Source organism: Variovorax gracilis (genome assembly GCF_030317115.1).
In the GTDB taxonomy this organism is placed as follows: domain Bacteria; phylum Pseudomonadota; class Gammaproteobacteria; order Burkholderiales; family Burkholderiaceae_C; genus Variovorax; species Variovorax gracilis.
On the sequence record NZ_JASZYF010000008.1, the window covers coordinates 218,811 to 274,936 of the forward strand.

Consider the following 56,126-nt stretch of genomic DNA (forward strand, 5'->3'; position numbering starts at 1 on the left):
CCGGCACGCTGAGCTGAACGGTCGCCGCGCTGGTCACCTTCAGTTCGCGCAGCGCGGCGTACCAGATCACGTAGCCGATGCCGGAACTCAGGATGCCCGAAGCCAGTCCGTAGGCGATGCCGGCGAGATCCCATTGCATGGACGGCAGCATGGCCGCGCTGACGGCCAGCGCCAGCGGCGCGGCACGCACGAAGTTGCCGGCCGTGGCGCGGGTGGGGTCGCCGGCGCCCTTGGCGCGCAATGAGTAGACGGCCCACGCCACGCCGGACGCAGCCATCAGCAGGGCGCCGTGCAGTGGCGGCGCCGACAGGCCGGGCAACAGCAGGAAGACCAGTCCGCCGACCGCCAGCGTGAAGCCGGCGACCTGCCAGCGCGACAGCCGTTCGCCCCGGTAGAGGCCCCAGCCGATCATGCTGATCTGCACTGCCGCGAAGAGCAGCAGCGCGCCGGTGCCGGCCGGCAGGCTGATGTAGGCGAAGGAGAAGGTCTCCGCATAGACGAACAAGGCCGCGGCAGAGGGCCAGCCGCCTCCGAGGATCTTGATGCCCTGCCCGCTGCGCTGCACCGCAATGAGCCAGAGCACGAGGGCACCCGAGGCCAGCCGCACGGAAGTGAAGGTCGCCGCATCGATGCCGGTGTGCAGCAGGGCCAGCCGACACAGGAGCGAGTTGCCGGCAAAGGCGAGCATGGCGAGCGCGGTGAGAGCAAGCAGTTTCATGGTGGATGCATGGACGTCGCGGGACGATTGGAACACTGCCGCCTCCGTGAATCGCGGAGAATCGTTCGCCACCCGAACCCGTCTGCGATCCCATGCCCGATACGCCCGCCACCTCCCGTCTCAACAAACGCATGGCCGAACTGGGCCTGTGCTCGCGTCGCGAAGCGGACGACTGGATCGCGCAGGGCTGGGTCAAGGTCAACGGCCAGGTGGCCGAGATGGGTGTGAAGGTGACGCCGGCCGATCGCATCGAGGTCGACAAGAAGGCGCAGAACCAGCAGCAGCAACAGGTGACGATCCTGTTGCACAAGCCGATGGGCTATGTGAGCGGGCAGGCCGAGGACGGGCATGAGCCGGCGGTGGTGCTGATCAATCCGCGCACGCATTGGCGAGAAGACCCGAGCCGCAATCGCTTTTCGCCGCCGCAGCTGCGCGGTCTGGCGCCGGCCGGCCGGCTGGACATCGATTCGGTGGGGCTGCTGGTCTTCACGCAGGATGGGCGGGTTGCGCGCCAGTTGATCGGCGAAGACTCGAACATCGAGAAGGAATACCTGGTGCGCGTGTCGTATGGGCCTGTTGCGCAGAACTCGCAAGCCGCCTTTCCCCGCGAAGAGCTTGCCAAGCTGCGGCACGGGTTGAGCCTGGATGGTCAGGCGCTCAAGCCGGCGCGGGTCGAGTGGCAGAACCCGGAGCAGTTGCGCTTTGTGCTGACCGAGGGCAAGAAGCGGCAGATCCGGCGGATGTGCGAGCTGGTGGGGCTCAAGGTCGTGGGGCTGAAGCGCATTCGGGTCGGGAATGTGGTGTTGGGGAATTTGCCTGTGGGGCAGTGGCGTTATCTGGGGGCGCACGAGCGGTTCTAGTTGGCTTGCGCGGGGCCGGGCGTCGTTGTCGGGCGGTGTGCCCTGTGCCGGCCGACGTCACCGGCCGCTTCGCGGCTGCCCTGCGCTGCTCGCGTAACCCCCCTGAAGCGAGCACCGCAAGGAAGCCCGAAGGGCCGGCGCAGCGGGGTCGGCCGGCCCGCACCGCCTACCGGGCGCCCGCCCCAAGGGAAAAACGCGACCCTCATGCACAACTAAGATTTCCAGCGTAGCCTCCCCCAAACTGTGTGTCACACAAGGAGCCCCCGTGCGCGCATTGCTGGTGGAAGACGACGAGATGATCGGCCGCAGCCTCATGCATGCGCTCGACAACGCAGGCTGGTCGGTCGACTGGGTGCGCGACGGCGCGTTGGCCCATAGCGCCCTTGCTGATGGTGGCTACACCTGCGTCCTGCTTGACCTGGGCCTGCCCAAGGAAGACGGCACCGAGGTTCTGCGACGCGCCCGCAAACGCGGTGACGCCACGCCAGTGCTGGTGCTCACCGCCCGTGACGGACTCGACGACCGAATCCACACCCTGGACCTCGGCGCCGACGACTACCTGCTCAAGCCCTTCGAACTGCGCGAACTGCTGGCGCGCATGCGTGCCGTCGTGCGGCGGCGGGACGGTGCCGCGCACTCCGTCATCGGCACTGCTGCGCTGCAACTGGACCTGACCACTCGCGACGTCATTGTCAACGGCGTCCGCGAAGTGCTCACCGCTCGCGAATTCGCCTTGTTGCATGCACTGCTCGAACGACCCGGTGCCATCCTCTCGCGCGAGCAACTCGAAGACCGAATCTACGGCTGGGGCGAGGAAGTCACCAGCAACGCCATCGACGTGCTGATCCACGGCATGCGGCGCAAGCTCGGCGCCGAGGCCATACGCAACGTGCGTGGGCTCGGGTGGCGGGTCGTGCCGGCGTGACCGTCCCGGGCTTTCGACCCCGGTCGCTGCGCGCGCGCCTGCTCTGGTGGCTGGTCGCGCTGCATCTGGTGGCCATCGCGACCACCGCCTGGCTCTCCTACGTGGCCTATGGCCGGCTGGTCAACAACTTCATGGACGACCAGATGCGGCTGGTGGCCGAGTCGCATGCGACGCACCATCGCTTGCCCACCCTGCAGCCCGCCAGCGACGAGGACGTGTTCCGGCGCGGAACCTTCGTCGTGCAGATCTTCGCCGCCGACGGTCGCACCCTCCTTGCCAGTTCATGGCCCGCGCTCGACATGCCGCTGCAGGCCGAGTCCGGCTTCAGCGACGTTCGCTTGGGCACCCAGGGCCGCGACGCGTGGCGCGTCTACACCGCCGAGGAAAGCCCGGCCGCCGACATGCCAAAGGTGCAAGTGCTGCAGAACGACAGCTTCCGCCGCACCCGCATCGTGCGCCGCGCCTTGCTGGAAAGCCTGCCGATCCTCGTGCTGCTGCCGATCACGCTGCTGATCCTCCTGCTCATCGTGTCGGCCGCATCGCGCTCGCTTCGCGCCGTGGCGCGCGACGTCGCTGCGCAGGAGGAGGGCAATCCGGCCGAGTTGCCCGTGACCAGGGTGCCGGAGGAAATCGCGCCGCTCGTCACGGCCTTCAACAGCCTGCTCGCCCGCCTGCGCAACACCCTGTCGGCCCAGCGCCGCTTCATGCAGGACGCCGCGCACGAGCTGCGCACGCCGATGACCGCGATCGGCCTGCAGATCGAGAACCTGCGCGCCCATGTGCCCCCGGGCGATGCGACCGAACGCTTCGCGCAGCTCGAAGGCGGGGTGAAGCGCGCCCAGCATCTGATCGAGCAATTGCTGCGCCTGTCGCGGCAGGACGCGCCCGCGGCCAGCGCGCGCGGGCCGGTCGACATCGCGGCCCTGCTGCGCGACAGCGTGAGCCAGCTACTGGTGCTCGCCGACCAGCGCCACGTGGACGTCGGCTTCGAGGGCCGCATCACGCCGCTCGTGACCGCGCCCGTCGCCGAGCTGCGCAGCGTGTTCGACAACCTCATCGACAACGCAGTGCGCTACGCGCCGCAAGGCGGAGTGGTCGATGTGCGGCTCCACGAGATCGATGGACATGCAGTGGTCGACGTGACGGACAACGGTCCGGGGATTCCGGCAGAGCACCTCGGGCGCGTGTTCGACCGGTTCTTCCGCGTTGCAGGCGCACCGCCGGGCGGCAGCGGGCTCGGGCTCGCCATTGCGCAGACGGCCGCGCTGCGGCATGGCCTGCGCATCGAGCTGTCCAACCGCAAGGACGGCCCCGGCCTGCTCGCGCGCGTGTTCCTGCCGCGCTCATCCTGAGCTAAGTCTTTGCTCATTCCCGCCTCATTCAGGCCACCTAGAGTCAAGCCAGCCCACTCCAGGAGACCCTGATGCATGCTTCACTCAAAGTCCTCGCCGCCGGAACCTTCGCGACGCTTGCCGCATTCGCTTCGATCACCGCCAGCGCGCAGTCCGACGGGTCGGACTATCGCCCGATGCAGACGAACGGCGCGGTGTCCAGTGACGAAGTGAGCGCAGGCGCCATGGCGGCAGCGCGGCCGACCGGCACCGAATCCATCGGCCAGTCGACGGCCGCACCGATGGTCAGTTCGCAGCTCACCCGCGAAGAGGTGAGGAGGGGCGCCATCGAGGCATCGCACCCCATGAACACCGAGTCCATCGGCCAGTCGACCGGCATGGCCGGCATCACCTCGGGTACGCCGCACTGAACGTTCGCGTCCCCGTTGGCCTGCGCTTTCGCGCGCAGGCAGGCGCTATCCTCGGGTTTTCTTCGTGAGACCCGGGATAGCCCATGCGCCTTGCTGCCTCCAAATCCACTGCCGTCGCCGTTGCGCTGTTCGGCTCCCTCGTGGCAACCAATGCCGCAGCGCAGGGCACCGTCAACGCGCTGTGCAGCACGGATGCGGGATGGTGCGAAGCGGCGGCGGCGGAGTTCACGCGGGCCACCGGCATCCGCGTGCTGCAGGCGCACAAGGGCACCGGCGAGATCGGGGCCCAGTTGCGCGCTGAAGCGGCCAATCCAAAGACCGACATCTGGTGGGGCGGCACCGGCGATCCCTTCCTGCAGGCGGCGGAGCAGGGTTTGCTCGACCCCTACCGGCCGGCCTACATCAACGACTTGTACGACTGGTCCGTGCGGCAGTACGCGATGTCGGGGAACATGGTCGGCGGCTTCTACACGAGCGCCATGGGCTTCGGCTTCAACACCGACGTGCTCAAGAAAAAGAAGCTGCCCGAGCCGCACTGCTGGGCTGACCTGGTCAAGCCCGAATACAAGGGCGAGGTCGAGATGTCACACCCCGGCACGAGCGGCACCGGCTACACCATCGTCGCCGGCCTGGTGCAGTTGATGGGCGAGGAACAGGCTTTCGACTATCTCAGGAAGCTCCACCGCAACACCATCGCCTACACGCGCAGCGGCCAGGCGCAGGCGCCCAATGTGGCGAAGGGCGAAGTCGCGATCGGCGTGAGCTTCATCTTCGGCTTCGACAAGTGGCGCTTCGACAAGTACCCGGTGAAGGCGGTGGCGCCCTGCGAAGGCACGGGCTACGAGATCGGCGGCATCGCGCTAGTGAAGGGCGCTCGCAACAAGGCCAATGCCATCCGCTACTACGACTGGTTGATGAGCCCGGCGGGGCAGGCGATCGGCGCCAAGGCAGGCAGCCTGCAGTCGCCGGCCAACAAGACCTTCAAGCCTGACCCGCGCATTCCCTCGATGGCGGATGTCCGGCTTATCAAGTACGACTTCGAGAAGTACGGCAAGGCGGCCGAGCGCAAGCGCCTGATCGATCGCTGGACCCGCGAGATCGAGTCAGAACCTAGATAGCTCCGGGTACTTTCAGCCAAATAATTACGCGTAAGACTTTGCAACCGTCTTCTCCCGGCGACGGGCGCACTGCCTTGGCGAGAATTCGTCACGATGGCCTCGCCGGTGCGTGTCTTGTAAAGTTCTTCGTTTGCCGAAAGCGGCGTTTTCTCTTCGATTTGCTCTCCGTGCCATGACTATTCCCAAGACCAAACTCCCCTTCCAGGCCGAAGTCGCGCAACTGCTCTACCTCGTCACGCACTCGCTCTACTCCAACAAGGAAATCTTCCTGAGAGAGTTGATCTCGAATGCGTCGGATGCCTGCGACAAGCTGCGCTTCGAGGCCATCGACCAGCCCGCGCTGTACGAAGACCAGCCCAACCTGGACGTGCGCGTGTCCTTCGACAAGGACGCGAAGACCCTCACCATCACCGACAGCGGCATCGGCCTGAGCCAGCAGGAAGCCATCGACAACCTCGGCACCATCGCCAAGAGCGGCACCAAGGAGTTCATGAGCAAGCTCTCGGGCGACCAGAAGGCCGACGCGCAGCTCATCGGGCAGTTCGGCGTGGGCTTCTACTCGGGCTTCATCGTGGCCGACAAGATCACGGTCGAGTCGCGTCGCGCGGGCGTGCCGGCCGAAGAAGGCGTGCGCTGGACCAGCAGCGGCGCCGGCGATTTCGAGGTCGACACCATCACGCGTCCGCAGCGCGGCACCAGCGTCATCCTGCACCTGCGTGACGATGCCGACGAATACCTCAACGCCTGGAAGCTCAAGTCCATCATCGGCAAGTACTCCGACCACATCTCCCTGCCCATCCTCATGGACAAGGAAGAGTGGAAGGAAGGCGAGGACAACAAGGGCGGCGCGATGGTCAAGACCGGCGAGTGGGAGCCGGTCAACCAGGCCAACGCACTCTGGAGCCGCGCCAAGAAGGACATCACCGAAGAGCAGTACGTCGACTTCTACAAGAACATCAGCCACGACTACGAGGCGCCGCTCGCCTGGAGCCACAACCGCGTCGAAGGCAACACCGAGTACACGCAGCTTCTCTACATTCCGGCCAAGGCGCCGATGGACCTGTGGAACCGCGACAAGAGCGCGGGCGTGAAGCTCTACGTCAAGCGCGTCTTCATCATGGACGACGCCGAGGCGCTGCTGCCGAGCTACCTGCGCTTCGTGAAGGGCGTGATCGACTCCGCGGACCTGCCGCTCAACGTGAGCCGCGAGTTGCTGCAGGAGAGCCGCGACGTGAAGGCCATCCGCGAAGGCAGCACCAAGCGCGTGCTGGGCATGCTGGAAGACCTCGCGAAGAAGCAGAAGACCGGCAGCGAAAGCAGCGAGGGAAAGATCGACGTCGGTTCCGGCGAATCCGTGCCCACGCCCGAGCCGACCGAAGGCGTGACGGACGTCGTCGACAAGAAGGCCGCCGACAGCACGCCTGCCGCCGAAGCGGCTGCCGGCTACACCGACGAATCCGGCAAGTACGCCAAGTTCTACGCCGAGTTCGGCGCCGTGCTCAAGGAAGGCCTGGGCGAGGACTTCGGCAACCGCGAGCGCATCGCTAAGCTGCTGCGCTTCGCGTCGAGCACGACCGACACGGTGAGCGTGAGCTTCGCCGACTACAAGTCGCGCATGAAGGAAGGCCAGGACGCGATCTACTACATCACGGCCGATACGCTGGCCGCGGCCAAGAACAGCCCGCAGCTCGAGATCTTCAAGAAGAAGGGTATCGAGGTCCTGCTGATGACCGACCGCGTCGACGAATGGGCGCTCAACTACCTGACCGAGTTCGACGGCACGTCTCTGCAGAGCGTGGCCAAGGGCGCGGTCGATCTCGGCAAGCTGCAGGACGAGGCCGAGAAGAAGGCGGCTGAAGAGGCTGCGGAGTCGTTCAAGCCGCTGCTGGAGCGGCTCAAGGAAGTCCTCAAGGACAAGGCCGAGGACGTGCGCGTCACCACGCGCCTCGTGGATTCACCGGCCTGCCTCGTGGTGCAGGACGGCGGCATGAGCACGCAGCTCGCGCGCATGCTCAAGCAGGCCGGGCAGCCGGCACCGGAAGTGAAGCCCGTGCTGGAGGTGAATGCCGAGCATCCGCTGGTGAAGAAGCTGGAAGGCTCGGCGCACTTCGAGGATCTGGCGAACATCCTGTTTGATCAGGCTTTGCTGGCCGAGGGCGGGCTCCCTTCGGATCCGGCTGCGTACGTGCGGCGCGTGAACGCCTTGCTGGTCTGAGCACACCCCCGGCTGCCCCCTTCGTGCGGCCGCCCCCCCCTCCCAGGGGGCGCGCCGCTGACGGCCCGGCTTGGCCGGTTCCGCGGCGGGTCGAGATCAGGCGGCGGCGTCCGACTCGATGAAGCTCTCACCCGTCGTCAATGGCGCATGCCGGTACGTTGCCGGCGTACGGCTCAGCTTGATGGGTGACGCAACGCCGCGGTAGCCGCCTTCCAGTTCCACCACCATGCCACGATGGGCCGTGTGCGGGTGTTCCAGCGCGGCGTCCACCGACAGCACCGGCGCCGCAGGCACGCCGGCGGCCATCAAGGTCTCGACCATCGCGCGCCCATCGAAGTCCGCCAGCGCGGCTTCGAGCCGCTGCTTGAGGCCCTCGCGGTGAATCGAGCGCGCGCCCGCGGTGCGGTAGAGCGGATCGTCCGCGAGCGCGGGTTGTCCTATGCAGGCGCAGAAGCTTGCGAACTGCCGGTCGTTGCCGACCGCGACGAAGATCGGGTCCGTGCGGGTCGCGAGTGCGTCGTACGGGTAGATGTTGGGATGCGCATTGCCGGTGCGCCGGGGCACCGCGCCATCCATGAACCAGTTCGCGGCATGCGGATGCAGCAGCGAGAGGCCGCTGTCGTACAGCGCCGCCTCGATGAACTGGCCCCGGCCGCTGCGCGTGCGTTCCTGCAGTGCAAGCAGCACGCCGATCGTCGCGTTGAGGCCGGTGACCATGTCGACCACCGGCAGCCCGACGCGCAGCGGGCCGCCGTCGGCCTCGCCGTTGATGCTCATGATGCCGGTCATCGCCTGCACCGCGGCGTCGTAGCCCGGCAGCGCGCCGAGCGGGCCGTCGGCGCCGAAGCCCGACACGCGGCACCAGATCAGCCGGGGAAAACGCTTCGACAGCTCGTCGTAGCCGATGCCCCAGCGTTCCATGGTGCCGGTCTTGAAGTTCTCGACCAGCACGTCGGCCTCGGCCACCAGCGCCAGCAGCGCGTCGCGCCCCTCGGCGCTGCCGAGGTCGAGCGCCATGGTGCGCTTGTTGCGATTGAGCCCGTGGTAGTACGACGCCACGCCTTCCTTGAAGGGCGGCCCCCAGGTGCGCGTGTCGTCGCCTTGGGGCGGCTCGACCTTGAGCACGTCGGCGCCGTGGTCGCCGAGGATCTGGCCGCAGTACGGGCCGCCGAGGATGCGCGAGATGTCGAGGACGCGGATGCCGGCGAGTGCGCCGGTCTTGGCAGTCGGGGTCATGATGATCTTTCTACGAGCTTGAAGGTGCCGGTGGCGAGCGCCAACAGATCGCCTTGCGCATTGCGCGCCTCGCCGCGCGCGAAGCACAGAGAGCGGCCACGTCGTTCGCAGGTGGCCGTGGCGATGACGTCGCTGGCGCAGGGCGCGACGAAATGAAGCGACAGGTCGATCGTCACGACACCGTAGCGCGTCGGCGCATGCGCGCGGGTGGCGCTTGCCAGCGTGCAATCCATCAGCACGGCGAGGGCGCCGCCGTGCACGTCGCCGCGGCTGTTGGTGTGTGCCGGGTCGGGCGGCATGCGCACGCGCGCCCGGTCATCGCCGATCTCCTCGCCGCGCAGTCCGAAAGCTTTCGCCATCGGCATGGGCAGGCCGAAAAGCATGCCGGGGGCTTCGTTGTCGAAGGTCACGGCCATCAGTCCAGCAGCCCGGCCTTGCGCAGGCGGTCGACACGGTCCTTCTCGCGGGCCAGGCTCGCCAGCGCGTACTTGCGGTAGTCGTCGGAGCCCATGTAGTTCATCGGCTGGTTCAGCTGGTCCATCACACGCTGGCTTGCCGGGGATTCCAGCGCCTTCCTGAAGGCGTCGTGCACGACCTTCACGCGTGCCGGGTCCATGCCTGCCGGTCCGGCGATGCCGTAGGGCGAATCGATGAACGCGTCGATGCCCTGTTCCTTGAGCGTCGGCAGGTCGGGGTAGCGCTTCACGCGCTTCGGCGTGAGCATCGCGAGGTAGCGCATCTTGCCCGCCTCGATGTGCGGCACGGCCACGCCCGAGAGCGGGGCCGCATCGATGTGGCCGCCGAGGATGGCATTGGCCACGTCGGCGTCGCCCTTGTACGGGACCATGTTGAATTGCAGGTTGGCCATGGCGCCGACCTCGTCCATCACGATGCGCGGGGTGCCGACGGCGCCGGTCGCGCCGATGTTGATCCGGCCCGGACGCTTCGCGGCATCGGCGGCGAAGTCCTTCCAGGTCTTCCAGGGCGCATCGGCCTTCACGGTCAGGCCGAAGGTGTAGTCGGACAGCATCACGATGTACGAGAAGCTGGTGGCCGGGTCGAAGGCCACCTTGTTGACGTAGGGCTCGCGGTACACCGATGCGGGCAGCACGGCCAGCGTGTACCCGTCGGCCGTGGCGCGCGGCATCGCTGCAGCGCCGTTGATGCCGTTGGCGCCGGGGCGGTTGTCGAGCACGATGGCCTGGCCGAGCACCTTGCCGGCTTCGTCGGCGAGCGTGCGCAGGTGCTGGTCGGTCGGGCCTCCGGCCGCATAGGGAACGATGAGCGTGATCGGGCGTTCGGGGAAGGGCGCGGCCATCGCTGCGCCGGCCCCCAGGGCCAGGGTGGCGGTGGCTGCGGACAGAAGCCTTCTTCGGGTGAGCGGGAACTTCATGACGTATCTCCTTGATGTCGTTGTGCGTTCAGTCCAGTTGCGCGCCTGACTGCTTGACGACGGAGGACCACTTCGTCACCTGCGCCCCGATGTACTTGCCCAGTTGCTCCGGCGTGTTCGAAGGCGCCGGCTCCAGCCCCTGTGAGGCGAACAACTGCTTGACCTTCGGCGTGGCGAGCGCGTCCGCGAAGGCCTTGTTGAGCTTCGCGATCGTGGCCGGCGGCGTACCAGCCGGCGCCACGATGCCGAAGAACACGCTGACGTCATAGCCCGTGACGCCTTGCTCGGCGAGCGTCGGCAGGTCGGGCAGGGCCTGCGAGCGCTGCGCAGTGGCGATGCCGAGTGCGCGCAGCTTCCCGGCCTTGACGTAGGGCAGCGCGGTCAGCACGTCGGTGAAGCTCATCGACACCTGGCCGCCCAGCAGGTCGTTGAGCGCCGGGCCGGTGCCCTTGTACGGAATGTGCTGCAGATCGGTGCCGGCGATGCCGTTGAAGAGCACGCCCGCCAGGTGCGATGAGGCACCGTTGCCCGACGACGCGTAGCTCAGCTTGCCCGGATGGGCCTTGGCATAGGCGATGAGCTCGCGCACATCCTTGGCAGGCACGGAGGGATTCACGACCAGGATGTTGGGCAGGTGGCCGACCTGGATCACCGGCGCGAAGCTCTTCACCGGGTCGTAGTTGATCTTGCGATAGAGACTGGAGTTGATCGCCAGCGGGCCGGAGGTGCCGAACAGCAGGGTGTGGCCGTCGGCCTCGGCACGTGCCACGTAGTCGGCGCCGATGTTGCCGCCCGCGCCGGCGCGGTTCTCCACGATCACGGGCTGGCCCAGGTGGTCCTTGATCTCGGCCGCGAGCGTGCGCGCCATGGCGTCGGTAGGGCCACCCGGCGGGAACGGGATGACCAGCGTCACCGGTTTGGTCGGAAAGGTCTGCGCCTGGGACGTCGACACGACAGGCAGTGCGGCGATGCAGGCGGCGAGAACGAAGGTCTTGAGCAGTTTCATGTTTGTCTCCTTGAAGTGTTTCTTGTGATGAATACGTGGGGTCTCAGGCCATTGCGGCTACCTTGGCGCGCAACGCGGTGGTGTCGGTGCTCCATGACTCGGGAACGCCACCTGCGTCGAGCGGATCGCGCGGCAGGACGCGATGCAGCAGCACCAGTTGTGCCCACTGGATGCGCTGCGCCGAGCCGGTGCGCGAGCCTTCCCAGGCCATCGCGATCGCGCTGCAGGTGTGATAAAGCGCCGAAGCGGCCTGGCGCGCCAGCAATTCGCCGCCCTCTTGCGAAGCGTGTTCGGCCAGCGCGGCGGCGCGCAACAGCGCATCGCGCAGGGCGGCGGCGAATGCAGGCGCCACCACGGCCTGATCCAGCAGCATCGAGAAATGGTCCTGCAGCGCGGGCAGCGAGTTCTCCCGCTTGACGGCGCGCAGCACGTCCAGCGCGACGATGTTGCTGGTGCCTTCCCATATCGAGCCGAGGTGCGCATCGCGAACCAGGCGCGGATCGGCCCATTCCTCGATGTAGCCGCAGCCGCCGCGCACTTCCATGGCGTCGCCGGTCACCTTGCGGGCATCGCGGCAGGCGCGGAACTTGATGAGCGGCGTGAGGATGCGCAACAGGGGGTAGGCGGTCTTGTCGCCGCTGTCCGAGCGGGCGAGTGCCAGCGCGGTCTGGAACACCATCGTGCGGGCCTGCTCTGCCGGCAGGCGCAGCTTCTGCAACTGGCGCTGCATCAGCGGCATGTCGGCCAGGCGCTTGCCGAAGGCGCGGCGTTCGCTCGCGATGTACTCGGCCTCCGCCACCGCACGGCGCATCAGGCCGGCGGCGCGCACGCCGTTCGACAGGCGCGAGTTGTTGACCATGTCGGCCATCTGCTGGAACCCACGGCCCGCCTCGCCGACCAGGTAGGCCACCGCGCCTTCGAGGCGGATCTCGCCGCTGGCCATCGAGCGCGTGCCCATCTTGTCCTTGAGACGCAAGATCCGGTAGTGGTTGGCGCTGCCATCGTCGAGCTGCTTCGGCAGCAGGAACAGCGACACGCCCTTCATGCCGGCCGGCGCATCGTCGGCGCGCGCGAGCACCATCGCGAAGTCGGCGTCGGGGTTGGAGCAGAACCACTTGTCGCCGCTCAGGCGCCATTGGCCGGCGTCGTCCAGCCAGGCGCGCGTGACGGTCGCGGCAATGTCGGAGCCGGCGGCCTGCTCGGTCATGAACATCGCGCCCTGCGCGAGCGTGTCGAAGTCCAGCGACTGGAAGCGCGGCAGAAAGCGCTCGACCAGTTCGGGGCTGCCGAACTTCTTGAGCGTGCGCGCCAGCGAATCGGTCATCGAGACCGGGCAGCACAGGCCGAACTCGGCCTGCACGAAGAGATAGGTCAGCACGTACTTGACCAGCGGCGGCATCTTGCCCTTCCAGCCCAGCGTCTCTTCGCGGTGCGACATCGCGGCCAGGCCGAACTCGCTGAGCGCGAGGCGCTCCATCTCGACGTAGGCCGGATGCTTGATGACCTTCTGGTCGTCGATGCCGGTGCGCGTGCGCAGTTGCAGGGTGGGCGGGTTGTGGTCCGCCACTTGCGCCAGCTCGTCGAGCCGGCCACCTGCCAGCGCGCCGAGGCGCTCGAAGTGGTGCTGCATGTGCTTCAACAGCTCGGGCGGCAGGTACAGCGCGAGCAGCGTGTGCAGTTCGGTGTCGGTCGTGAAGAGGTTCTGCCCATGGCGGTCGGGCACGGGATGGGCGGTGGTGTTTCCGGTCGATGCGGCGGTGCGGGTGGTCATGGCCTGTCTCCTTGGGCCGCCATCTTTGAGTCTCCAACGATTTCTGTCCAATATCAGATATGTCTTGATTGATCTGATTTGCCTATTGTGAAAAACTGCGTCGGATGGAACGCATGGAACTGCGACACCTGCGCTACTTCGTCGTGCTGGCGAAGGAACTGCACTTCGGCCGCGCCGCGCGGCGGCTGGCGATTTCACAGCCGCCGCTGAGCGTCGCCATACGGCAGTTGGAAGACGCCGTCGGCGCGCGCCTCTTCGATCGCAACAGCAAGGAGGTGCGCCTCACCCCGGCCGGCGAGGCGCTGCAGACATCCGCGACCCTGCTGCTGCGCCAGGCCGAGGAAGCGGCGCTGCAGGCACGCGACGTGTCCCTGGGCTCGGCCGGGCGGCTGCGCATCGGCTTCGTCGGCGCGATGCTCTATCGAGGACTGCCGCCTGCGCTACGCAAGTTCCAGGCGAAGCACCCTGCGGTGCGGGTCACGATGGTCGAACTGAACTCGGGCGAGCAGATCGTCGAACTGCTGCATGACCGGCTGGACCTCGGCTTCGTGCACACCAGCCGCATGCCGGCGGAACTGCGGCACGTTCTGCTGGTGTCGGAGCCTTTCGTGGCCTGTCTGCCGGTCGATCACCGGCTGGCGCGACGGCGCACCGTATCCACCGCCAGCTTGCGCGACGAACCCTTCGTGCTGTTCTCGCGCAGCGTGTCGCCCGACTATCACGAGCGGATCCTGTCCATCTGCGCGCAGGCCGGCTTCCGGCCCGAAGTCCGCCATGAGGTGCGGCACTGGCTGTCCGTGGTGTCGCTGGTCTCGCAGGGCATGGGCGTGGCGCTGGTGCCGAGCGCCATGCGCCACACGGCGCTGCGGGGTGCGGTGTTCCGGCCGCTGGAGGAAGAGGTCGCGCGGTCCGAAGCGTTCTGCGTGTGGCGCGACGGGCCGGAGAATGCCGTGGTGCAGGGCTTCCTGCGGGCGATGCAGGTTGACCCGTCGTCGGCCGCCTAGGCGTAGAGAGGCTCTTCTTCCATCGCCTCACACTGGTCCTGCAGCATCTGTATCTGCCCTTTCCAGTAGTCGCTCGACCCGAACCATGGGAAGTTGATCGGAAAGATCGGGTCTTCCCAGCGTCGCGCCAGCCATGCGCTGTAGTGGATGAGGCGCAAGGTTCGCAAGGGCTCGATCAGCGCGAGTTCGCGCCGGTCGAAGTCGCGGAACTGTTCGTAGCCGTCGAGCAGGCCGCTCAGTTGGCCCGTGCGCTGCGCGCGATCGCCTGACAACAGCATCCAGAGGTCCTGCACGGCGAACCCGGTACGTGCGTCGTCGAGGTCGACGAAATGCGGGCCGCCGTCGGGGCGGTCGGTCGGCGTCCACAGGATGTTGCCGGGGTGCACGTCGCCGTGCAGCCGCAGCTTCTTCATGGCCTGCTCGGCAGACTGCGCGTCGGTGCCGAGCGCCGTGGCCGAGATCATTTCGAAGGCCGTGTTGCAGGCTGTTTCCCACTCGCGCTGCACGTCCAGCGGCACCATCTCGTGGCCCAGCAGCCAGTCGCGCGATGCGATGCCGAAGGTCTGCAGGTCCAGTGCCGGACGCGCTGCGAAGGGCGTTCGCGCGCCGACCCCGTGGATGCGCGCGAGAAAGCGGCCGACCCATTCGAGCACCTCGAAATCGTCCAGCTCCGGTGCGCGTCCGCCGCGGTAGGGGCTCACGCTGAATGCAAAGCCGCCGTGCCGATGGAGCGTCGCGCCATCGATGGCGATCGGCGGCACCGCCGGCACTTCGGCAGCAGCGAGTTCGAGCGAGAAGCCGTGCTCTTCGAGGATCGCGGCATCGGACCAACGCCCGGGGCGATAGAACTTGACGACCACGGCGCTGCGGTCTTCCAGGTAGACCTGGTAGACGCGGTTCTCGTAGGAGTTCAGCGCGGTGAGCCGGCCGTCGCCGTGCAGCCCGAGCGTTGCGAGCGCATCGAGCACGACGTCGGGCGTGAGGGTTTCGTAGGGATGGCCGGCCGAAGCCGCATCGGGAGAAGGGGTAGTTGAAGGCGCCACGGCGACATTGTCCGCCCTGGCTGTTGCACCTTTGGGCAAATTGACACTGCCAGCCCTTCGGAGAAGAATGAATTCGACTTTCTCGGTTCTCGCCCCGGCATTCTTGCGGTAGTCCGCCATGTAGGAGACCTGTGGAACAACCGAATGGACCTTTCACGAAGGCACAGGAACTGCGCAGCTTCCTGTTCCTTTCCGTGGTCATGGCGCCGGTGCTCGCGGGCATCATCGTCGCGGGCTACGGCTTTCTGGTCTGGATGTATCAACTTCTTCTTGCGGGACCGCCCGGCAGTCGAGGTTGACGCTTTCCGCGCAGCGCAACAGCCACCTTTCGAGAAAGGAAGCCAAAGTGCCCGAGGAAGTGCATATCAGCAGCCTGGTCGTGCATGCCACCCCGAAGCGTCTTCAGCGTGTCGAGGACGCCATTGCGCTGATGCCCGGCGCACGGATATTCGGCAGTTCGCCCAATGGCAAGCTGGTTGTCACGCTCGACGCCGACAGTGCCGACGAGATGCTCTCCAAAGTGAATGCGATCCAGCGAACCGATGGCGTTCTGTCTGCCGCGCTGGTGTACCAGTACGCCGATTCCGTGGAAGCGATGAACGAGGAGATCCCCGATGCCCATTGACAGGAGGGACTTCATTCGCCAAACAGCGGCGGCGACCGCGGGCGCAGTGGCGGGCATTCCCCTGACGGGTATCGCGCAGGCGGTCGCTCCAGATGCTGCCGGGCTCAAGTGGTCCAAGGCGCCATGCCGCTTCTGCGGCACCGGCTGCGGCGTGACGGTGGCGGTCAAGGACAACCGCGTGGTGGCGACGCACGGCGACCCCGAGGCGGAAGTCAATCGCGGCCTCAACTGCGTCAAGGGCTACTTCCTGTCGAAGATCATGTATGCCGACGATCGCCTGCTGACGCCGTTGCTGCGCATGAAGAACGGCCAGTACGCGAAGGACGGTGAGTTCACCCGCGTCTCGTGGGACCAGGCCTTCGACGTGATGGCCGCGCAGTTCAAGCGCGTGCTCAAGGACAAGGGCCCGACGGCTGTGGGCATGTTCGGCTCCGGCCAATGGACCATCTGGGAAGGCTACGCCGGCCTCAAGCTCATGAAGGCCGGCTTTCGTTCGAACAACCTCGACCCCAACGCGCGGCACTGCATGGCCTCGGCAGCGGTGGGCTTCATGCGGACCTTCGGCGCCGACGAACCCATGGGCGTCTACGACGACATCGAGGCGGCCGATGCGTTCGTGCTGTGGGGTTCGAACATGGCCGAGATGCATCCCATCCTCTGGACCCGCGTGACCGACCGGCGGTTGAGCGGGCGCAACGTCAGGGTGGCGGTGCTGTCGACCTTCGAGCACCGCTCCTACGAGCTGGCGGACATCGAGCTCACCTTCACGCCGCAGACCGACCTGGCGATCCTCAACTACATCGCCAACCACATCATCACGACGAACCGCGTGAACCGGGACTTCGTCGACAAGCACACCTCGTTCCGGCTGGGCAATGCCGACATCGGCTATGGGCTGCGGCCGGAGCACCCGCTGCAGAAGGCAGCGAAGAATGCCGGCGACGCGGGCGGCTCCAAGCCCATGACCTTCGACGAGTTCGCGAAGTTCGTCTCCACCTACGACCTCGACTACACCGCCAAACTCAGCGGCGTGCCGCGCAACCGCCTGCAGGCGCTGGCCGAGATGTACGCCGACCCGAAGGTCAAGGTGATGTCCTTCTGGACCATGGGCTTCAACCAGCACACGCGCGGTGTGTGGTGCAACAACATGGTCTACAACATCCACTTGCTCACCGGCAAGATCGCGACGCCCGGCAACAGCCCCTTCTCGCTGACGGGCCAGCCTTCGGCCTGCGGCACGGCGCGCGAGGTCGGCACCTTCTCCCATCGGCTGCCCGCGGACATGGTGGTCACCAATCCCAAGCACCGGGCCGAGGCGGAACACATCTGGAAGCTGCCCGAGGGCACCATCCCCGACATCCCCGGCTTTCATGCGGTGCTGCAGAACCGCATGCTCAAGGACGGCAAGCTCAACGCCTACTGGGTGATGGTCAACAACAACATGCAGGCCGCCGCCAACCTGAAGGAGGAAGGCTATCCCGGCTACCGGAACCCCGACAACTTCATCGTCGTGTCGGATGTCTACCCGACCGTCACCGCACTCAGCGCCGACCTGATACTGCCGGCGGCGATGTGGGTCGAGAAGGAAGGTGCCTACGGCAATGCCGAACGCCGCACGCAGTTTTGGCACCAGTTGGTCAGCGGGCCCGGCGAGGCACGCTCGGACCTCTGGCAACTGATGGAGTTCTCGAAGCGCTTCACGGTCGAGGAAGTGTGGCCCGAGGAGCTGATCGCCAAGAAGCCCGAGCTCCGGGGCAAGACCTTGTTCGAGGTGCTGTTCCGCAATGGACAGGTCGACAAGTTCCCGACCTCGCAGATCGAGGCCGGCTACGACAACGACGAGGCGAAGGCCTTCGGCTTCTACGTGCAGAAGGGCCTTTTCGAGGAGTACGCGAGCTTCGGCCGCGGCCACGGCCACGACCTGGCGCCCTTCGAGACCTATCACCAGGTCCGCGGACTGCGCTGGCCCGTGGTGAACGGCAAGGAAACCCTGTGGCGCTACCGCGAAGGCTCGGACCCGTACGTCAAGGCCGGTACCGGATTCCAGTTCTACGGCTTCCCGGACGGCAAGGCGCTGATCTTCGCGCTGCCCTACGAGCCGCCGCCGGAGTCGCCCGACAAGGAGTACCCCTTCTGGCTGTCGACCGGCCGCGTGCTGGAGCACTGGCACTCGGGTTCCATGACGCGCCGCGTGCCCGAGCTGCACAAGGCAGTCCCCAACGCCGTGTGCTACATGCATCCCGAAGACGCGCGGGCCCTGGGCGTGCGGCGCGGCATCGAGGTGGAGATCAGCTCACGGCGCGGCAGCATGCGCACTCGAGTGGAAACACGGGGCCGCAACAAGCCGCCGCGCGGACTGGTGTTCGTGCCGTGGTTCGACGCCAGCCAGTTGATCAACAAGGTCACGCTCGATGCGACCGATCCGATCTCCTACCAGACGGACTTCAAGAAGTGCGCGGTGAAGATCGTCAGGGTCTGAGCCGTCCAGGGACACCGGCATGACCCCACGCAAGCTCCTCCCGCTGCTCGGCCTGCTGGCCGGTTTCGCGTGGGCCCAGTCGGGCGGGCTGGTGGACCCGGCGCGCGGCCCGGTGCCGATCCCCGACCCGACGGAGCCGCCGCGTCTGGGCAACGCGGTGAACGACGACGTGCGGCGCCCGCGCAACTACGACATGCAGCCGCCCACCATCCCGCACCGCGTGGACGGCTACCAGATCGACAAGAACTTCAACAAGTGCCTCGATTGCCATGCGCGCACCCGCACGGATTTCTCGCAGGCGATCCCCGTGAGCCCGACGCACTACATCGACCGCAGCGGGAAGGTGCTGCCGCAGATCTCGACGCGGCGCTATTTCTGCATGCAATGCCATGTGGCGCAGGACCCGGTGCAGCCGCTGGTGGGCAACGGCTTCGAGAATGCCGACACGATCGCGAAGCGGGCTGCAGAGGCCGCCCAGCCCAACAAGAAGTAGCAGCGGGGACGCCACACCATGATGAACCTCCTGAAGCGCTACTGGGCCATCATCCGCCGGCCGAGCGTGCATTTCAGCCTGGGTTTCCTGACGCTGGGCGGCTTCATCGGCGGCATCATTTTCTGGGGTGCCTTCAACACGGCGATGGAATTCACGAACACCGAGAAATTCTGCACCGGCTGCCATGAGATGCGCGACAACGTGTTCGCCGAGCTCAAGCCCACCATCCACTACACCAATCGATCAGGGGTGCGCGCGATCTGTTCCGACTGCCACGTGCCGCACAACTGGACCGACAAGATGGCGCGCAAGATGCAGGCCTCCAAGGAGGTGTGGGGCAAGATATTCGGCAGCATCTCGACGCAGGAGAAGTTCCGGGAGGAACGTCTTCGGCTCGCCCAGAACGAATGGGCGCGCTTCAAGGCCAACGACTCGCTGGAGTGTCGCAATTGCCACAACTACGAGTACATGGATTTCACGCGCCAGAGCGTGCGCGCGCAGAACATGCACATGACCTTCCTGGCGAACAGGGAGAAGACCTGCATCGACTGCCACAAGGGCATCGCCCACAGGCTGCCCCACATCCCGCCCGGACAGGCGCCGACCGACACCCCGGGCCAGGTCGTTCCCAAGGAAGGCGAGGAGGCACTGGCGCCCGCCGGCGGGGCGCCGGGCGGTGCCAAAGCGGGTGGCTGAGGTCTTGCACGACGGTCTTTGCGTTCGCGAGCTGGCATGCGCGCGCGGAGGGCGGCGCGTGTTCGCCGGCGTCACATTCGATGCCGCGCCCGGCGACGTGGTGCAGGTGCGCGGGTCGAACGGCAGCGGCAAGAGCAGCCTGTTGCGCTTGCTGTGCGGTCTTCTGCAACCGACCGGGGGCGACGTGCATTGGCGCGGCCGGCACGTCGGCGCGCATGAAGCCGACTTCGCCAGGGAGGTGGCCTACATGGGGCACGCAGGCGGCATGAGCGGCGAGCTCACGGTGCGCGAGAACCTGCGCTTCTCGCTGCACGTCGCGGGCAGCGCGAGCGGGGATGCAGCTTGCCGCGACGTGCTGCAAAGGTTGCAGCTCGCGGACCGCGAGCACGAGCGCCTGCGCCATCTCTCCCAGGGTCAGCAGCGTCGCCTGAGCCTCGCGCGCGTGCTCCTGAGCCAGCGGCCGCTGTGGCTGCTCGACGAACCCTGTGCCGGCCTGGACGCCGAAGGCGAACGGAGCTTCGACGCCTTCCTGGCCGAACACGTCCGCCGCGGGGGCATGGCCGTGGTGACGACCCATCGCGACATCGGCCACGATGGCCCTTGCGCGCAAACGCTGGACATGAACAGGCTGAGCGATGGCTTTCGCCCTACCGATCATCGGCCGTGAGGTCCGCACGGCCTCGCGCCGGCCGATGGACGCGCTCAGCGCGCTGCTGTTCTTCATCGTGGTCGGCAGCGTGTTCCCCCTGGCCGTCGGGCCGGACGCTGCGCTGCTGACCGCCATCGGTCCTGGCGTGGTGTGGGTCGCTGCCCTGCTCGCGGTGATGATCTCGCTGCATCGGCTTTTCCTGCCCGACCTGGAGGACGGCGCGCTCGAACAGTTGCTGCTGTCGCCGCGCTCGCTGACGGGCATTGTCTACGCCAAGATCGCTGCGCATTGGCTCATCACCTGCCTGCCGCTGGTGGCTGTCGCGCCCCTGATGGGATTGCAGTTCGGGCTGCCCGCCCAGGCGATCGGCGTGCTGCTGGTGTCGCTGCTGCTGGGCACGCCGACGCTGGTGCTGCTCGGCGCGCTCGGTGCCGCGCTCACGCTCGGGCTGCGCGGCAATGTGCTGCTGGCGCTGATCGTGCTGCCGCTGTGCGTGCCGGTACTGATCTTCGGCAGCGGCGCAGTCGCGGCGAGCCACCAGGGGCTGCCGGTGAACCCGCACCTGTCGCTGCTCGGCGCCTGCCTGCTGGTGGCGGCGTGCCTGTGTCCCTGGGCGGTGGGCGCAGCCCTCCGCCTGGCGGTCGAATGAGAGACCCGCCATGGACTCGCTTCGACCCATCGACCCTCACGCGTTGACGCCGACTCCGGCGGGACGGCGCGGGCATTGGCGGCAACTTGCATCGCCCCTGGTGTTCCATGCCTGGGCCGGCCGCATGGTGCCGTGGTTCGCGGCCTTGGCCGGGGTGCTGGCGGCGGCGGGGCTGGTGGTCGGCTTCGTCGTGGCGCCGACCGACCACCAGCAGGGCGAGGTCTACCGCATCATCTTCATCCACGTGCCTGCAGCGTGGATGTCGATGTTCATCTACCTCGTCGCGGCCTTCCACGCCGCGATGGGGCTCGCCTTCCACACGCGGCTGTCGGCGCTGATGGCGCGGGCGCTGGCGCCCACCGGCGCGCTCTTCACCGTCATCGCGCTGTGGACTGGCGCGGTGTGGGGCAAGCCGACCTGGGGCACCTGGTGGGTGTGGGATGCGCGGCTGACCTCCGAATTGATCCTTCTCTTTCTCTACCTGGGCTACCTGGGCCTGGTGTCGGCCATCGACGATCCGCGGCGCGCGGACCGCGGCGGGGCGATCTTGCTGCTGGCCGGCGTGGTCAACGTGCCCATCATCTATTTCTCAGTGCAGTGGTGGAACACGCTGCACCAGGGCGCATCGGTCAGCTTCACGGCCGCGCCCGCCATGGCGCACACCATGCTCGCCGGCATGCTGCTGATGACGGGCGCCTGCTGGGCCTATTCGGTGGCGGTGGCCCTGGTGCGCGTGCGCTGCCTGATCGTGGAGCGCGACACCTTGGCGAGGCGGCGATGAGCGGCAGCAACGCGACCCTCTACATCCTCGCGGCTTACGGCGTCGCGGCGGTGCTGATCGCCGGTGAGGTCTGGGGCCTGGTGCGTCGCAGTCGCGCGCAAGCCCGAGCGTGGTTGCCTTCGGAGCCGCACGATGAAGCCTAGGACGCGGCGGCTGGCGATCATCGGCTCCGGGTTGCTGGCGTTCGGTCTTGCCGCGCTGCTGGTGCTGAACGCGCTGCGCTCGAACCTGGTCTTCTTCTTCAGCCCAAGCCAGGTCGCGGCCAGCGCCGCGCCGCGCAATGGCGCCTTTCGCATCGGTGGCCTGGTGGAGAACGGCTCGGTGCAGCGAGGCGCCGACGGCTTGACCGTCCGCTTCGTGGTGACCGACCTGGCGCAGCGCGTGCCTGTGAGCTATCGCGGCCTGTTGCCGGACCTGTTCCGCGAAGGCAAGGGCGTGGTGGTGGCGGGCCGGCTGCTGCCTGACGGCTCCTTCGAGGCGACCCAGGTGCTGGCCAAGCACGACGAGAACTACATGCCGCCCGAAGCAGCCGCGGCCCTGGAACAGGCGCGCCAGGCCCACACGGCGCCCACGCTGGAGGCAGCGCAGTGATCCCGGAGCTGGGCGTCTTCAGCCTGGTGCTGGCGCTGCTGGTGGCAGTGGTGCAGGGCAGCCTGCCGCTGGCGGGCGCGCACTGGGGCGTGGCGGGCTGGATCCGGCTCGCGCGTCCGGCGGCGCTCGGCCAGTTCTTGTTCGCGGCCATCGCCTTCGCGTGCCTGGCGTGGTGCTTCCTGGACAACGACTTCTCGGTGCTCTACGTGGCGTCGAACTCGCATGCCGACCTGCCCACCGCCTACCGGTTCGCGGCCGTGTGGGGCGGGCACGAAGGCTCGATGCTGTTGTGGCTCTGCCTGCTCAGTGCCTGGACCGTGGCGGTCGCGCTGTTCAGCCGGCAGTTGCCCGAGGCCTACGTGGCGCGCGTGCTCGCGGTGATGGGATGGCTCAGCGTGGGCTTCCTGCTGTTCCTGCTGTTCCTCTCGAATCCCTTCGCCCGCCTGATGCCGCCCGCGCTGGAGGGGCGAGACCTGAACCCGCTGCTTCAGGACCCGGGCATGGTGGTGCATCCGCCGATCCTCTACATGGGGTATGTGGGCTTCTCGGTCGCCTTTGCCTTCGCGATCGCCGCGCTGCTGTCGGGTGAACTGAATGCCGCGTGGGCGCGCTGGTCGCGCCCCTGGACCGTGGCGGCCTGGATATTCCTGACGCTGGGCATCCTGCTGGGCAGCGCCTGGGCCTACTACGTGCTCGGCTGGGGCGGCTGGTGGTTCTGGGACCCGGTGGAGAACGCCTCCTTCATGCCCTGGCTCGTGGGCACCGCGCTCATCCATTCGCTGGCGGTGACCGAACAGCGCGGTGCCTTCCGCAGCTGGACCGTGCTGCTCGCCATCTGCACCTTCTCGCTGAGCCTGCTGGGGACATTCCTCGTCCGCTCGGGCGTGCTGACCTCGGTGCATGCCTTCGCGGTCGATCCCGGGCGCGGGCTCTTCATCCTGGCCTTCATGGTCGCGGTGGTCGGCGGCTCGCTGCTGCTCTTCGGCTGGCGCGCGCCGCGCATCGGGCTGGGTGGACGTTTCGGCCTGCTGTCGCGCGAGTCGCTGCTGCTGTCCAACAACGTGGTGCTGACGGTGGCGGCGATGGCGGTGCTGATCGGCACGCTTTATCCGCTGGCGCTCGACGTGCTGGCCGGCCAGAAGATTTCGGTCGGGCCACCGTACTTCGAGGCCGTGTTCGTGCCGATCATGGTGCCGGCGATCTTCCTCATGGGCGTGGGGCCGGTTGCGCGCTGGAAGGATGCGCCGCTGCCCGAACTGGCGCGGCGGCTTCGCTGGGCCCTTGCTGCCAGCGGCGTGGCGGCGCTGCTGTTGCCGTTCACGCTGCCCGCCGGGCAGCGCGGGTGGTCGGCGATGTCGACCTTTGCGCTCCTGCTGGCCGCCTGGGCCGTCGCCAGCGCCGCGGCACACGCCTGGCAGCGGCTGGGTGGCGCGCACGGCGGCTGGCTCGAACGCGCGCGCCGCCAGCCGCGCGGCTGGTACGGCATGCTGGTCGCGCACGCGGGCATCGGTGTCTTCATCTTCGGCGCGACGATGGCCAGCGGCTTCGAAAGCCGGCAGGAACTCAGGCTGCACCTGGGCGAGCAGGCCGTGCTGGCCGGCTTCGAGTTCCGCTTCGAAGGCATCGCGCCGGCCAGCGGGCCGAACTACGACGCGCAGCGCGCCACGGTCCAGGTCGCGCGCCATGGCCAGCCAGTCGTGACGCTGCATCCGGAAAAGCGCATCTACCGCGCGCAGCAGATGCCGCTGAGCCAGGCGGCCATCGACGTCGGCCTGACGCGTGATCTCTTCGTCGCGTTGGGCGAGCCGGCCGGCGACGCGGCGTGGACCATGCGCCTCCATGTCAAACCCTTCATGGCGTGGATCTGGGCCGGCTGCTTGCTGATGGCCTTCGGAGGCCTGCTCGCGGCAAGCGACCGCCGCTACCGCCTCGGCATGGCTGCGCGCAACGCTGGAGTGACCGGCGGCGCCACGGCCACGCTGCAACAGCGGGAGGCCGTTTGATGCGCTTCAAGCTGCCTTTCGCCATATTCATCGTCCTGGCAATCCTGCTGGCGGTGGGCTTGCGTCGCGACCCGAAGCTGCTTCCTTCGGCCTTGATCGACAAGCCGGCACCCGCCATCGACCTTCCGCTGCTGCACGACCCGCAGCAAAGATTGAGAGTCGAGGGCCTGCGCGGGCAGGTCTGGCTGCTGAACGTGTGGGCCTCGTGGTGCGCGCCCTGCCGTGACGAACTGCCGGTGCTGATGGACCTCGCCGGCAAGGACGGCGTGGCACTCTATGGCCTCAACTACAAGGACAAGAGCGATGCGGCGCGCAGCTGGCTGCAGCGCTTTGGCAATCCATACCGGGGATCGGCTGTCGACAGCGACGGGCGCGTCGGCATCGACTACGGCGTCTACGGTGTGCCCGAGACTTTCGTGATCGACGGCGCCGGGCGCATTCGCTACAAGCACGCGGGTCCGATCAGCGCCGAGCTTTGGCGTGACCGATTGCTGCCTGTCGTGCGGAGCCTGCAATGAGCCGCTGGGCGTGCCTCGTCCTGCTGTGGGCGTCGATGCTCGGCGGCGCTGTAGCCGGCACGATCGAGGACAGGGAGGCGCGCCTTTCGGCCAGCCTGCGCTGCCTGGTGTGCCAGAACCAGACCCTCGCCGAATCCAACGCGCCGCTCGCCGCCGACATGCGCCAGCAGATTCGCGAGCAGCTCGGGCAGGGCCGCAGCGAGCAGCAGATCCGGGACTACTTCGAGCAGCGCTACGGTGCCTTCGTGCGCTACGACCCGCCTTTCATGCCGTCGACCTGGCTGCTGTGGCTGGCACCCTTCGTACTGCTGGCCGCGGGCTTCGCGGCGCTGTGGCGCGTGGTGCGTCGGCAAGACCGATCGGAACCTGAACCGCTGACGCCGGCCGAGCGCGAAAGAGCGGACGCGTTGCTGAAAGGGGACGCGTGGTGACGGCCCTGTGGCTGGCCGCCGTGGCGCTGCTGGTACTGGCGCTGCTCTTCGTCGTGCCGCCCCTGCTCGGGCCTTCGGCAGCACGTCCGCTGGCGCGGGCCGACGCCGTGCGCAGGCTTCATGCGGACCAACTCGCACGCATCGAGAAGGACTTCGAATCCCATGCGCTGAGCGCGCAGGATCGTGCGCAAGCCATCGACGAATTGCAGCGGCAGGTGCTCGACGAGGCCTTGCAATCGACTCCGCGCGCCGGTCTTGCGTGCCGGCCCTGGATGGGCTGGGGCGTTGCAGGCATCCTCAGCGTCGCCCTGCCTGCCGCCGCGCTGCTGCTGTATCTGCAGGTCGGCAACCCGATGGCTGCTGCGAGCCAGATGCTGGCGGCGGAGCGATCGGGCTCCCACGAGGGCGAGGGCGGCGAGGTCGAGACCGTGGTCGGCCGGCTCGCGGCGCGCCTGCGCACCCAACCGGGCGACGTGGAAGGCTGGATCGTGCTGGCGCGCTCCTATGAGTACCTCCAACGTTATGACGATGCGGTGGTCGCCTACCAGAAGGCGATGGCGCTGGCGCCGAACCAGCCCCAGTTGCTCGCCGACTACGCGGACGCGCTGGCATCAGCCCGCGACGGCGATCTGGGCGGTCCGGTGCAGGCCGCCATCGACGCCGCGCTCGCCATCGATGCCGACCATCCGAAGGCCCTCGCGCTGGCCGGCATGGCCGCGTTCAAGCGGGGCGACCTGCCGCAGGCCCGGCAACGCTGGGAGCACGTGCTGGCGTTGCTGCCGCCGGGCTCCGAGGCAGCCCAGAAGATCGGCGCCAATCTCGCCGAACTGGACGCGGCGAAGCAGTCGGCGGCGCCGCGCGCCTTCGATCCGGTGCGCAAGCGTGTCGGCGGCACCGTGTCCATCGCCACATCGCTGCGGGAAAAGACTTCGCCGCAAGACACCGTGTTCGTGCTGGCCAGGTCTGCCGCCACCGGGCGCATGCCGGTCGCGATACTGCGGCTGCAAGTCAAGGACCTGCCGGCGAAGTTCGTGCTCGACGACAGTCTTGCGATGTCACCGGACTCCCCGATCTCGCGCTTCGACGTGGTGACGATCGAGGTGCGCGTGACGCGCTCGGGTCAGGCGGCGCCGCAGCCCGGTGACTTGAGTGGCTCGGTTGCCGACGTGGCTTTGGGCCATGAGGCCGTCGTCCTGGAGGCGGACCAGGTGATCCGGTGAGGGCCGGTGGACAGCCCCGGCCCGTGCCGCGCGGTCACCGTGAAGGAGACGCGGCAAGGGACAGGACGTGGCCGACGCGCGGATCTCCGCGTCCGGCCAGCACCTCCGCATAGGCGGTCTGCACCTCCGTACCGCCGACATGGTGTTCGGCGCGAAGCCATGGCGCCTTGGCATCGGTCACGCGTGCGATGAAGGCGTGCCAGGCCTGCACCATGCGCTGGCCGAAAGCATCGGCACCCCATTCCGTGGTGCGCTTCTTGATCTGCGCTGGCGCGAAGAACAGTGTCGCTCGTGGGCCGGGCAGGTCCTTGCCCGAGCCGCTGGCGGCCAACTGGTCGACGTGCGTGCCGCCGATCGACGCGCTGTGCTTGAGATTCGTGAAGCGCGTGTGGATCGCGCGGCGCAGCGCGCCGTTGCCGGCGAAGTCCACGTACACGCAGGGCGTTTCGGCTGGGAGCTGGTCGAGTTCCTCGTAGGCCAGCACGCGGCTGTAGCAGCCCAGGCTTTCGCAGAAGGCCTTGTTGGCCGCCGAGGTGAGCCCCATGACTTCGATGCCTTCGCGCTGCGCCAACTGGAAGGCCGTGCCGTAAGCCGTCTTGCTCGATGCGCTCGACAGCAGCGCCGCGCCGGGGCGCGCGCCGAAGAACTCGTTGTCGTCGAAAAAGTCGTCGATCAGCCAAGAGGTGATGAAGAGCGGCCGCAGCAGCGCCTGGATGTCCTCGGTGCCCGCGGTGTAGAGCGGATCGGACTTGCAGCGGAAGTACTGGTTGTAGACGGCCGGCAGTGCGGCGCGATGGGCGGCGCCCTCGGTGAAGCGCTCGGGCGACAGGCGCTCGGGCGTCAGCACGGCGGAGGAGGCCATCGGGAAGTATCCGTAGAGCCGCTCGCCCGTCGCGACACCGGGATGCAGCGAAAGAACGACCGTCGCGAAGCCCCACACCGGGATCGTGCCCCAGCCTTCCTCACCCGTCGGGAAGAACTGCCAGTAGTTCATCGCGTCGCCGAACGCGGCGTAGGTGATGTTGTTGGAGGTGAGGGCGAAGCTGTCGATGCGCACCCGGATCTGCCCGTCTGCGAGGCGCTGGTCCTCGGCGGTGCGCAGGCGGGTGGAACTCAGGTCGTCCTTGCGGATCAGCAGGTCGGTCGTGCTCATGGTTTCTCCTTGTGCGTCCTGGGCGCTGCGATGTGGCGGATGACCTTAGCGCAGGCTTGCGTCGATTGCATGAAAAAGGCCCGGCAGTTCGTCGCGTAGGCGACGCCCTGCCGGGCCTTGATCAAGGCCGGTGGCCCGCGGCGATCAGGCGATCGAGAGTTCGACTTCGACGTTGCCGCGCGTGGCGTTCGAGTACGGGCACACCTGGTGCGCTGTTTCGACCAGCAGCTTCTTCTGCGCGTCGTCGAGGCCCGGCAGGGTGATCGCGAGCTTGACCGCGATGCCGTAGGCGGCGCCGGCGTCGATCGGGCCGAGCGAAACGCTCGCGTCGATGGCGACGTCCTCAGGCACCTTGACGTTGATCTTGGGAGCCACCGCCTTCATCGCGCCGATGAAGCAGGCCGAATAGCCGACCGCGAACAGTTGCTCGGGGTTGGTGCCGGGCTTGCCGGAGCCGGGCGAGCTGAGCTTGACGTCCAGCGAGCCGTCGCTGGTCTTGCCGGAGCCGTCGCGGCCGCCGATGGTGTGGGCTTGCGCGGTGTAGAGCACTTTGTCGAGTTTCTTGACCATGGTGGTTCCTTCGGTGGTTGGAGAGAAAAGGATGCTTCGACGAATCGAGGCGTGGAGGGGAAAACTAGGCGGCCTTGATGCGGTCCCGCAGGCCTTGCATCTGCTGCGTGAGCTTCGCCAGCTCGTCCAGGGAGCATTGCGAGGAGGCCAGGAGGCAGGCCGGGACGCTGCCCGCACGCGCCTTGAGCTTGCGGCCGGCGGCGGTGAGGTTGACATGAACGCGGCGCTCGTCGCCCACGTCGCGGATGCGCGCCACCAGGCCGTTGGATTCGAGCCGCTTGAGCAGCGGCGTCAGCGTGCCGGAGTCGAGGAAGAGACGCTCGCCAAGCTCCGACACCATCAGGCCGTCTCGCTCCCACAGCACCAGCATCACGAGGTATTGGGGGTAGGTGAGCTGGAGCTTTTCGAGCAGGGGCTTGTACAGCTTGGTCATGGCCAGCGACGCCGAATACACCGCGAAGCAGAGCTGGTTGTCGAGCCGGAGCATCTCGTCGACTGAAGGGGCGGCAGGGGCTGGGGAGCGCATGGGTTGAAGTGTAGCCAGCAATTAAATTGCGTGCAATTTAATTTTGTAGCCGAATGTTTCGCTTGCGGCGCCGGGCGCCGCATTGGAATCAACGTCCGCTGAATCGCGCCGGCCGCCGCTCGACGAAGGAGCGCACGCCCTCGGCCGCGTCCTCGCTGTTCGCCAGCCCCTGCTGCACGGGAATGAAGTCTTCCACCGCCGCGAGCGGGCCGTGTTCGATGGCCTTCATCACGTTGAGCCGCGTCGCCACCACCGCCAGCGGCGCTTGTGCCGCGATGCGTTGCGCGATGCGCAGGGCCTCGTCGAGTTCCTGTCCGGCCGGCACCACCTTCTGCACGAAGTTCAGGCGGAAGGCCTCGGCGCTGTTGAACTCGTCGGCGGTCAGCAGGTGCAGCATGGCATTGCCCAGCCCCGCCCGCTCGGCCATTCGCAGCGTGGCGCCGCCGGTGGCCATGATGCCGCGCTGGACTTCCATCTGCGAGAAGCGGCAGTTGTCAGCCGCGACCACGATGTCGGCGCCGAGCATGAGTTCGATGCCCACCGTGAAGCAGATTCCCTTGACCGCGACCACCATCGGCTTGGTGCGGCGACGGTAGCCGGGCAAGCCGAAATCGTGCGGCTCGACGAGCCCGTGCGGAATCGCCTTCTCGCCGCGCTTCATGAACTCGGACACCGCGGGCAGGTCGAGCCCCGCCGTGAAGTGGTCGCCGAAGGCATGCAGCACGCCGACGCGCAGCGCCGGGTCGTCGTCGAGCCGCGTGTAGGCCTCGGCGAGCTGCTTGAACATGGCAGGCGTCCAGCCATTGCGCTTGGCCGGACGGTTGATGCCGATCAGCAGCACGTGGTCGAGCACCTGGGTGTCGATGCAGCCTTCGGGCGGCGGGGTGGTGGGCGTGGCGGTCATGGGTGTCTGTCTCCGGTTGTTCAGGGGCACTTCCCCTTCGGGAGCCGCCGCGGACCCGGCGTCGCCGGTCCGCTGGCGGCGCCCCCTGGAAGGGGGTGGGCGGCCACACGAAGTGGGCAAGCCTGGGGGTCAGTACGTATACACACCGCGGCCGGTCTTGCGGCCGAGTTGGCCGGCGGCGACCATCTCCTTCAGCAATGGGCAGGGGCGGTACTTCGAGTCGCCGAACTGCTCCAGGTACACCTCCATCACGGCCAGGCAGACATCGAGCCCGATCATGTCGGCCAGCGCGAGCGGCCCGATCGGCTGGTTGCAGCCGAGCTTCATGCCGGCGTCGATGTCCTCCGCCGTCGCGAGGCCCTCGGCCAGCACGAAGAAGGCCTCGTTGATCATCGGCACCAGGATGCGATTGACCACGAAGCCCGGCGCGTTCTTCACCGTGATCGGCGACTTGCCCAGTTTCACCGCCAGTTCCTTCACCGCGTCGTGCGTCGCATCGCTGGTGAGGTAGCCGCGGATGATCTCGACCAGCGCCATCATCGGCACCGGGTTGAAGAAGTGCATGCCGATGAAGCGCTCGGCGCGCGAGGTCGCGGCGGCGAGCTGGGTGATCGAGATCGACGAGGTGTTCGACGCGATGATCACTTCCGGCGCGAGCATGGCGTCCACCTGCTTGAGGATCTTGAGCTTCAGCTCGTGGTTCTCGGTGGCGGCCTCGATGACGAGTTGCGCGGACTTCAGGTCGTCGTAGTTCGTCGAGCCCTTGATCAGCGCCAGCGCCGCGTCCTTCTGGGCGGCGGTGAGCTTGTCCTTCTTGATCAGCCTGTCGAGGCTGCCCGCCACCGTGGCGACACCCTTGTCGACTGCGGCCTGCGCGATATCGACCATGACGACGTTGACGCCTGCCACGGCGCAAGCCTGCGCGATGCCGTTGCCCATTGTTCCCGCACCAATGATGCCGACCGTCTGGATAGCCATGAGAAATGCTCCTTGAACTGAAAGATGAAAGGGGAGGGAGGCGCCCGTGCCGCGACGCCCCATGCCCGAGATTGTGAAACAGCAGCCGCCCGGCACCGTTGCCGCGTGTGACAGCGGGAGTGATTTAAAGTGCCGCGTTCAGATCCCCAGCCTCGGACCCGCACCATGACCACCCTCGGCACCCCCCTCTCTCCCTCCGCCACCCGCGTGATGCTCCTCGGCTGCGGCGAACTCGGCAAGGAGGTGCTGATCGCACTCCAGCGCCTGGGCGTGGAAACCATCGCGGTCGACCGCTACGAGAATGCGCCCGGCCAACAGGTGGCGCACCACGCGCGCACCATCACGATGAGCGACCCGGCGCAGCTGCAGGCGCTGATCGAAGCCGAGAAGCCGCAGCTCGTCGTTCCCGAGATCGAGGCCATCGCCACGCCCATGCTCCAGCAGCTCGAGGATGCCGGCGTGGTGCGCGTGATCCCGACCGCCCGGGCGGCGCGCCTCACGATGGACCGCGAAGGCATCCGCCGCCTGTCCGCCGAGACGCTGGGCGTGCCGACCAGCCCCTACAAGTTCTGCGACTCGCTGGCCGAACTGCAGGCCGCGATCGACGGCGGCATCGGCTACCCCTGCATCGTCAAGCCCGTGATGAGCAGCTCCGGCAAGGGCCAGAGCAAGATCGACGGCCCGGCCGATGTGCAGAAGGCCTGGGACTACGCCATGGCCGGCGGCCGGGTGAGCCACGGCAGGGTGATCGTCGAAGGCTTCATCGACTTCGACTACGAGATCACGCTGCTGACCGTGCGCGCGCTCGACGGGGCCGGCGTGGTGCAGACCCACTTCTGCGACCCCATCGGCCACGTCCAGGTGAGCGGCGACTATGTCGAGAGCTGGCAGCCGCATCCGATGGCGCCGGCCGCGCTGCAGAAGGCGCAGCAGATCGCGCAGGCCGTGACGGCCGACCTCGGCGGTCAGGGGCTGTTCGGCGTGGAGTTGTTCGTCAAGGGCGACCAGGTCTGGTTCAGCGAAGTCAGCCCCCGCCCGCACGACACCGGCATGGTGACCATGGCGACGCAATGGCAGAACGAGTTCGAGCTGCATGCCCGCGCCATCCTCGGCCTGCCGGTCGACACCACGCTCAAGAGTCCGGGCGCCAGCGCCGTCATCTACGGCGGCGTGGATGCCACCGGCATCGCCTTCGACGGAGTGGCGGAAGCGCTCTCGGTGCCGGGTGTCGATGTGCGCCTCTTCGGCAAGCCCGAGAGCTTCGTCAAGCGCCGCATGGGCGTGGCGCTGGCGCATGCCGACGACGTCGATGCCGCGCGACGCAATGCCAAGGAAGCGGCGTCGCGCGTGAAGCCTCGCCGAGCCTGATTCATCAACACCCACCCGGAGCGACCATGCTGCATCCTCAAGCCCAGGCCTTCATCGATCTCCTCATCCAGCGCGGCGTGCCGCCGACCCACACACTGCCGCACACCGATGCGCGCAAGTTCTATCGCGAGCGGCGCGCCATCACGCAGCCGGACCCGGGCGAAGTGGCCGAGGTGCGCGAACTGGTCGCCGAAGGGCCGCACGGCCCCATCCCGATGCGGCTCTACCGTCCTCTGGGTTCGGCTGCGAAGCAGGTGCTGCCGGTGCTCGTCTACTACCACGGCGGCGGCTGGACCATCGGCGACCTCGACACGCACGACACGCTGTGCCGCGAACTGTCCAACCTCTCGGGCTGTGCCGTGGTGGCGGTGGACTACCGCATGGGCCCGGAGCATCGCTTTCCCGCGGCCGTGGACGACGTGCTCGCGGCAACGCGCTGGGTGCGCAAGGAAGCCGTCGCGCTCGGCGTGGACCCGGGCCGGCTGGCGGTGGGCGGCGACAGCGCCGGCGGCAACCTCGCTGCCGTGGTCGCCCTGGACGCGCGCGACGCCGGCGACCTGCCGATCGCCTTCCAGCTCCTGATCTATCCCGCGACCGACATGCGGCGCGGGCACCCGTCGCACAAGACGAACGGGCAGGGCTACGTGCTGACGCGCGACACGATCACGTACTTCCACGACCACTACATCACCGACGCCGCGCATGACCTCGACTGGCGCGCTTCGCCGCTGCTTCACAAGAACCTCGCGGGCCTGCCGCCTGCGCTGGTGCTGACCGCGGGCTACGACCCGCTGCGCGACGAAGGACTCGACTACGCGCGTGCGCTGACTGAAGCGGGCAACCGCGCGACCTACGTCTGCTTCGAACGCCAGATCCACGGCTTCATCACGATGGGCCGGCTGCTCGACGAGGCCAATGCAGCCGTGGCGCTGTGCGCCGGCGAACTGCGCCGCGCACTGATGCCGCGAGCCTAGTGCCCTAGGGAAAGTCCCCGCGCAAACGGTACCCCCGTTTCCGCTTGCGCAGCTACGATCCTCCGAAACGACGAGGGCCCTGAGGCCCAGCGTCGCCAAGCGGAGGAAAGGGCATCTTGGTGACCAGACAACCGGCAGGCGTGGCGCGCGGGAGCCACGGCGAGCGTCTCATGTGGATCACGACGCAGCGCGTGTTCTATGCAGGACTTCTTGGAGCGGCGGCGGAACGCAGCCTTGGCGGCCACGGCGTCTACGTGTCGCCGACGGGCGCACCGCTGCGCCTCCGCATCGGCGGCAGCGCATGGCAGAGCGGCGAGCTGCTGGTGGTGCCGCCGCAAGTGCCGCATCAGGTCGCGACCGATCATCGCTTGATCCTCAATCTGCTCGTCGAATCGGAATCCGTCGACCCCGCGCTGCTGCCTGACTTCCTCCAGCATTGCGGGCCGGTCCATGCGCCGCTGTTCGTCCGCCGCGTCCGCGATGCGCATGCGCGCCTGCTCGAAGCGTCCGGCCGCGAAAGCTTCGACGGCTTCGACTTCGACACGCTCTTCTTCGGCCAGCCGCTCGCACCGCGCCCGCTCGATGCGCGAATCCGCGCCGTGGTGGACCGCATCAACGCCGACCCGGCGGCGCCCACCTCGGCCGAGGAATGTGCAGCGGCGGTGAAGCTCTCGTTCTCCCGCTTCCTGCACTTGTTCAAGCAGGAGACCGGCGTGCCGTTCCGCGCCTTCCGCGCCTGGAAGCGCGCCCGCAGCCTGCTGCGCCACGTGCGCCAGACTGCCACGCTGACCGACATCGCGCTCGACACCGGCTACCCGGACTCGACCCACTTCAGCCACTCGATCCGCCAGGTCTACGGCCTGCGGCCCAGCGACATCCTCGCGGGCTCGCGCCGGCTCGCCGTGCACCAATGACGCGCACGCCCGCGCTACGCCGGATGCGGGACAACCCTCTGCGTGGCGCGCAGTGCTCACCGCTATAAACCGCGAAACCCGAACGAGACCCCCTTGCAAATACTCCAGCTCCTGCTCTCAGGCATCGCGCAAGGCTGCATCTATGGTCTGATCGCGCTGGGGTTCGTGCTCATCTACAAGGCCACCGAAACGGTGAGCTTCGCCCAGGGCGAACTCATGATGCTCGGTGCGTTCTGCGCCTTCGCGGGCATGACGCTGTTCGGGCTGCCGTTCTGGCTCGCGGCGTTGCTGGCGGTGGTCGCCATGATCGCCTTCGGCGTGCTGCTGGAACTGGTGGTGATCCGGCCGATCCTCGGGCAGCCGCAGTTCTCGATCGTGATGCTGACGATCGGCATCGGCTACGTGGCGCGTGGGCTGATCACGATGATCCCCGCCATCGGCACCGAGACGCACGCGCTGCCGGTGCCCTACAAGGACCAGATCTGGAAGGTCGGCGAGCTGGTCGTCAACGTGGAGCAAATGGCGATCATCGTGGCGACCGCAGTGCTGTGCGGGCTGCTGTTCGCGATGTTCCGCTACAGCAAGCTCGGCATCGCGATGCAGGCTTCTTCGCAGAACCAGCTGGCCGCGTACTACATGGGCATTCCGGTGAAGCGGCTCAACGGGCTGGTGTGGGGGCTGGCGGCGGCGGTCGCGGCGATCGCCGGCATGCTGCTGGCGCCGATCACCTTCGTGCACGCGAACATGGGCTTCATCGGGCTCAAGGCATTTCCGGCGGCGGTGGTGGGAGGCTTCGGCAGCCTGCCGGGCGCGATCGTCGGCGGGCTGGTCATTGGCATCGTCGAGTCGTTCGCCGGCTTCTACCTGCCGGACGGCTTCAAGGACACGGCGCCGTACATCGTGGTGCTCGTGATGCTGATGGTGAAGCCCAACGGCCTCTTCGGCGAGAAGCTGCGCAAGAAAGTCTAAGGATGAAGCTCACCCCCAGGCTCGCGCACTTCGTGTCGCTCTCCACCCCCTCTCCGGGGGCAACCCCGGCGGCCCGGCAAAGCCGGTTTCGCGGGGTTCCTGGACTGGGCTGCATTGGATTGCTGCGTTGTGGGTCTTGGGTCGCCTTGGTGGAAATCTGAGATGCGCTACATCTTCAAGACCAGCTACACGCAGGACATCGACCTCGCCAGGCACGGCGGCCAAGTCTTCTGGTACAGCCTGCTGGGCGCGGCGCTGATCGTGGCGCCTTGGGCGCTGCCGGAGTACTGGCTCGCGCAACTGACCTTCGTGCTGATCTACGGCATCGTCGGGCTCGGGCTGATGCTGCTGGCGGGCTTCACGGGGCAGTTCTCGATCGGGCATGCAGCCTTCCTGGGCACGGGGGCCTACACGCAGGCGGTGCTGAACAACCTGGGCGTGCCGTTTCCACTGGCGCTGGTGGCGGCTGCGGCGCTGTCGGCGGCGGTGGGCGTGGTCGTCGCGCTGCCGGCCTTGCGGGTGAAGGGCATCTACCTGGGCATCGCGACGCTGGCGTTCGGCTTCATCGTAGAGGAGGTGTTCGCGCGGTGGGAGAGCGTCACCGGTGGCAACTCGGGACTGCATGTGAAATCGCCCAAGCTGCTGGGCATCGACGTGGGGTCGAGCGAGAGCTTCTATCTCGTGTGCCTGCTGGTCGCGGTGCTGTGCACGCTGGCGATCCTGAACCTGCTGCGCTCGCCCACCGGGCGCGCCTTCGTCGCGATCCGCGATTCGGAGATTTCGGCGCAGAGCATGGGCATTCATCTGGCGCGCTACAAGACGCTGTCGTTCGCGATCTCGGCCGCACTGGCGGGTCTGGGCGGCGCGTTGTATGCGCACAAGCTGAGCTTCATTTCGCCGGACCAGTTCAGCATTCTCCAGTCGATCGATTTGCTGTTGCTGGTAGTGATCGGCGGGCTGGGCTCGGTGCACGGCGCGTTCCTCGGCGCGATTTTCCTGATCGCGATGCCGCAGTTGATTGCGTTGGGGAAGGACTGGTTGCCGCCGGTGGTGGGGCAGGCGCCGGGCTTGCAGGGTCTTGTCTACGGGCTGGTGTTGATCGCGTTCGTGCTGTTCGAACCGCTCGGGCTGTATGGGCGGTGGCTCAAGATTCGTACGTGGCTTCAACTCTTTCCCTTCTATCGCAAGGGCTTGTTCAAGCGGCAGAAGTCCTTCACCAAGTCGGATCGCCTGAGATGAAGCTCACCCCCAGCCTCGCCCACTTCGTGTGGCTCAGACACCCCCTTCCAGGGGGGGCAATCCCGGCTGCCCGGCAGAGCCGGTTCTGCGGGATTCCTGGGCTTGTGTGCGTCCCGCCAAACGCGGTGGGGCGATGAGATGAGTGATGCAGCCGTTCTTCTCTCCGCCAACGACCTGAGCGTGCGCTTCGGCGGTGTGCTCGCGGTCAACAAGGTGAGCTTCGATGTGCGGCGCGGCGAAGTCTTCACGCTGATCGGTCCGAACGGTGCGGGCAAGACGACGGTCTTCAACCTGATCAGCCGGATCTACACCCCGACTACGGGCGACATCGTCTGGCACGGCGAGGACAAGCCGATCGCGTTGACGCAGCAGGCGCCGCACGAGATCGCGGCGCTGGGCATCGCTCGAACTTTTCAGAACATCGAGTTGTTCGAGCATGCGACCGTCCTGCACAACCTGTTGATCGGCCGGCACACGCATCGCAAGACGGGCTTCTGGAGCGAGGTGTTTTTCACCCCGGCGACGCGCCGCGCGGAGATCGCGGCGCGCGAGAAGGCGGAGCAGGTGATCGACTTGCTGGACTTGCAGCATCACCGCGACTCGATGGTGGCGGGGCTGCCCTACGGGGTGCGAAAGGTGGTCGAGCTGGCGCGTGCGCTGTGCACGGAGCCGAAGCTGCTGCTGCTCGATGAACCATCGTCGGGGCTCAATGTGGAGGAGACGGCGGACATGGCGTTCTGGATTCAGGACATCCAGCACGAGCTGGGCATCTCCGTGCTGATGGTGGAGCACGACATGTCGCTCGTGTCCAAGGTGTCTGACCGCGTGTTGGCGATGAACATGGGGGAGGCGCTGGCTACCGGAACTCCGCGTGAGGTTCAGTCGGATTCGCGGGTGATCGAGGCCTATCTGGGGACCGTGGATGACGTGAGTAGTTTGCGGAGGGTTGCGTAGTGGTTGCTGCGGGCGCTTTGTTCGATGGGAGGGCGCCCGGCATACGGTGCGCGCTGGCCGACCCCGCTGCGCCGGCCCTTCGGGCTTCCTTGCGGTGCTCGCTTCAGGCGGGGGCCGCGCAAACTCGCTTCGCTCAAACACGCGCGGCCCTTTTTCCGCCTGAAGCTGCGCTCCTCAGCGGCGCAGAGGGGTCGGCCAGCGCGCACCGCATGCCGGGCTTCGTGCGTGTGCGACGGACGAGTGCGCCTCCAACGTCCGTAGCCTGCGCGTTATCACTACCGTTGAAGCGGACAGTTCAACTGCAGCGTCCCTGCGACGGCGGGCGGTGTGCCCTGGGCCGGCCGTTGAGGCACCGCCGAGCAGCGCAGCGGTGCGCGGAAAAAGGGCCGCGCGTGTTTGAGCGAAGCGAGTTTGCGCGGACCCCGCGTACCGCGAGCAGCGCAGGGAAGCCCGAAGGGCCGGTGACGTCGGCCGGCACAGGGCACACCGCTCGCCGTCGCCACCCCCGACCGTCACCGTGGAGCGCCCGAACATGAGCGAAACAGTCCTCCAGCTACTGAACGTAGAAAGCGCCTACGGCCCCATCAAGGCCATCCGAGGCGTCAGCCTCAAGGTCCGCGCAGGAGAAATCGCCACGGTCCTGGGCTCCAACGGCGCAGGCAAGACAACGATCCTGAAGACCATCTCCGGAATCATCGACCCCCGAAAGGGCAGCATCGAATTCCAGGGCCAGAACATCACCGCCAAGGACCCCGCATACATCGTCCAGCAGGGCCTGAGCCATGTCCCCGAAGGTCGCGAAGTGTTCCCGCTGCTGTCGGTGCGCGACAACCTCCTGATGGGCGCCTACACCCGCAAGGACCGCGACGGCGTGGCCCGCGACATCGAAACGGTCTACACGTACTTCCCCATCCTGAAAGAGCGCGCGACGCAGGACGCCGGCCTGCTCTCCGGCGGCCAGCAGCAGATGCTCGCCATCTCGCGCGCCATCATGGCCGCGCCGCATCTCATCCTGCTCGACGAGCCCAGCCTCGGCTTGTCCCCCAAGCTCACCAAGGAAATCTTCGAGATCGTCGTGCGCATCAACCGCGAGCGCGGCACCACCATCCTGCTGGTCGAGCAGAACGCCAACATGGCGCTCAATGCCTCCGACTATGGCTACGTCCTCGAGAACGGCCGCATCGTCATGGAGGACACCTGCGACCGCCTGCGCGAGAAAGAGGACATCAAGGAGTTCTACCTCGGCCTCAAGGACGACGGCGTGCGCGGCGAGCGGCGCTGGAAGAAAAAGAAGACCTGGAGATGAAGAACAACGCCATGCGAGCAAAGGCACCCGCCGGCCTGTGGGACCTGGAGCACCTCCAGCCCCGGCAGACCATCGCGGTCCCCGGCGACACCATTCCCGCCATGTTCTGGAACGCGGCCCGCCTGCGCGCCGACAACGTGTGGATGCGCCAGAAGGAGTTTGGCATCTGGCGCACGTGGACGTGGCAGCAGACCGCCGACGCCGTGCGAGAGATCGCCGGCGGGCTGATGGCCATCGGCTTTGCCTCCGGCGAATGCGCTTCCATCCTGTCGAACACCGTCGTCGAATGGGTACTGTGCGACGTGGCCGTACTGAGCTGCGGCGGCGTCTCCAACGGCATCTATCCGACCGACGCCGCATCGCAGGTGCACTACCTGTGCGAAGACTCGCGCACCACCGTCCTCTTCGTCGAGGACGACGAGCAGCTCGACAAGGCGCTCGAAGTGCGCGGCGCCCTGCCATTGCTGCGCAAGATCATCGTGTTCGACATGGAAGGCCTGCGCGACTTGCGCGAGACCGATGTGATGAGCCTCGATGCCCTGCGCGAGCTGGGGCGCGACTACCTGAAGAGCCATCCGCAGGAACTGGAGCAGCGCGTCGCCGCCTGCCGCCCCGAGGACCTCGCCATCCTCGTCTACACCTCCGGCACCACCGGCAAGCCCAAGGGCGCGATGCACAGCCATCGCGGGCTGGTCTACACCGCGCGCGGCTACAACACCCTGATCGCGCAGGACGAGCACGACGAGCGCATGTGCTTCCTGCCGCTGTGCCACATCGCCGAGCGCATGGGCGGCGAGTACTTCGCCATGTACACCGGCTCCGTCCTCAACTTCGTCGAGAACCCCGAGACCGTGCCGGAAAACGTGCGCGAGATCGCGCCGACCGTCTTCACCGCCGTGCCGCGCGTGTGGGAGAAGTTCTACTCAGGCGTGATGATCGCGCTCAAGGAAGCGAGCGCGCTGCAGCAGGCGGCCTACGGCTGGAGCATCGGCGTGGGAACCGCCATCGCCGATCGCGTGCTCGCCGGCCAACCGGTCGACGCGATGCTGCGCTTCAAGTTCCGCATCGCGCGCTGGCTCGCGCTGGACAACGTGCGCAAGCTGATCGGCATCCACCGCGCGCGCTTTCTCGTGACCGGCGCCGCGCCGATCTCGCCCGACCTGGTGCGCTGGTATCTCGCGCTGGGCGTGCCGATGCTGGAGGTCTGGGGCATGACGGAGTCGTGCGGCGCCTCCACCGGCGTGCCCGCGACGCGCATCAAGCCCGGCGCCATCGGGCCGGCAGCGGGCTACAACGAAGTGCGCATCGACCCCGCCACCGGCGAGATCCTGGTGCGCGGCACCAACGTGTTCATGGGCTATCTCAACCTGCCCGAGAAGACCGCCGAAACCATCGACGCCGACGGCTGGCTGCACACCGGCGACGTCGGGACGGTCGACCAGGACGGGTATTTCCGCATTACCGACCGGATGAAGGACATCATCATCACGGCAGGCGGCAAGAACATCACCCCGAGCGAGCTGGAGAACGAGCTCAAGTTCAGCCCCTACATCACGGACGCGGTGGTGATCGGCGATGCCAAGCCCTACCTCACGGTGATCGTCATGATCGACCAGGAGAACGTCGAGAAATTCGCGCAGGACCACGACGTGCCCTTCAGCAACTACCAGAGCCTGACGCGCACGCAGGAAGTGCAGGACCTGATCCAGGCCGAGATCGACCGCGTCAATGCCAAGTTCGCGCGGGTCGAGCAGATCAAGAAGTTCTTCCTGCTGGAAACCCAGCTCAGCGCCGAGGACGAAGAACTCACGCCCACGATGAAGCTCAAGCGCAAGCTGGTGCAGGCCAAGTACGCGGAGCGCATCGAGGCGATGTACGCCTGATTTTTTTGCCAACCTAGAGGAGACAGCGGATATGAAGATCAAGTCACTCATCCCCCTTGCCGCGGCCTCTGGCCTGGCGCTGGTTTCCGGCCTGGCCGGGGCGCAGCAGCAGGGCGTCAGCAAGGACGAGATCAGGATCGGCACGATCCAGGACCTCTCCGGTCCGCTCGCCGGCTTCGGCAAGCAGGCGCGCAACGGCATGCAACTGGGCGTGGACGAACTCAACGAGCAGGGCAGCGTCAACGGCCGCAAGCTCAAGCTCTTCGTCGAGGACTCGGGCTACGACCCCAAGAAGGCGGTGCTGGCGGCGCAGAAGCTGGTCAACCAGGACAAGATCTTCATCATGGCCGGCCACATCGGCACCGCTCAGAACATGGCGGCGATGCCGGTGCAGTTCGACAAGAACGTGGTCAACTTCTTCCCGATCACGGCGGCGCGCGAGATGTACGAGCCGCTCAACCGCCTCAAGTATTCGTTTGCGGCGACCTACTACGACCAGATCCGGATCGCGCTGCCGAAGATGATCAAGGAGAAGGGCGCCAAGAAGGTCTGCACCATCTACCAGGACGACGAGTTCGGACTCGAAGTGCAGCGCGGCGCCGAAGCCGGCCTGAAGACCGCGGGCCTGGAGCTGACCGAGAAGACCTCCTTCAAGCGCGGCGCGACCGACTTTTCGTCGCAAGTCGCGAAGATGAAGGCCGCCAACTGCGACCTCGTGGTGCTCGGCACCATCATCCGCGAGACCATCGGGACCGTGGGCGAGGCGCGCAAGACGGGCTTCAACCCGACCTTCCTCGGTTCGAGCGCGGCCTACACCGACCTGATTCACAAGCTTGGCGGCAAGCCGATGGACGGCATCTACGCCACCATGACCGTGCAGAACCCCTACACGGACGAGCAATCGCAGCCGCTGCGCTTCTGGGCCAACAAGTACAAGACCAAGTTCAACGAGGACCCGACGGTGTTCTCGGTCTACGGCTACATGATCGTGCAGAGCTTCATCCAGGCCGCGAACAAGGCGGGGCCGAACCTCACGACGGACGCGTTCATCAAGGCGATGGACAGCAGCACCTTCGAGCCGGACATGTTCGGCGCGCCGAAGATGACCTTCACCGCCACCAAGCGTCTCGGCAACGAGCAGTCGCGCCTGTCGCAGATCGTGGATGGCAAGTGGAAAGTCGTATCGGACTACGTGGCACCCTGACGCGGCGAATGAGCCCGCAAACAAAAAGCCGCCCGAGGGCGGCTTTTTTTGAGGCTCCCCTTCCAGAGATACCGCGGAACCGGCTCCGCCGGTCCGCAGGTATCTCCCCCGGAAGGGGGTGGGCGGCTACACGAAGTGAGCCAACCTGGGGGAGACATCAGTCCTCTACGAACGCCTCTTCGCGCTTCGCCTTGATCGACGGCAGCAGCACGATGCCCAGCAGCAGACACGCCGCCACCAGCAAGCCGGCCGACAGCGGCCGCGTCACGAAAACGCTCCACGTGCCGCGCGACAGCAGCAGCGCCCGGCGCAGGTTCTCTTCCATCATCGGCCCCAGGATGAAGCCCAGCAGCAGCGGCGCCGGCTCGGTCCGCAGCTTGATGAAGAGATAGCCGATGAAGCCGAAGGCCGCGACCATCCAGATGTCGAAGGTGTTGTTGTTGGTCGAGTACACCCCGATCGCGCAGAACAGCACGATGGCCGGGAACAGGAACTTGTAGGGCACCGTCAACAGCTTGATCCACATGCCGATCAGCGGCAGGTTCAGGATGATGAGCATCGCGTTGCCGATCCACATCGAGGCGATCAGGCCCCAGAAGAGTTCGGGGTTGCTGGTCATCACCTGCGGGCCGGGCTGGATGTTGTGGATGGTCATCGCACCCACCATCAGCGCCATCACGGCATTGGGCGGAATGCCCAGGGTCAGCAGCGGGATGAAGGAGGTCTGCGCGCCAGCGTTGTTGGCCGACTCGGGCGATGCCACACCGCGGATGTTGCCCTTGCCGAAAGCCACTTCGCCGGGCTTCATGCGGATCTTCTTTTCCAGCGCATAGGCCGCAAACGAAGCCAGCAGCGCGCCGCCACCCGGCAGGATGCCGAGCGCGGAGCCCAGGGTGGTGCCGCGCAGGACGGCAGGCGCCATGTTCTTGAAGTCCGCCTTGGTCGGCCACAGGCCCTTCACCTCGGAGGTGAACACCTCGCGCTCCTCATCCGGCTGCGAGAGGTTGCCGATGATTTCGCCGTAGCCGAACACACCCATCGCGATCACCACGAAGCCGATGCCATCGGTGAGTTCCGGCACGTCGAAGCTGAATCGCGCGACACCCGAGTTCACGTCGGTGCCGACGATGCCGAGCAGCAGGCCCAGCACGATCATTGCGACCGCCTTGAGCAGCGAGCCCGAAGCGAGCACCACCGCGCCGATCAGGCCCAGCACCATCAGCGAGAAGTATTCGGCCGGACCGAACTTGAAGGCCAGCTCGGTCAGCGGCGGTGCGAAGGCCGCCAGGATCAGCGTGCCGACGCAACCTGCAAAGAACGAACCCAGGCCGGCAGCCGCCAGCGCGGGACCTGCCCGGCCCTGCCGCGCCATCTGGTAGCCGTCGATGCAAGTCACCACCGAGGATGACTCGCCCGGCAGATTGACCAGGATCGCGGTGGTGGAGCCTCCGTACTGCGCGCCGTAGTAGATGCCGGCCAGCATGATCAGCGCCGACACGGGGGGCAGCGCGTAGGTGGCGGGCAGCAGCATCGCGATGGTCGCGACCGGGCCGATGCCCGGCAGCACGCCGATCAGCGTGCCCAGGATGCAGCCGACCAGGCAGTACAGCAGGTTGGTGAGCGTGAAGGCGACGCCGAAGCCGGTCGCAAGGTTGTGAATCAGATCCATGAAGGTCTCCTCAGCCCGAAACGAAGGTGGGCCAGACCTGGATCTGCAACTTGAGCGCCCAGATGAACGCCACATAACTGCCTGCCGCCAGGATGGTCGAGAGAACCAGCACGTCGCGCAGCTTGAAGTGCTCGCCCGCGAGGCTGGAGATGATGGTGAGCGCGTAGATCGCGATGATCATGCCCATCGCCGGCACGCCGACGCTCGGCAGGCCGCCGAGCAGAACGCCGAAGGCGAGGTTGGCCGCGATGACGAAGAACAGCGGCTTCCAGGCCCATTTGCCGATCGGGTCGCCGTCGGCCGTCTCGACCACCAGCGACTGGAACATCACCAGTGCGCCGAGGATCGCCAGCAGGATTCCCAGCATGAGCGGAAAGTAGCCGGGCCCCATGCGGGCCCCGTCGCCGATGTTGTAGGTGGTGGCGCCTATGGCAAAGGCGCCCCCCACCGCTGTGAACATGACTCCTGAAAAGAAGTCAGCCTGACTCTTGATACGCATTGTCTCGACCCTCGTTGATGAGCCTTCGAGGGTCGTCGTCTGCGCCTGACTGTTCACTGACCGCTGCTGTACGGACTTCCACGTACAGGGATGCGGTGCCCAATGAAAAAGGCTCCCGAAGGAGCCTTTTTGCCGTGTGTGCTGACGAGGGCTTAGTAGCCGCCGCGGCCACCGCCGCCGCCGCCGTAGCCGCCACCGCCGCTGCGGTTGCCGCCGCCGTAGCCGCCGCCACCACCGCCGCCACCGTAACCACCGCCGCCGCTGCGGCCACCGCCGCCGCCGAAGCCGCCGGGCGAACGGGGCTCCATCGGACGGGCTTCATTGACGGTCAGGCTGCGGCCGTCGAGCGCTTGGCCGTTCAGGCCTTCGATGGCTGCCAGCGCTTCCGCGTCGGTGCCCATTTCGACAAAGCCGAAGCCCTTGGAGCGACCGCTGTCGCGTTCCATCATGACCTTGGCGCTGGCGACCGAACCGTACTGGCCGAAGGCCTGTTCGAGGTCGTTGTCGCGGATGGAATAGGCGAGGTTGCCTACGTAAAGTTTCTTGCCCATGGAGGGACTCCTAATCAAACCTAACAGACAAAGCGATGGAGTCCCAGAATCACAACAAACTAAACAGCGCTGTGGCGCGAAACTGACCGATCACCCGGATCACGCGCGGGCAACGAGTGGCCGCGACGTCCCGGCATTTTCCTTCACTATGGAACTTTTGGGTGAAATGCTTTTTATTTTTGAACCTATTTGTATCCGTGTGAACCGTATTTGCGACGTATTCGCGATTCAGGGCCTTTTTCGGAGCGGATTCAGCAGCGCCTTGAGCCCGTTGTGGTCGATTTCGTGCATCAGGGCGAGCAAACGGCCAATCTCTCCTGCGGGAAAACCCTCGCGCGCGAACCAGGTGAGGTAGTTGCCGGGCAGATCGGCGATGACACGGCCCTTGTATTTGCCGAAGGGCATTTCGAGGGTCACCAGACGTTCCAGGTCGTCCGGCTTCACGGCAAGCTCCGCGCTTTCGCGCCGCGGTGTTCGACTTGGAAACGGTCCGGCAGCCCATGGTGGCTATGCTCCTTCATCTCTGCGACCCTCGCTTTTCCATTCATCGGCTCCATTCAGGCCCGCTTCTTCATGCCATTCCAATCCCTGGGACTCGATCCTGCCCTGGTGCGTGCCGCCGCTGACAAGGGCTACGTCGCGCCCACGGCCATCCAGCTCGAAGCCATCCCGGCGATCCTGCAAGGGCGGGACCTGCTGGGCGCGGCCCAGACCGGCTCCGGCAAGACGGCGGCATTCTCGCTGCCCCTGCTGCAGCGGCTGGCGCGTGAGCCACGCTCGTCGCCGCGGCGCCTGCAAGCGCTGATTCTCGTGCCCACGCGCGAACTGGCGGCGCAGGTGGGCGAGTCGATGCGCGGCCTGGCGCAGCACCTGCCGGTACCGGTGAAGATCGCCGTCGCTTTCGGCGGCGTCTCCATCAACCCGCAGATGATGGCGCTGCGCGGCGGCGCCGACGTGATGATCGCCACGCCGGGCCGGCTGCTGGACCTGATCGACCACCGCGCGCTGCGCTTGTCCTCGGTGTCGACGCTGGTTCTGGACGAGGCCGACCGTCTGTTCGATCTCGGATTTGCGGATGAGCTCGGACGCATCCTCGCGCTGCTGCCGAAGGAGCGGCAGAACCTGTTGTTCTCGGCCACCTTCCCGCAGGCGATCCAGTCGCTGGCGGACGGACTGCTCAACGACCCGGTGCGCGTCGAAGTGCAGTCCGAAGCGGCGGAGGAGCCCGCCATCCTGCAACGCGCGATCGAGGTCGATGCCGCGCGGCGCACACAACTGCTGCGCCAGCTGGTCAAGGACAGCGGCTGGACCCGCGTGCTCGTGTTCGTCGCCACCAAGCACGCCTCGGAGATCGTGGCCGACAAGCTGCGCAAGGCCGGTATCGAGGCCGAGCCTTTCCACGGCCTGCTCAGCCAAGGCAAGCGCACGCAGGTGCTCACCGACTTCAAGGCGTCCAGGGTGCAGGTGGTCGTCGCGACCGATCTCGCCGCGCGCGGCATCGACGTCGCCCAGCTCCCCGTGGTGGTGAACTACGACCTGCCGCGTTCGGCCGTCGACTACGTGCACCGCATCGGCCGCACCGGCCGCGCAGGCGAGAGCGGCTTGGCCGTGAGTTTCGTCAGCGCGGCCACCGAGGCGCACTTCAGGCTCATCGAAAAACGCCAGGGCCTCAACGTCCCGCGCGAGCGCGTGGCAGGCTTCGAGCCCGTCGAAACCGCCGTGCCCGCAACCGCGGGCACCGGCGGCATCAAGGGCAAGCGCCCCAGCAAGAAGGACAAGCTGCGCGCCGCCGCGCGTTGACCGCCATGCCCAATCCCAGGAATACCGCGGAACCGGCTTAGCCGGTCCGCCGGCATTGCCCCCGGCAGGGGGTTGGCGGCTACACGAAGTGAGCAAGCCTGGGGGCGAGTTCAGTAATACCGCGGAACCGGCTTGGCCGGGCCGCCGGTATTGCCCCCGGCAGGGGGTAGGCGGCCACACGAAGTGGGCAAGCCTGGGGGCGAGCCTCACCCCGCCTTGAGAAGCCGCCGAGCCTCGGCCACGATCGCATCTGGCGTGATGCCGAAGTGCCTGTACAGGACATCGGCGGGGCCGGAGGCACCGAAGCCCGTCATGCCGACGAAGCCGCCCCTCTCGCCAAGCCAGCGGTCCCAGCCGAAGCGCAGCGCAGCTTCGACGCCGATCCGCACGGTGCCGCCGGGCAATACCGAGGCCCGGTAGGCATCGTCCTGTGCCTCGAACAGTTCCCAGCACGGCATCGACACCACGGCCGTCGGAATCCGGTCGGATTGCAGCGCGTCGCGGGCCTGGAGAGCGAGTGCGACTTCGGAACCTGTCGCGACGAGCGTCACCGTCGCGCGCACGCCGCCTTCCGCCGCAGCCAGCACGTAGGCGCCGCGGCGCGACCGGTTGCTGTTGTCGTCGCCGGCATTGCGGCGGCGGACCCGGGGCAGCGCCTGTCGCGCGAACACCAGGCTCGATGGCCCGCTGCGATGCTCGAGTGCCGCCTCCCAGCATTCGGCTGCCTCGACCGCGTCGGCCGGGCGGAACACCAGCATGTTCGGCATGGCGCGCAAAGACGCGAGGATCTCCACCGGCTGATGCGTCGGCCCGTTCTTGCCGAGGCCGATCGAATCGTGGCTGAAAACGAACTTCACCGGCAGCCCCATCAATGCGGCCATGCGCATCGCGGGTCGCTCGTAGTCGGAGAAGGCGAGGTAGGTGACGCTCAGGGGGATGACTCCGCCGTGCGCCGCCATGCCGTTGGCCATCGCGCCCATCACGTGTTCCCTGACGCCGCAGTGCACGTACGCGCCGCCGCGGTCGTCGGCCGTGAAGGCGTTCAGGCGGCGCTTGTGGCTGGTCGGCGCTTCGAGGTCGGCGCAGGCGACCATGCGCTCGGGCAGTACGTCGGTGAGCAGGTCGTTGATCTCGGCCGAAATCAGGATGCCCCCTTGCGACTGGTCGTCGCTGTCGAGCATGCGGCGCTTGTAGCTGTGCAGCACGTCGCGCCAATCCAGCGGCAAGTCGCCGGCCATGACCCGCTCGAACTCGGCGCGATCGGCCGCCGGCAAGCCGGCCAGCCTGCGCTGCCACTCGTCGTAGGTCGGCGTGCTCCGGCGCCCGGCGTCTCGCCAGGCCTGGAGCACCGGTGCCGGCACCTCGAACGGCGCGCCGGGCCAGTCGAGCGCCTGTCGCGCGGCATCGGCGTCTTCGGGGTACAGCCTCGCGCTGTGGCCGCCACGCTGGCCCTGGAGCCTCGCGATGCCGCGCGCAATCACCGTGCGGCAGGCGATCATGGACGGGCGCGGGTCCTGCCGCGCAAGGGAGAGGGCTTCGGCCACCGCCTCGATGTCGTGGCCATCGACCTCGATCACGTGCCAGTGGGCGACGCGGAATCGCTCCGCGACGTCCTCGCTGATCGAGAGCGCGGTGCTGCCGTCATCCGTGATGCGGTTGTCGTCCCACAGCAGGATCAGCTTGCCCAGCCGCAGATGTCCCGCCAGCGAGATCATTTCCTGGCCGATGCCCTCTTGCAGGCAACCGTCGCCGACGAATGCATAGGTGAAGTGGTCGACCAGACCCGAGCCGAAGCGCGCGCCGAGATAGGCCTCGGCCACCGCCATGCCGAAGGCGTTCGCGATGCCCTGGCCGAGCGGCCCGGTCGTGACTTCGATGCCGCTCGACGGATCGAACTCCGGATGGCCTTCGCAGCGCGAGCCGAACTCTCGAAAGCCCTGGACCTGTTCCAGCGAGATGTTCTGGTAGCCCGTCAGGTACAGCAGCGAATACAGCAGCATCGAGCCATGGCCGTTCGACAGCACCACGCGATCGCGGTCCGGCCAGGTCGGGTCGGCCGGGTTGAACTTCAGGTGGCGCGTGTACAGCGCCGTCGCGATCTCGGCCATGCCGAGCGGCACGCCCTGGTGCCCCTCGGTGGCACGCACGATGGCATCGATCGAAAGGAAGCGGATGGCATGCGCCAGCGGCGCGAGTGCGTGGGACGTCATGGCCCACCTCAGCCCAGCCAGCCCTTGATCTGCGAGACCATCGCTTCGGCGGAGATGCCGTAGCGCTCATGCAGGGTCGGCAGCGCACCGGCATCGAGGAAGGCGTCGGGCAGCGCGATCTGGCGGAACTGCGCCGGTGCATTGCCGCTGCGCAGCAGCAGGCCGGCCACCGCCTCGCCGAGCCCGCCGATGACCGAGTGGTTCTCGGCGACCACGACCAGGCGGCCTTCCCGCTTCACTTCGCGCAGGAGGGTTGCCTCGTCCAGCGGCTTGATGGTCGGCACGTGCAATACGGCCGCGTCCACGCTGTCGCGGCGCAGGGCGTCGGCCACCTCCAGCGAGCGCATGGTCATGAAGCCGCTGGCGATGATCAGCACGTCCTTCCCGCCGCGCAGCAGCTTGGCCTTGCCGAGCTCGAACTTGTAGTCGTACTCGTCGAGAACGAGCGGCACGTTGCCGCGCAGCAGCCGCATGTACACGGGCCCTTGATGGGCGGCAATCTGCGGCACCGCCTGCTCGATGTCCAGCGCATCGCAGGGGTCGACGATGGTCATGCCCGGGATGCCGCGCATCATCGCCAGGTCCTCCGTCGCCTGGTGGCTGGGCCCGTAGCCCGTGGTGAGGCCCGGCAGGGCGCAACACATCTTCACGTTGAGGTTCTCTTCCGCGATCACCTGGTGCACGAAGTCGTAGGCGCGGCGCGTGCCGAAGACGGCGTAGGTGGTCGCGAACGGGACGAATCCCTCCTTGGCCATGCCGCCGGCGGCACCCATGAGCAACTGCTCGGCCATGCCCATCTGGAAGAAGCGCTCGGGATAGGCCTGCGCGAACAGGTGCAGGTCGGTGTACTTGGCGAGGTCCGCCGTCATGCCGACGATCTCCGGGCGCTCGCGCCCCAGTTCCACCAGGGCCTTGCCGAAGGGCGCGGCCTTCACGCGCTGCCCTTCGCTGGCGATCGAGGCGATCATCGCCGAGGTCGTGAGGCGTGGCTTCTTCTCGGTCGTCGCGGTCATCAGAGTGCTCCTTCGTGCCGGGCCTGGTCCAGGTGCGCGATCGCCTGTTGCCACTCGGGCGGATCGACGCGGATGAAATGGTTCTTCTCGCGCTCCTCGAGAAAGGGCACGCCCTTGCCCATCAGCGTGTCGACCAGGATCACGCGCGGCTTCGCATCGGTCAGCGCACGCGCGGCATCGAAGGCGGCCACCACCGCCGGGAGGTCGTTGCCGTCGATCCGCTGCACGTGCCAGCCGAACGCGGCCCACTTGTCGGCGAGCGGCTCGAAGCCCAGCACCTTGCCCGAGGGGCCGTCGGCCTGCTGGTTGTTGATGTCGACCAGGCAGACCAGGTTGCCGAGGCCGTGATGCGCCGCCCCCATGGCCGCCTCCCAGGTCGAACCTTCATCGAGCTCGCCGTCCGACATCGAGTTGTAGACAAAGGCCGGGTTGCCCTTGTGGCGCAGGGCGAGCGCCATGCCGACGGCGATCGGCAGGCCCTGGCCCAGCGATCCGCCGGACATCTCCATGCCGGGCGTATAGGTCGCCATGCCGGACATGGGGAGGCGGCTGTCATCGCTGCCGTAAGTCTCGAGTTCCTCCTCGGGGATGATCCCGGCCTCGATCAGCGCGGCGTAGAAGGCGATGGCGTAGTGGCCGTGCGAGAGCAGGAAGCGGTCGCGCGACTCCCATTGCGGATCTTCCGGCCGGTACTTCATGGCATGGCCGTAGGCCACGGCCAGCACGTCGGCATAGCCCAGCGCCTGGCCGATGTAGCCCTGGCCCTGCACCTCGCCCATGCGCAGGGCATAGCGCCGGATGCGGTAGGCGCGCTCGGAAAGCTTCGATGGATCAGACATGGTGTTCCTTTGGATGAAGGGCGGGGGCGGAGGTCAGCGGATCGTGAGCCAGGGCAGGTAGGCGAAGCCCAGCAGCAATCCGATCGCCACGAAATAGAAGGGAATCAGTTCTTTCACCACATCCCCGATGCGCACCTTGGCGATGGTGCTGGTGATGAAGAGCGTGGTGCCGATCGGCGGGTGGTACAGGCCGATGGAGAGGTTGACGATCATCATGATCCCGAGCTGCACGGCGTCCATGCCGACCGCCGAGGCCAGCGGGACGAACATCGGCGTGAGCAGCAGCACGGCCGCGGGCAGGTCGATGAACATGCCGGTGGCCAGCATGATCAGGTTCATCGCCAGGATGATCAGCCAGGGCGATTGCAGCGTTTCCTTGGCAAAGCGCGTGAACTCGGCCGGCAGTTGCTCGTAGGTGACGATCCAGCCGACCACGCTCGAAGCCATGATGATCAGCAGCACGACACCGGTGGAGATGCCCGCCTCGATGGCTGCGTGCTTCAGCTTGGCCAGGGTCAGGTCGCGGTAGACCACGACCGCCACGACCAGGGCGTACAGCGTGGACATGACGCTCACTTCGGTCGGCGTCGCAATGCCGAAGCGCAGGAAGACGATGATCAGCACCGGCATCGCGAGCGCGGGCCCCGCGTGGGCGAGCTGGCGCCAGAACAGGGGCCACTCGAAGGGCGTGGTGTCGCGGGGAAAGCCGCGGCGGCGACCCTGCACGTAGCACACGGCCATGAAGCCCGCGCACATCAGCAGGCCCGGCAGGATGCCCGCCACGAACAGCGCGCCGATCGATGCACCGGAGACCAGCGCATACACGATCATCGGGATGGACGGCGGGATCAGGATGTCGATGGTCGCCGCCGCGGCGAGCGTTCCGGCCGCGAACGGCGCCGGGTAGCCCAGCTTCTTGAGCCATGGGATCAGCATCGAGCCGATCGCCGAGGCATCGGCCACGGCCGAGCCGGAGACGCCGCCGAAGATCGTCGACGAAAGCACGCCGACCTGGGCCGGCCCGCCGTGCACGCGACCGATCATCATCGACAGCAGGGTCACCAGGCTCTGGCCCAGCTTGCCGCTGACCATCAGCGCGCCGGTCATCATGAAGAAGGGAATGGCGATCAGCGGAAAGCTCTGCGTCTGCGAAATCATCTGCTCGATCGCCAGGTGCACCGGCACCTTGTCGATGATGAGCAGCCCGCCGACGGAGGCCAGGACCAGCGCATGGGCGATCGGGATCGACAGCAGCGCCGTGACGATGAAGAGTGCAATGATCAGTGCGGTCATGGTCAGGCTCCGTGGGCGAGGGCTTCGGCGGCCTCGGGCTCCGCCACGGTGGCGTCGGCCCAGATCTCGGGCAGCTTGCACAGCGTCACGATGCTCAGCAGCGTGAAGCCCAGCATCAGGGCCCACACGCTCACCGAGCCGGGGACTTGCAGCATCGGACTGCGCTCGTCGGCTGCGATCTCCGCCAGCGGCCAGGCCGCGACCGTGAGCGAAAGGTAGAGCACGGCCACGGCGATCGATCCGCCCGCCAGCACCCAGCGCCGCGCGGCGCCGAGCTTCTGCGTGAGGAGCACGACGGCGATGTGGGAGCCATGCTGGGCGGCCAGCACCACGCCGGCCATGATGAGCCACGGGAACATCAGCTCCGGCAGCTCGGAAGCCGACGCGAGGCTGGTGCCAGCCACATAGCGCAGCGCCACGTTCGCGCTGAGGATCACGAACACGACGGCCAGCGTGAGGTACAGAACGCCCCTGCATGCGGCACCGATGCAGCGGTCGATGGTTTGTAGGATCGCCATGAAAGTCTCCTTGCTCGCCCCCAGGCTCGCGCATTGCGTGTCGCTCTCGACCCCCGGCCGGGGGCGATACCGGCGGCCCGGCGAAGCCGGTTCCGCGGTATTCCTGGTTTTTGCGGCGTTATGGTGGTGTGGGTTACTGCGCCTGCTGGACGACGCGCTTGACGAAGTCGCCCGCAGGGCCGGCGGCCCACTTGGTGTAGACCGACTTCGTCGCCTCGGCGAAGGCCTTGCGGTCCACCGTGTCGATCTGGATGCCCTTGCCCTTGAGTTCGGCGACGAGCTTCTCGTCGGCCTCCTTGGAGAGCTTGCGCTGGACCTGGGTGGCCTCCGCCGCGGCTTCGGTGAACACCTTCTGGTCCGCAGGGCTCAACTTGTCCCAAGAGCGCTTGCTCATCACGAAGGGATTGGTTTCGTACTTGTGGCCGGTGAGCGAGAGGTACTTCTGCACTTCGTACAGCTTGGCCGACGAGATGTTCGTCAGCGGGTTCTCCTGGCCGTCCACCACGCCCTGCTGGAGTGCGACGTACAGCTCCGAGAACTTGATCTGCTGCGCGTCGGCGCCGAGTGCCTGCATGATGTCCATGGTCATGGCATCGGGCGGCGTGCGCAGCTTGAGGCCCTTGACGTCCGCCGGGGCCTTGATCGGCCGCTTGCTGTTGGTGACGTGGCGGATGCCGTTGTCCCAGTAGCCCAGCACGACCATGCCCTTGGCGGCGGTGCGCTTGGACAGGTCCTCGCCGATGGGCCCGTCGAGCAGTTGCCAGGCCTTCTGGATGTCGGCGAACAGGAAGGGCAGGCCCAGCGCCGCGTACTCCGGCACCACGTTCGCCATCGCGCCCTGGCTGTTGGCCGAGATGTCGAGCGAGCCGGAACGCAGGGCGGTGACCATGGCGGCGTCGTCCCCGAGCTGCGCGGAATGCGCCACCTGGATCTCGTAGCGGCCGTTGGTCTTGGCCTTGACGGTGTCGGCGAACTTCACGGCCGCCTCATGGCGCGGATTGCCCGGCGCCGCGCCGTGGCCCAGGGTGAGCTTGACGGCCTGCTGCGCGAACGCAAGGCCCGAGGCCATCAGTGCGCCGATGAGGAGGGGGAGGGCGAAATGTCTGCGCTTCATGGTCTTGTCTCCGTTGTAGTGATGGGTGGACTCAGTGAATCAACATGCCGCCGTTCACGTCGAGCGTGATGCCGGTGCAATAGCCGGACAGATCGCTGGCGAGGAACAGGCAGGCGCCGGCGACGTCGGCGGGCACGCCGAGGCGGCCGATGGGGATGTCGGCGGCGATCTGCGCCTTGCGCTCGTCGGTCAGCTTGTCCTTGTTGATGTCCGTGCTGATGAGGCCGGGCGCGATCGAGTTGACGCGGATGCCGTCGGCTCCCAGTTCGCGCGCCATGGCGCGGGCCAGCCCGAGCACGCCCGCCTTGGCCGCCGAATAGTGCGGGCCGCCCAGGATGCCGCCGCCGCGCTGTGCCGAGACCGACGAGATGCAGACGATCGAACCATTCTTCTGGCGCTGCATGTGCGGGATCACCGCCTGCGAGGCGAGCAGCGTGCCGCGCAGGCTGACGTCGAGCACGGCGTCATAGTCGGCACCCGTGATGTCCACCGTCTTGCGCGGCTGGGTGATGCCTGCGTTGTTGACGAGGATGTCGATGCGGCCGAATCGCTCGACCACGCGCGCCACCGCCGTGTCGATCTCGGACTTGACGGTGACGTTCGCGACCAGCCCCAGGTGGTTGTCGCCGAGCCGGGCGGCGGCCTGCGCCGGCGTCGCGGCTTCGAGATCGGTGATGACGACTAGCGCGCCGTGCGAGGCGAGCAGGCGGGCGGTGGCGAATCCAAGGCCGTTGAGGCCGGCACCGCCGGTGATGAGGGCGACGCGATCGGTAAGCAGCACGGTGTGTCTCCTGTGGGTGTGTGCGGGATGGGGGTAACTATGGACACCCGCACGCATGAAGACAAACGACACTTTTTCAGCGATGAGTGAATCGCCTTCATAAAGGGTTTTCCCGTGCGGTCGTCCTTTCCTCCGCTGAGTTGCTTGCTGGCTTTCGAGGCCGCGGCGCGTCGCCTGAGCTTCACGGCGGCTGCGGTCGAACTCAACCTCACGCCCTCCGCGGTCAGCCACCAGATCGCCAAGCTCGAGCAACTGCTGGGCGTTCGGCTGTTCGAGCGGACCGTGCGCAGCATCGAGCTGACCAATGCGGGCCGCGAATACATGAGCCGGGTGTCGGTGGCGCTCGACACGATCAGTTCGGCCACGGACAACGTGCGCAAGGGCGTTCGGAATTCGCTGTACGTGCACGCCGCGCCGAGCTTCGCGAGCCTGTGGCTGATGCCCCGGCTCGCGGTCTTCGCGAAGGCGCATCCGGGCATCGCGCTGTCGCTGTCGTCGTCGGCCGTGCACTCGGATTTCTCGAGCGGACAGATCGACATCGATATCCGCTACGGTCTGCCCAACTGGCCGCACTTGCACGTGCAGCCGGTCTTCGAGGAGCGCATCCAGCCGATGGCAAGCCCGGCGTTCATCGAGCAGCATCGCATCGAGACCCCGGAAGACCTGCTGCACGTGCCCTTGATCCAGTCGGTCGTCAACGTCGTGCAATGGGGGGACTGGTTTCGCAGCCGCAACGTCGACGTCGCGGTCGGCCAGTTCGCCTATCGTTTCGATCGCACTTCAATGGCCCTCGATGCGGCGGTGCAGGGTCTTGGCGTCGCGCTGGACAGCTCGTCCATCGCCGCGGGCCATCTTCACCAGGGGCGCTTGCGCAAGGTCTTCGACAAGGACTGGTGCGTGAAGGTCCTGGCGCACTTCCTGGTGTGTCCGCAGCGCCACTCCCAGCGCAGCGAAGTCGCCAACTTCATCGACTGGATCCAGAGGAGTTCGGCCGACCCGGAGAGCGCCGACCTCGGCGGCGGCTAGGCCCGCCTTGCCGCCGGAGCATCACTCCCTCGGCGGCTTCTTCGCGATGCCCATCGTCTTCGCGAGGATGCCCAGCATCACTTCGTCGGCGCCGCCGCCGATCGAGGCCAGCCGGCCATCGCGGTACAGGCGCGATACGCGGTTCTCCCAGGTGAAGCCCATGCCGCCCCAGAACTGCAGGCAGGTGTCGGCCACCTCGCGGGTGAGCCGGCCGCACTTGAGCTTGGCCATCGAGGCCAGTTCGGTCACGTCCTGGCCCTGCACATGCAGGTCGCAGGCGCGGTAGGTGAGGGCGCGCAGGGCCTCGACCTCGGTCTTGAGTTCCGCGAGCTTGAACTGCACCCACTGCTGGTCGGCCAGCGTGCCGCCGAAGAGCTTGCGCTGCTGCGCCCATTCGATGGTCTCGGCGATGCAGTCGTCCAGCGGCAGCAACGAACTCGCGGCGCACCACAGCCGTTCTTCCTGGAACTGCTGCATCTGGTAGACGAAGCCCTGGCCTTCCTCGCCGATGCGGTAACGCTGTGGCACGCGGACGTTGTCGAAGTAGATGAGCCCGGTGTCGCTCGAGTGCATGCCGATCTTGCGGATCTTCCTTGCCTTCTCGATGCCGGGGCTGTCCATCGGCACGATGACCAGCGACTTGTTGCGATGCACCGGCCCGTCGCCGGTATTGACCAGCATGCACATCCAGTCTGCCTGCAGGCTGTTGGTGATCCACATCTTCTGGCCGGTGATGAGGTAGTCATCGCCGTCCTTGCGCGCGTGGCTCTTGAGGCCTGCGACATCGCTGCCGGCGCCGGGCTCGCTCACGCCGATGCAGCCCACCGTGGCGCCGGCTATGGCGGGCACCAGGAATTCGCGGCGCAGGGCGTCGCTGCCGAAGCGCGCGAGCGCGGGTGTGCACATGTCTGTCTGTACGCCGATCGCCATCGGCACGCCGCCGCAGCTCACGTGGCCCAGCGCCTCGGCGAGCGCCATCGCGTAGGAGTAGTCGAGGCCGGCGCCGCCGTATTCCTCCGGCTTGTTGAGCCCCAGGAGCCCGAGCGCCCCGAGCTTCCCGAACACCTCGTGCGCAGGAAAGCTCTCGGCGGCCTCCCATTCGTCCACATGGGGATTGATCTCCTCGTCGATGAAGCGACGCATCGTCTTCTGGATCTCGAGATGCTCGTGCGTGTACTGCATGCCTTGTCTCCGGTCGGTCCACTGTCAGCTTTGCCGACTCTAGGTCCGGCCGAGTCCGCCGTGCTTGCGGGAAGTGGCTACAGGGTGCTGCGAAGGGCGCCGGCCGGTCCTCCATCGCCCAGGCAGCCCAGCCCCTGCAGCGCCGTTGCCACGGCAGTGTCCAGCGCGGTATGCGGCTCGCTGCCAAGGACCGACAGCAGTCGTGCATTGCGCAGGCGCACCGGCTGCTCCCAGAGGTAGCGCATCTCGCGCAGCTCCCGGAACAGGGGCACGAAAGGCGACGCCAGGGTCACCAGCCACCAGGGAAAGCGCCTGGCCGGCAGATCGGGCCGCCCGCACGCTCGGCGGATGGCTGCCTGCATCCGGGTGCCGTCCGCATCCCAGTGCCCAGCCATGTGGAAGGTGTCGAAGGCGGCGAGCGCGCTTTCCCGTTCGACGAGTTGGACGATGGTTTCCGCCACGTCCGGCAGGTAGGCCCACTGGTGGCCGACCCCGCGACGGCC

57 protein-coding genes (2 of these 57 cut by a window edge) are annotated in these 56,126 nt (G+C 67.1%); 32 read left to right on the forward strand and 25 right to left on the reverse strand.

Annotated features, from left to right (window positions below):
* A protein-coding gene (locus QTH97_RS17975) for a DMT family transporter (RefSeq protein WP_286569739.1) crosses the window boundary here: on the reverse strand, window positions 1-718 show its 5' portion. Its footprint begins 173 nt before the window's first position; 718 of the gene's 891 nt are visible here — the first part of the coding sequence; it begins with the start codon at window positions 716-718; the stop codon falls past the left edge of the window.
* 92 nt (window positions 719-810) lie between these two features.
* Between QTH97_RS17975 and QTH97_RS17980 the strand changes: the two genes are divergently transcribed.
* The 6 genes from QTH97_RS17980 (at window position 811) to htpG (ending at window position 7,598) form a co-directional block, all read left to right on the forward strand.
* Complete coding sequence (locus QTH97_RS17980; RefSeq protein WP_286569741.1) at window positions 811-1,578, forward strand: pseudouridine synthase; 768 nt, start codon at window positions 811-813, stop codon at window positions 1,576-1,578.
* 265 nt (window positions 1,579-1,843) lie between these two features.
* Window positions 1,844-2,503, forward strand: a complete 660-nt coding sequence (locus QTH97_RS17985) for a response regulator (protein WP_286569743.1) — start codon at window positions 1,844-1,846, stop codon at window positions 2,501-2,503.
* Window positions 2,500-3,855 carry a sensor histidine kinase gene (locus QTH97_RS17990; protein WP_286569744.1) on the forward strand — a complete coding sequence of 452 codons (1,356 nt, stop codon included), beginning with the start codon at window positions 2,500-2,502 and terminating at the stop codon, window positions 3,853-3,855. The genes QTH97_RS17985 and QTH97_RS17990 overlap by 4 nt, the downstream gene beginning before the upstream one ends.
* A 71-nt stretch (window positions 3,856-3,926) precedes the next feature.
* Entirely contained in the window at window positions 3,927-4,265 is a 339-nt protein-coding gene (locus QTH97_RS17995) for a hypothetical protein (protein WP_286569745.1), read from the forward strand.
* 83 nt (window positions 4,266-4,348) lie between these two features.
* The gene (locus tag QTH97_RS18000; RefSeq protein WP_286569746.1) at window positions 4,349-5,383 is read left to right on the forward strand and encodes an ABC transporter substrate-binding protein; all 1,035 of its coding nucleotides are present in this window, start codon (window positions 4,349-4,351) and stop codon (window positions 5,381-5,383) included.
* Window positions 5,384-5,555: 172 nt separating this feature from the next.
* Window positions 5,556-7,598: a molecular chaperone HtpG gene (htpG, locus tag QTH97_RS18005; protein ID WP_286569747.1), complete on the forward strand. Its 2,043-nt coding sequence runs from the start codon at window positions 5,556-5,558 to the stop codon at window positions 7,596-7,598.
* Between the two features lie 96 nt (window positions 7,599-7,694).
* Here the strand turns inward: htpG and QTH97_RS18010 are convergent, their stop codons facing one another.
* From QTH97_RS18010 to QTH97_RS18030, 5 genes are read right to left on the reverse strand one after another with little or no spacing between them, the layout of a single operon-like run.
* Entirely contained in the window at window positions 7,695-8,834 is a 1,140-nt protein-coding gene (locus QTH97_RS18010; protein ID WP_286569748.1) for a CaiB/BaiF CoA transferase family protein, read from the reverse strand.
* Entirely contained in the window at window positions 8,831-9,250 is a 420-nt protein-coding gene (locus QTH97_RS18015) for a PaaI family thioesterase (protein ID WP_286569749.1), read from the reverse strand. Before QTH97_RS18015 ends, QTH97_RS18010 begins: the two co-directional genes overlap by 4 nt.
* Window positions 9,250-10,227, reverse strand: coding sequence for a tripartite tricarboxylate transporter substrate binding protein (locus QTH97_RS18020; protein ID WP_286569751.1), 978 nt, complete (start codon window positions 10,225-10,227; stop codon window positions 9,250-9,252). Before QTH97_RS18020 ends, QTH97_RS18015 begins: the two co-directional genes overlap by 1 nt.
* A 28-nt stretch (window positions 10,228-10,255) precedes the next feature.
* Window positions 10,256-11,233 (reverse strand): Bug family tripartite tricarboxylate transporter substrate binding protein, encoded by a 978-nt coding sequence (locus QTH97_RS18025; RefSeq protein WP_286569752.1) that lies wholly within the window; start codon window positions 11,231-11,233, stop codon window positions 10,256-10,258.
* Window positions 11,234-11,276: 43 nt separating this feature from the next.
* Window positions 11,277-13,004, reverse strand: coding sequence for an acyl-CoA dehydrogenase family protein (locus QTH97_RS18030; protein WP_286569753.1), 1,728 nt, complete (start codon window positions 13,002-13,004; stop codon window positions 11,277-11,279).
* 113 nt (window positions 13,005-13,117) lie between these two features.
* On the opposite strand from QTH97_RS18030, the gene QTH97_RS18035 reads away from it, so the two are divergent.
* Window positions 13,118-14,008, forward strand: a complete 891-nt coding sequence (locus QTH97_RS18035) for a LysR family transcriptional regulator (protein WP_286569754.1) — start codon at window positions 13,118-13,120, stop codon at window positions 14,006-14,008.
* On the opposite strand, the gene QTH97_RS18040 is transcribed toward QTH97_RS18035, so the two are convergent.
* On the reverse strand, window positions 14,005-15,051 hold the full coding sequence (locus QTH97_RS18040) for a serine/threonine protein kinase (RefSeq protein ID WP_286569756.1): 1,047 nt from the start codon (window positions 15,049-15,051) through the stop codon (window positions 14,005-14,007). The two genes, QTH97_RS18035 and QTH97_RS18040, sit on opposite strands and share 4 nt — an antisense overlap.
* A gap of 131 nt (window positions 15,052-15,182) precedes the next feature.
* On the opposite strand from QTH97_RS18040, the gene napE reads away from it, so the two are divergent.
* From napE to ccmI, 14 genes are read left to right on the forward strand one after another with little or no spacing between them, the layout of a single operon-like run.
* A complete protein-coding gene (gene napE / locus QTH97_RS18045) occupies window positions 15,183-15,350 on the forward strand; it encodes a periplasmic nitrate reductase, NapE protein (protein WP_286569757.1) in 168 nt (55 codons plus the stop codon).
* A 47-nt stretch (window positions 15,351-15,397) separates the two neighbouring features.
* Entirely contained in the window at window positions 15,398-15,676 is a 279-nt protein-coding gene (locus QTH97_RS18050) for a chaperone NapD (protein WP_286569758.1), read from the forward strand.
* Entirely contained in the window at window positions 15,666-18,155 is a 2,490-nt protein-coding gene (gene napA, locus QTH97_RS18055) for a periplasmic nitrate reductase subunit alpha (RefSeq protein WP_286569760.1), read from the forward strand. The genes QTH97_RS18050 and napA overlap by 11 nt, the downstream gene beginning before the upstream one ends.
* Before the next feature lie 19 nt (window positions 18,156-18,174).
* Window positions 18,175-18,648: a nitrate reductase cytochrome c-type subunit gene (locus tag QTH97_RS18060; RefSeq protein ID WP_286569761.1), complete on the forward strand. Its 474-nt coding sequence runs from the start codon at window positions 18,175-18,177 to the stop codon at window positions 18,646-18,648.
* A gap of 18 nt (window positions 18,649-18,666) precedes the next feature.
* On the forward strand, window positions 18,667-19,344 hold the full coding sequence (locus QTH97_RS18065) for a cytochrome c3 family protein (protein ID WP_286569762.1): 678 nt from the start codon (window positions 18,667-18,669) through the stop codon (window positions 19,342-19,344).
* On the forward strand, window positions 19,337-20,011 hold the full coding sequence (gene ccmA, locus QTH97_RS18070; protein WP_286569763.1) for a cytochrome c biogenesis heme-transporting ATPase CcmA: 675 nt from the start codon (window positions 19,337-19,339) through the stop codon (window positions 20,009-20,011). The genes QTH97_RS18065 and ccmA overlap by 8 nt, the downstream gene beginning before the upstream one ends.
* A gap of 25 nt (window positions 20,012-20,036) precedes the next feature.
* Window positions 20,037-20,642: a heme exporter protein CcmB gene (gene ccmB, locus QTH97_RS18075; protein WP_286569833.1), complete on the forward strand. Its 606-nt coding sequence runs from the start codon at window positions 20,037-20,039 to the stop codon at window positions 20,640-20,642.
* A gap of 10 nt (window positions 20,643-20,652) precedes the next feature.
* Window positions 20,653-21,423: a heme ABC transporter permease CcmC gene (ccmC, locus tag QTH97_RS18080; RefSeq protein WP_286569764.1), complete on the forward strand. Its 771-nt coding sequence runs from the start codon at window positions 20,653-20,655 to the stop codon at window positions 21,421-21,423.
* Complete coding sequence (locus tag QTH97_RS18085; RefSeq protein WP_286569765.1) at window positions 21,420-21,566, forward strand: heme exporter protein CcmD; 147 nt, start codon at window positions 21,420-21,422, stop codon at window positions 21,564-21,566. The genes ccmC and QTH97_RS18085 overlap by 4 nt, the downstream gene beginning before the upstream one ends.
* Entirely contained in the window at window positions 21,556-22,014 is a 459-nt protein-coding gene (gene ccmE, locus QTH97_RS18090; RefSeq protein ID WP_286569766.1) for a cytochrome c maturation protein CcmE, read from the forward strand. Before QTH97_RS18085 ends, ccmE begins: the two co-directional genes overlap by 11 nt.
* Window positions 22,011-24,017 (forward strand): heme lyase CcmF/NrfE family subunit, encoded by a 2,007-nt coding sequence (locus QTH97_RS18095; protein WP_286569767.1) that lies wholly within the window; start codon window positions 22,011-22,013, stop codon window positions 24,015-24,017. Before ccmE ends, QTH97_RS18095 begins: the two co-directional genes overlap by 4 nt.
* Window positions 24,014-24,535, forward strand: coding sequence for a DsbE family thiol:disulfide interchange protein (locus tag QTH97_RS18100; protein WP_286569768.1), 522 nt, complete (start codon window positions 24,014-24,016; stop codon window positions 24,533-24,535). The genes QTH97_RS18095 and QTH97_RS18100 overlap by 4 nt, the downstream gene beginning before the upstream one ends.
* Complete coding sequence (locus QTH97_RS18105; protein WP_286569770.1) at window positions 24,532-24,966, forward strand: cytochrome c-type biogenesis protein; 435 nt, start codon at window positions 24,532-24,534, stop codon at window positions 24,964-24,966. The genes QTH97_RS18100 and QTH97_RS18105 overlap by 4 nt, the downstream gene beginning before the upstream one ends.
* Window positions 24,963-26,186 carry a c-type cytochrome biogenesis protein CcmI gene (gene ccmI / locus QTH97_RS18110; RefSeq protein WP_286569771.1) on the forward strand — a complete coding sequence of 408 codons (1,224 nt, stop codon included), beginning with the start codon at window positions 24,963-24,965 and terminating at the stop codon, window positions 26,184-26,186. Before QTH97_RS18105 ends, ccmI begins: the two co-directional genes overlap by 4 nt.
* 34 nt (window positions 26,187-26,220) lie before the next feature.
* Here ccmI and QTH97_RS18115 read toward each other — a convergent pair whose 3' ends face one another.
* The 5 genes from QTH97_RS18115 to QTH97_RS18135 all read right to left on the reverse strand — a co-directional run bounded on the left by QTH97_RS18115 (window position 26,221) and on the right by QTH97_RS18135 (window position 30,317).
* Window positions 26,221-27,339: a DUF2855 family protein gene (locus QTH97_RS18115; RefSeq protein WP_286569772.1), complete on the reverse strand. Its 1,119-nt coding sequence runs from the start codon at window positions 27,337-27,339 to the stop codon at window positions 26,221-26,223.
* A gap of 144 nt (window positions 27,340-27,483) precedes the next feature.
* Window positions 27,484-27,909, reverse strand: coding sequence for an organic hydroperoxide resistance protein (locus QTH97_RS18120; RefSeq protein WP_286569774.1), 426 nt, complete (start codon window positions 27,907-27,909; stop codon window positions 27,484-27,486).
* A 64-nt stretch (window positions 27,910-27,973) separates the two neighbouring features.
* Window positions 27,974-28,435, reverse strand: coding sequence for a MarR family winged helix-turn-helix transcriptional regulator (locus QTH97_RS18125; RefSeq protein ID WP_286569775.1), 462 nt, complete (start codon window positions 28,433-28,435; stop codon window positions 27,974-27,976).
* A gap of 88 nt (window positions 28,436-28,523) precedes the next feature.
* Window positions 28,524-29,339 carry a crotonase/enoyl-CoA hydratase family protein gene (locus QTH97_RS18130; RefSeq protein ID WP_286569776.1) on the reverse strand — a complete coding sequence of 272 codons (816 nt, stop codon included), beginning with the start codon at window positions 29,337-29,339 and terminating at the stop codon, window positions 28,524-28,526.
* 129 nt (window positions 29,340-29,468) lie between these two features.
* The gene (locus QTH97_RS18135) at window positions 29,469-30,317 is read right to left on the reverse strand and encodes a 3-hydroxybutyryl-CoA dehydrogenase (RefSeq protein WP_286569777.1); all 849 of its coding nucleotides are present in this window, start codon (window positions 30,315-30,317) and stop codon (window positions 29,469-29,471) included.
* A gap of 165 nt (window positions 30,318-30,482) precedes the next feature.
* Here QTH97_RS18135 and purT point away from each other — a divergent pair, with 165 nt between their 5' ends.
* From purT to QTH97_RS18180, 9 genes are all read left to right on the forward strand, one after another.
* Window positions 30,483-31,685, forward strand: coding sequence for a formate-dependent phosphoribosylglycinamide formyltransferase (gene purT / locus QTH97_RS18140; RefSeq protein ID WP_286569778.1), 1,203 nt, complete (start codon window positions 30,483-30,485; stop codon window positions 31,683-31,685).
* Between the two features lie 26 nt (window positions 31,686-31,711).
* Entirely contained in the window at window positions 31,712-32,659 is a 948-nt protein-coding gene (gene lipP1 / locus QTH97_RS18145) for a LipP1 family hormone-sensitive lipase (protein WP_286569779.1), read from the forward strand.
* Between the two features lie 170 nt (window positions 32,660-32,829).
* A complete protein-coding gene (locus tag QTH97_RS18150) occupies window positions 32,830-33,573 on the forward strand; it encodes a helix-turn-helix domain-containing protein (protein ID WP_286569834.1) in 744 nt (247 codons plus the stop codon).
* A gap of 93 nt (window positions 33,574-33,666) precedes the next feature.
* A complete protein-coding gene (locus QTH97_RS18155; RefSeq protein WP_286569780.1) occupies window positions 33,667-34,542 on the forward strand; it encodes a branched-chain amino acid ABC transporter permease in 876 nt (291 codons plus the stop codon).
* A gap of 162 nt (window positions 34,543-34,704) precedes the next feature.
* Window positions 34,705-35,781 (forward strand): branched-chain amino acid ABC transporter permease, encoded by a 1,077-nt coding sequence (locus QTH97_RS18160; protein WP_286569781.1) that lies wholly within the window; start codon window positions 34,705-34,707, stop codon window positions 35,779-35,781.
* 138 nt (window positions 35,782-35,919) lie between these two features.
* Window positions 35,920-36,735, forward strand: a complete 816-nt coding sequence (locus QTH97_RS18165; RefSeq protein ID WP_286569782.1) for an ABC transporter ATP-binding protein — start codon at window positions 35,920-35,922, stop codon at window positions 36,733-36,735.
* A 532-nt stretch (window positions 36,736-37,267) separates the two neighbouring features.
* Window positions 37,268-38,041 carry an ABC transporter ATP-binding protein gene (locus QTH97_RS18170; RefSeq protein WP_286569783.1) on the forward strand — a complete coding sequence of 258 codons (774 nt, stop codon included), beginning with the start codon at window positions 37,268-37,270 and terminating at the stop codon, window positions 38,039-38,041.
* Window positions 38,038-39,924: an AMP-dependent synthetase/ligase gene (locus tag QTH97_RS18175; protein WP_286569784.1), complete on the forward strand. Its 1,887-nt coding sequence runs from the start codon at window positions 38,038-38,040 to the stop codon at window positions 39,922-39,924. Before QTH97_RS18170 ends, QTH97_RS18175 begins: the two co-directional genes overlap by 4 nt.
* A 31-nt stretch (window positions 39,925-39,955) precedes the next feature.
* Window positions 39,956-41,128, forward strand: coding sequence for an ABC transporter substrate-binding protein (locus QTH97_RS18180; RefSeq protein WP_286569785.1), 1,173 nt, complete (start codon window positions 39,956-39,958; stop codon window positions 41,126-41,128).
* A 157-nt stretch (window positions 41,129-41,285) separates the two neighbouring features.
* Here the strand turns inward: QTH97_RS18180 and QTH97_RS18185 are convergent, their stop codons facing one another.
* The 4 genes from QTH97_RS18185 to QTH97_RS18200 form a co-directional block, all read right to left on the reverse strand.
* Window positions 41,286-42,797 carry a tripartite tricarboxylate transporter permease gene (locus QTH97_RS18185; protein ID WP_286569786.1) on the reverse strand — a complete coding sequence of 504 codons (1,512 nt, stop codon included), beginning with the start codon at window positions 42,795-42,797 and terminating at the stop codon, window positions 41,286-41,288.
* A 10-nt stretch (window positions 42,798-42,807) separates the two neighbouring features.
* Entirely contained in the window at window positions 42,808-43,296 is a 489-nt protein-coding gene (locus QTH97_RS18190) for a tripartite tricarboxylate transporter TctB family protein (RefSeq protein WP_286569787.1), read from the reverse strand.
* A gap of 152 nt (window positions 43,297-43,448) precedes the next feature.
* Complete coding sequence (gene rbp, locus QTH97_RS18195; protein ID WP_286569788.1) at window positions 43,449-43,847, reverse strand: RNA-binding regulator; 399 nt, start codon at window positions 43,845-43,847, stop codon at window positions 43,449-43,451.
* A 228-nt stretch (window positions 43,848-44,075) separates the two neighbouring features.
* Complete coding sequence (locus tag QTH97_RS18200; protein ID WP_286569789.1) at window positions 44,076-44,291, reverse strand: DUF3820 family protein; 216 nt, start codon at window positions 44,289-44,291, stop codon at window positions 44,076-44,078.
* A 129-nt stretch (window positions 44,292-44,420) separates the two neighbouring features.
* Between QTH97_RS18200 and QTH97_RS18205 the strand changes: the two genes are divergently transcribed.
* Window positions 44,421-45,647, forward strand: a complete 1,227-nt coding sequence (locus QTH97_RS18205) for a DEAD/DEAH box helicase (RefSeq protein ID WP_286569790.1) — start codon at window positions 44,421-44,423, stop codon at window positions 45,645-45,647.
* Window positions 45,648-45,853: 206 nt separating this feature from the next.
* Here the strand turns inward: QTH97_RS18205 and tkt are convergent, their stop codons facing one another.
* The 7 genes from tkt to QTH97_RS18240 all read right to left on the reverse strand — a co-directional run bounded on the left by tkt (window position 45,854) and on the right by QTH97_RS18240 (window position 53,415).
* Window positions 45,854-47,857, reverse strand: coding sequence for a transketolase (gene tkt / locus QTH97_RS18210; protein WP_286569791.1), 2,004 nt, complete (start codon window positions 47,855-47,857; stop codon window positions 45,854-45,856).
* Window positions 47,858-47,865: 8 nt separating this feature from the next.
* On the reverse strand, window positions 47,866-48,870 hold the full coding sequence (locus tag QTH97_RS18215; protein WP_286569792.1) for a transketolase family protein: 1,005 nt from the start codon (window positions 48,868-48,870) through the stop codon (window positions 47,866-47,868).
* Window positions 48,870-49,709, reverse strand: a complete 840-nt coding sequence (locus tag QTH97_RS18220) for a transketolase (protein WP_286569793.1) — start codon at window positions 49,707-49,709, stop codon at window positions 48,870-48,872. Before QTH97_RS18220 ends, QTH97_RS18215 begins: the two co-directional genes overlap by 1 nt.
* Before the next feature lie 33 nt (window positions 49,710-49,742).
* Entirely contained in the window at window positions 49,743-51,002 is a 1,260-nt protein-coding gene (locus QTH97_RS18225; protein ID WP_286569794.1) for a TRAP transporter large permease, read from the reverse strand.
* A 2-nt stretch (window positions 51,003-51,004) separates the two neighbouring features.
* A complete protein-coding gene (locus tag QTH97_RS18230; protein ID WP_286569795.1) occupies window positions 51,005-51,520 on the reverse strand; it encodes a TRAP transporter small permease in 516 nt (171 codons plus the stop codon).
* 133 nt (window positions 51,521-51,653) lie between these two features.
* Window positions 51,654-52,634: a TRAP transporter substrate-binding protein gene (locus QTH97_RS18235; RefSeq protein WP_286569796.1), complete on the reverse strand. Its 981-nt coding sequence runs from the start codon at window positions 52,632-52,634 to the stop codon at window positions 51,654-51,656.
* Between the two features lie 31 nt (window positions 52,635-52,665).
* Window positions 52,666-53,415, reverse strand: a complete 750-nt coding sequence (locus QTH97_RS18240) for an SDR family NAD(P)-dependent oxidoreductase (RefSeq protein ID WP_286569797.1) — start codon at window positions 53,413-53,415, stop codon at window positions 52,666-52,668.
* A gap of 144 nt (window positions 53,416-53,559) precedes the next feature.
* Here QTH97_RS18240 and QTH97_RS18245 point away from each other — a divergent pair, with 144 nt between their 5' ends.
* The gene (locus tag QTH97_RS18245; protein WP_286569799.1) at window positions 53,560-54,441 is read left to right on the forward strand and encodes a LysR substrate-binding domain-containing protein; all 882 of its coding nucleotides are present in this window, start codon (window positions 53,560-53,562) and stop codon (window positions 54,439-54,441) included.
* 21 nt (window positions 54,442-54,462) lie between these two features.
* On the opposite strand, the gene QTH97_RS18250 is transcribed toward QTH97_RS18245, so the two are convergent.
* A complete protein-coding gene (locus QTH97_RS18250) occupies window positions 54,463-55,623 on the reverse strand; it encodes an acyl-CoA dehydrogenase family protein (RefSeq protein ID WP_286569800.1) in 1,161 nt (386 codons plus the stop codon).
* A gap of 77 nt (window positions 55,624-55,700) precedes the next feature.
* Window positions 55,701-56,126 carry the 3' end of an NAD-dependent epimerase/dehydratase family protein gene (locus QTH97_RS18255; RefSeq protein WP_286569801.1) on the reverse strand. Its footprint extends 576 nt past the window's final position, so only the last 426 of its 1,002 coding nucleotides appear in the window; the start codon falls outside the window, past its right edge; its stop codon occupies window positions 55,701-55,703.

Coding starts and splice junctions, on each gene's coding strand:
- QTH97_RS17980 (WP_286569741.1), top strand. CDS start 811: ATGCCCGATACGCCCGCCACCTCCCGTCTCAACAAACGCATGGCCGAA.
- QTH97_RS17995 (WP_286569745.1), top strand. CDS start 3,927: ATGCATGCTTCACTCAAAGTCCTCGCCGCCGGAACCTTCGCGACGCTT.
- QTH97_RS18000 (WP_286569746.1), top strand. CDS start 4,349: ATGCGCCTTGCTGCCTCCAAATCCACTGCCGTCGCCGTTGCGCTGTTC.
- htpG (WP_286569747.1), top strand. CDS start 5,556: ATGACTATTCCCAAGACCAAACTCCCCTTCCAGGCCGAAGTCGCGCAA.
- QTH97_RS18010 (WP_286569748.1), bottom strand. CDS start 8,834: ATGACCCCGACTGCCAAGACCGGCGCACTCGCCGGCATCCGCGTCCTC.
- QTH97_RS18015 (WP_286569749.1), bottom strand. CDS start 9,250: ATGGCCGTGACCTTCGACAACGAAGCCCCCGGCATGCTTTTCGGCCTG.
- QTH97_RS18020 (WP_286569751.1), bottom strand. CDS start 10,227: ATGAAGTTCCCGCTCACCCGAAGAAGGCTTCTGTCCGCAGCCACCGCC.
- QTH97_RS18025 (WP_286569752.1), bottom strand. CDS start 11,233: ATGAAACTGCTCAAGACCTTCGTTCTCGCCGCCTGCATCGCCGCACTG.
- QTH97_RS18030 (WP_286569753.1), bottom strand. CDS start 13,004: ATGACCACCCGCACCGCCGCATCGACCGGAAACACCACCGCCCATCCC.
- QTH97_RS18035 (WP_286569754.1), top strand. CDS start 13,118: ATGGAACTGCGACACCTGCGCTACTTCGTCGTGCTGGCGAAGGAACTG.
- napA (WP_286569760.1), top strand. CDS start 15,666: ATGCCCATTGACAGGAGGGACTTCATTCGCCAAACAGCGGCGGCGACC.
- QTH97_RS18060 (WP_286569761.1), top strand. CDS start 18,175: ATGACCCCACGCAAGCTCCTCCCGCTGCTCGGCCTGCTGGCCGGTTTC.
- QTH97_RS18065 (WP_286569762.1), top strand. CDS start 18,667: ATGATGAACCTCCTGAAGCGCTACTGGGCCATCATCCGCCGGCCGAGC.
- ccmB (WP_286569833.1), top strand. CDS start 20,037: ATGGACGCGCTCAGCGCGCTGCTGTTCTTCATCGTGGTCGGCAGCGTG.
- ccmC (WP_286569764.1), top strand. CDS start 20,653: ATGGACTCGCTTCGACCCATCGACCCTCACGCGTTGACGCCGACTCCG.
- QTH97_RS18085 (WP_286569765.1), top strand. CDS start 21,420: ATGAGCGGCAGCAACGCGACCCTCTACATCCTCGCGGCTTACGGCGTC.
- ccmE (WP_286569766.1), top strand. CDS start 21,556: ATGAAGCCTAGGACGCGGCGGCTGGCGATCATCGGCTCCGGGTTGCTG.
- QTH97_RS18105 (WP_286569770.1), top strand. CDS start 24,532: ATGAGCCGCTGGGCGTGCCTCGTCCTGCTGTGGGCGTCGATGCTCGGC.
- QTH97_RS18115 (WP_286569772.1), bottom strand. CDS start 27,339: ATGAGCACGACCGACCTGCTGATCCGCAAGGACGACCTGAGTTCCACC.
- QTH97_RS18120 (WP_286569774.1), bottom strand. CDS start 27,909: ATGGTCAAGAAACTCGACAAAGTGCTCTACACCGCGCAAGCCCACACC.
- QTH97_RS18125 (WP_286569775.1), bottom strand. CDS start 28,435: ATGCGCTCCCCAGCCCCTGCCGCCCCTTCAGTCGACGAGATGCTCCGG.
- QTH97_RS18130 (WP_286569776.1), bottom strand. CDS start 29,339: ATGACCGCCACGCCCACCACCCCGCCGCCCGAAGGCTGCATCGACACC.
- QTH97_RS18135 (WP_286569777.1), bottom strand. CDS start 30,317: ATGGCTATCCAGACGGTCGGCATCATTGGTGCGGGAACAATGGGCAAC.
- purT (WP_286569778.1), top strand. CDS start 30,483: ATGACCACCCTCGGCACCCCCCTCTCTCCCTCCGCCACCCGCGTGATG.
- lipP1 (WP_286569779.1), top strand. CDS start 31,712: ATGCTGCATCCTCAAGCCCAGGCCTTCATCGATCTCCTCATCCAGCGC.
- QTH97_RS18150 (WP_286569834.1), top strand. CDS start 32,830: ATGTGGATCACGACGCAGCGCGTGTTCTATGCAGGACTTCTTGGAGCG.
- QTH97_RS18160 (WP_286569781.1), top strand. CDS start 34,705: ATGCGCTACATCTTCAAGACCAGCTACACGCAGGACATCGACCTCGCC.
- QTH97_RS18165 (WP_286569782.1), top strand. CDS start 35,920: ATGAGTGATGCAGCCGTTCTTCTCTCCGCCAACGACCTGAGCGTGCGC.
- QTH97_RS18170 (WP_286569783.1), top strand. CDS start 37,268: ATGAGCGAAACAGTCCTCCAGCTACTGAACGTAGAAAGCGCCTACGGC.
- QTH97_RS18175 (WP_286569784.1), top strand. CDS start 38,038: ATGAAGAACAACGCCATGCGAGCAAAGGCACCCGCCGGCCTGTGGGAC.
- QTH97_RS18180 (WP_286569785.1), top strand. CDS start 39,956: ATGAAGATCAAGTCACTCATCCCCCTTGCCGCGGCCTCTGGCCTGGCG.
- QTH97_RS18185 (WP_286569786.1), bottom strand. CDS start 42,797: ATGGATCTGATTCACAACCTTGCGACCGGCTTCGGCGTCGCCTTCACG.
- QTH97_RS18190 (WP_286569787.1), bottom strand. CDS start 43,296: ATGCGTATCAAGAGTCAGGCTGACTTCTTTTCAGGAGTCATGTTCACA.
- rbp (WP_286569788.1), bottom strand. CDS start 43,847: ATGGGCAAGAAACTTTACGTAGGCAACCTCGCCTATTCCATCCGCGAC.
- QTH97_RS18205 (WP_286569790.1), top strand. CDS start 44,421: ATGCCATTCCAATCCCTGGGACTCGATCCTGCCCTGGTGCGTGCCGCC.
- tkt (WP_286569791.1), bottom strand. CDS start 47,857: ATGACGTCCCACGCACTCGCGCCGCTGGCGCATGCCATCCGCTTCCTT.
- QTH97_RS18215 (WP_286569792.1), bottom strand. CDS start 48,870: ATGACCGCGACGACCGAGAAGAAGCCACGCCTCACGACCTCGGCGATG.
- QTH97_RS18220 (WP_286569793.1), bottom strand. CDS start 49,709: ATGTCTGATCCATCGAAGCTTTCCGAGCGCGCCTACCGCATCCGGCGC.
- QTH97_RS18225 (WP_286569794.1), bottom strand. CDS start 51,002: ATGACCGCACTGATCATTGCACTCTTCATCGTCACGGCGCTGCTGTCG.
- QTH97_RS18230 (WP_286569795.1), bottom strand. CDS start 51,520: ATGGCGATCCTACAAACCATCGACCGCTGCATCGGTGCCGCATGCAGG.
- QTH97_RS18235 (WP_286569796.1), bottom strand. CDS start 52,634: ATGAAGCGCAGACATTTCGCCCTCCCCCTCCTCATCGGCGCACTGATG.
- QTH97_RS18250 (WP_286569800.1), bottom strand. CDS start 55,623: ATGCAGTACACGCACGAGCATCTCGAGATCCAGAAGACGATGCGTCGC.